This window comes from Mesorhizobium sp. PL10, assembly GCF_053714315.1.
Window position 1 is genome coordinate 109,222 of sequence record NZ_JBSKBR010000014.1, and the last position, 55,089, is coordinate 164,310.

General features: G+C 62.9%; 54 protein-coding genes, 1 tRNA gene and 2 pseudogenes (2 of these 57 cut by a window edge). 30 read left to right on the forward strand and 27 right to left on the reverse strand.

All coding sequences use genetic code 11. The features are described 5' to 3' along the window. From carB to ACWGTO_RS22305, 3 genes are all read right to left on the reverse strand, one after another. Window positions 1–1,976 carry the 5' portion of a carbamoyl-phosphate synthase large subunit gene (gene carB, locus ACWGTO_RS22295; protein WP_454576958.1) on the reverse strand. It extends 1,528 nt beyond the left edge of the window, so 1,976 of the gene's 3,504 nt are visible here — the first part of the coding sequence; its start codon is at window positions 1,974–1,976; the stop codon falls past the left edge of the window. A gap of 363 nt (window positions 1,977–2,339) precedes the next feature. After that, window positions 2,340–3,239, reverse strand: a complete 900-nt coding sequence (locus ACWGTO_RS22300) for an SH3 domain-containing protein (RefSeq protein ID WP_454576959.1) — start codon at window positions 3,237–3,239, stop codon at window positions 2,340–2,342. 183 nt (window positions 3,240–3,422) lie between these two features. Beyond that, window positions 3,423–4,193 carry a metallophosphoesterase family protein gene (locus ACWGTO_RS22305; protein ID WP_454576960.1) on the reverse strand — a complete coding sequence of 257 codons (771 nt, stop codon included), beginning with the start codon at window positions 4,191–4,193 and terminating at the stop codon, window positions 3,423–3,425. A 203-nt stretch (window positions 4,194–4,396) separates the two neighbouring features. On the opposite strand from ACWGTO_RS22305, the gene ACWGTO_RS22310 reads away from it, so the two are divergent. After that, window positions 4,397–4,867 carry a nucleoside deaminase gene (locus tag ACWGTO_RS22310; protein ID WP_454576961.1) on the forward strand — a complete coding sequence of 157 codons (471 nt, stop codon included), beginning with the start codon at window positions 4,397–4,399 and terminating at the stop codon, window positions 4,865–4,867. 103 nt (window positions 4,868–4,970) lie between these two features. Here ACWGTO_RS22310 and ACWGTO_RS22315 read toward each other — a convergent pair. Beyond that, a pseudogene (locus ACWGTO_RS22315) lies at window positions 4,971–5,090 on the reverse strand (IS5/IS1182 family transposase); the annotation flags it as partial. A gap of 202 nt (window positions 5,091–5,292) precedes the next feature. Here ACWGTO_RS22315 and ACWGTO_RS22320 point away from each other — a divergent pair. After that, window positions 5,293–5,895: a methyltransferase family protein gene (locus ACWGTO_RS22320; RefSeq protein WP_454576962.1), complete on the forward strand. Its 603-nt coding sequence runs from the start codon at window positions 5,293–5,295 to the stop codon at window positions 5,893–5,895. A gap of 227 nt (window positions 5,896–6,122) precedes the next feature. Here ACWGTO_RS22320 and ACWGTO_RS22325 read toward each other — a convergent pair whose 3' ends face one another. Then, complete coding sequence (locus ACWGTO_RS22325; protein WP_454576963.1) at window positions 6,123–6,479, reverse strand: ArsR/SmtB family transcription factor; 357 nt, start codon at window positions 6,477–6,479, stop codon at window positions 6,123–6,125. Window positions 6,480–6,686: 207 nt separating this feature from the next. Here ACWGTO_RS22325 and ACWGTO_RS22330 point away from each other — a divergent pair, with 207 nt between their 5' ends. Then, window positions 6,687–7,865 carry an MFS transporter gene (locus tag ACWGTO_RS22330; protein WP_454576964.1) on the forward strand — a complete coding sequence of 393 codons (1,179 nt, stop codon included), beginning with the start codon at window positions 6,687–6,689 and terminating at the stop codon, window positions 7,863–7,865. 112 nt (window positions 7,866–7,977) lie between these two features. On the opposite strand, the gene ACWGTO_RS22335 is transcribed toward ACWGTO_RS22330, so the two are convergent. Further along, window positions 7,978–8,442, reverse strand: a complete 465-nt coding sequence (locus ACWGTO_RS22335; protein WP_454576965.1) for a MarR family winged helix-turn-helix transcriptional regulator — start codon at window positions 8,440–8,442, stop codon at window positions 7,978–7,980. Window positions 8,443–8,618: 176 nt separating this feature from the next. On the opposite strand from ACWGTO_RS22335, the gene ACWGTO_RS22340 reads away from it, so the two are divergent. After that, window positions 8,619–9,413: an SDR family NAD(P)-dependent oxidoreductase gene (locus tag ACWGTO_RS22340; protein WP_454576966.1), complete on the forward strand. Its 795-nt coding sequence runs from the start codon at window positions 8,619–8,621 to the stop codon at window positions 9,411–9,413. Window positions 9,414–9,599: 186 nt separating this feature from the next. Here ACWGTO_RS22340 and ACWGTO_RS22345 read toward each other — a convergent pair whose 3' ends face one another. Beyond that, entirely contained in the window at window positions 9,600–10,199 is a 600-nt protein-coding gene (locus tag ACWGTO_RS22345) for a LysE family translocator (protein WP_454576967.1), read from the reverse strand. Window positions 10,200–10,295: 96 nt separating this feature from the next. Here ACWGTO_RS22345 and ACWGTO_RS22350 point away from each other — a divergent pair, with 96 nt between their 5' ends. Continuing rightward, the gene (locus ACWGTO_RS22350) at window positions 10,296–11,165 is read left to right on the forward strand and encodes a LysR family transcriptional regulator (protein WP_454576968.1); all 870 of its coding nucleotides are present in this window, start codon (window positions 10,296–10,298) and stop codon (window positions 11,163–11,165) included. Between the two features lie 193 nt (window positions 11,166–11,358). On the opposite strand, the gene ACWGTO_RS22355 is transcribed toward ACWGTO_RS22350, so the two are convergent. The 3 genes from ACWGTO_RS22355 to ACWGTO_RS22365 form a co-directional block, all read right to left on the reverse strand. Beyond that, complete coding sequence (locus tag ACWGTO_RS22355; protein ID WP_454576969.1) at window positions 11,359–12,009, reverse strand: dihydrofolate reductase family protein; 651 nt, start codon at window positions 12,007–12,009, stop codon at window positions 11,359–11,361. 121 nt (window positions 12,010–12,130) lie between these two features. Further along, window positions 12,131–12,991 (reverse strand): protein-L-isoaspartate O-methyltransferase family protein, encoded by an 861-nt coding sequence (locus ACWGTO_RS22360; RefSeq protein WP_454576970.1) that lies wholly within the window; start codon window positions 12,989–12,991, stop codon window positions 12,131–12,133. A 54-nt stretch (window positions 12,992–13,045) separates the two neighbouring features. Then, window positions 13,046–14,404, reverse strand: a complete 1,359-nt coding sequence (locus ACWGTO_RS22365; protein WP_454576971.1) for an Nramp family divalent metal transporter — start codon at window positions 14,402–14,404, stop codon at window positions 13,046–13,048. A 242-nt stretch (window positions 14,405–14,646) separates the two neighbouring features. Between ACWGTO_RS22365 and mntR the strand changes: the two genes are divergently transcribed. Together mntR and ACWGTO_RS22375 are read left to right on the forward strand one after the other, a co-directional pair. Beyond that, a complete protein-coding gene (gene mntR, locus ACWGTO_RS22370; protein WP_454576972.1) occupies window positions 14,647–15,102 on the forward strand; it encodes a manganese-binding transcriptional regulator MntR in 456 nt (151 codons plus the stop codon). Between the two features lie 93 nt (window positions 15,103–15,195). Further along, the gene (locus tag ACWGTO_RS22375) at window positions 15,196–15,384 is read left to right on the forward strand and encodes a hypothetical protein (RefSeq protein WP_112563314.1); all 189 of its coding nucleotides are present in this window, start codon (window positions 15,196–15,198) and stop codon (window positions 15,382–15,384) included. A 23-nt stretch (window positions 15,385–15,407) separates the two neighbouring features. On the opposite strand, the gene ACWGTO_RS22380 is transcribed toward ACWGTO_RS22375, so the two are convergent. Continuing rightward, window positions 15,408–17,477 carry a hypothetical protein gene (locus tag ACWGTO_RS22380; protein ID WP_454576973.1) on the reverse strand — a complete coding sequence of 690 codons (2,070 nt, stop codon included), beginning with the start codon at window positions 17,475–17,477 and terminating at the stop codon, window positions 15,408–15,410. Between the two features lie 187 nt (window positions 17,478–17,664). Here ACWGTO_RS22380 and ypfJ point away from each other — a divergent pair, with 187 nt between their 5' ends. The 4 genes from ypfJ (at window position 17,665) to ACWGTO_RS22400 (ending at window position 22,028) form a co-directional block, all read left to right on the forward strand. Continuing rightward, window positions 17,665–18,597 (forward strand): KPN_02809 family neutral zinc metallopeptidase, encoded by a 933-nt coding sequence (gene ypfJ / locus ACWGTO_RS22385; RefSeq protein WP_454576974.1) that lies wholly within the window; start codon window positions 17,665–17,667, stop codon window positions 18,595–18,597. Between the two features lie 163 nt (window positions 18,598–18,760). Then, on the forward strand, window positions 18,761–20,026 hold the full coding sequence (locus ACWGTO_RS22390; protein ID WP_454576975.1) for a TCR/Tet family MFS transporter: 1,266 nt from the start codon (window positions 18,761–18,763) through the stop codon (window positions 20,024–20,026). 280 nt (window positions 20,027–20,306) lie between these two features. Further along, a complete protein-coding gene (locus ACWGTO_RS22395; RefSeq protein WP_454576976.1) occupies window positions 20,307–21,248 on the forward strand; it encodes an alpha/beta fold hydrolase in 942 nt (313 codons plus the stop codon). Window positions 21,249–21,284: 36 nt separating this feature from the next. Beyond that, window positions 21,285–22,028, forward strand: coding sequence for a DUF899 family protein (locus tag ACWGTO_RS22400; protein WP_454576977.1), 744 nt, complete (start codon window positions 21,285–21,287; stop codon window positions 22,026–22,028). A 16-nt stretch (window positions 22,029–22,044) separates the two neighbouring features. Here the strand turns inward: ACWGTO_RS22400 and carA are convergent, their stop codons facing one another. Next, window positions 22,045–23,262 (reverse strand): glutamine-hydrolyzing carbamoyl-phosphate synthase small subunit, encoded by a 1,218-nt coding sequence (carA, locus tag ACWGTO_RS22405; RefSeq protein WP_454576978.1) that lies wholly within the window; start codon window positions 23,260–23,262, stop codon window positions 22,045–22,047. Window positions 23,263–23,520: 258 nt separating this feature from the next. On the opposite strand from carA, the gene ACWGTO_RS22410 reads away from it, so the two are divergent. Next, window positions 23,521–23,970 (forward strand): GatB/YqeY domain-containing protein, encoded by a 450-nt coding sequence (locus ACWGTO_RS22410; protein WP_454576979.1) that lies wholly within the window; start codon window positions 23,521–23,523, stop codon window positions 23,968–23,970. A gap of 70 nt (window positions 23,971–24,040) precedes the next feature. After that, window positions 24,041–24,598, forward strand: a complete 558-nt coding sequence (locus ACWGTO_RS22415; protein ID WP_454576980.1) for a GNAT family N-acetyltransferase — start codon at window positions 24,041–24,043, stop codon at window positions 24,596–24,598. A 7-nt stretch (window positions 24,599–24,605) separates the two neighbouring features. Here ACWGTO_RS22415 and ACWGTO_RS22420 read toward each other — a convergent pair whose 3' ends face one another. The 3 genes from ACWGTO_RS22420 to ACWGTO_RS22430 all read right to left on the reverse strand — a co-directional run bounded on the left by ACWGTO_RS22420 (window position 24,606) and on the right by ACWGTO_RS22430 (window position 27,941). Beyond that, complete coding sequence (locus tag ACWGTO_RS22420; RefSeq protein WP_454576981.1) at window positions 24,606–25,787, reverse strand: MFS transporter; 1,182 nt, start codon at window positions 25,785–25,787, stop codon at window positions 24,606–24,608. Window positions 25,788–25,913: 126 nt separating this feature from the next. Further along, on the reverse strand, window positions 25,914–26,123 hold the full coding sequence (locus ACWGTO_RS22425) for a DUF2061 domain-containing protein (RefSeq protein ID WP_454576982.1): 210 nt from the start codon (window positions 26,121–26,123) through the stop codon (window positions 25,914–25,916). Window positions 26,124–26,276: 153 nt separating this feature from the next. After that, window positions 26,277–27,941 (reverse strand): Na/Pi cotransporter family protein, encoded by a 1,665-nt coding sequence (locus ACWGTO_RS22430; RefSeq protein WP_454576983.1) that lies wholly within the window; start codon window positions 27,939–27,941, stop codon window positions 26,277–26,279. Window positions 27,942–28,332: 391 nt separating this feature from the next. Between ACWGTO_RS22430 and ACWGTO_RS22435 the strand changes: the two genes are divergently transcribed. The 3 genes from ACWGTO_RS22435 (at window position 28,333) to rpoD (ending at window position 33,232) form a co-directional block, all read left to right on the forward strand. After that, window positions 28,333–28,701: an RcnB family protein gene (locus ACWGTO_RS22435; protein WP_454576984.1), complete on the forward strand. Its 369-nt coding sequence runs from the start codon at window positions 28,333–28,335 to the stop codon at window positions 28,699–28,701. Between the two features lie 146 nt (window positions 28,702–28,847). Beyond that, complete coding sequence (gene dnaG, locus ACWGTO_RS22440) at window positions 28,848–30,788, forward strand: DNA primase (RefSeq protein ID WP_454576985.1); 1,941 nt, start codon at window positions 28,848–28,850, stop codon at window positions 30,786–30,788. 419 nt (window positions 30,789–31,207) lie between these two features. Next, window positions 31,208–33,232 carry an RNA polymerase sigma factor RpoD gene (gene rpoD / locus ACWGTO_RS22445; protein ID WP_454576986.1) on the forward strand — a complete coding sequence of 675 codons (2,025 nt, stop codon included), beginning with the start codon at window positions 31,208–31,210 and terminating at the stop codon, window positions 33,230–33,232. Between the two features lie 75 nt (window positions 33,233–33,307). On the opposite strand, the gene ACWGTO_RS22450 is transcribed toward rpoD, so the two are convergent. Further along, the gene (locus ACWGTO_RS22450) at window positions 33,308–34,363 is read right to left on the reverse strand and encodes a TauD/TfdA family dioxygenase (RefSeq protein ID WP_454576987.1); all 1,056 of its coding nucleotides are present in this window, start codon (window positions 34,361–34,363) and stop codon (window positions 33,308–33,310) included. 315 nt (window positions 34,364–34,678) lie between these two features. Between ACWGTO_RS22450 and ACWGTO_RS22455 the strand changes: the two genes are divergently transcribed. From ACWGTO_RS22455 to ACWGTO_RS22475, 5 genes are all read left to right on the forward strand, one after another. Next, a complete protein-coding gene (locus ACWGTO_RS22455) occupies window positions 34,679–34,972 on the forward strand; it encodes a GYD domain-containing protein (RefSeq protein ID WP_454576988.1) in 294 nt (97 codons plus the stop codon). Between the two features lie 92 nt (window positions 34,973–35,064). Continuing rightward, complete coding sequence (locus tag ACWGTO_RS22460) at window positions 35,065–35,700, forward strand: sulfotransferase family 2 domain-containing protein (protein WP_454576989.1); 636 nt, start codon at window positions 35,065–35,067, stop codon at window positions 35,698–35,700. A gap of 101 nt (window positions 35,701–35,801) precedes the next feature. Further along, window positions 35,802–36,182, forward strand: coding sequence for a thiol-disulfide oxidoreductase DCC family protein (locus ACWGTO_RS22465; protein ID WP_454576990.1), 381 nt, complete (start codon window positions 35,802–35,804; stop codon window positions 36,180–36,182). A 146-nt stretch (window positions 36,183–36,328) separates the two neighbouring features. Beyond that, a complete protein-coding gene (locus tag ACWGTO_RS22470; RefSeq protein WP_454576991.1) occupies window positions 36,329–37,003 on the forward strand; it encodes a PadR family transcriptional regulator in 675 nt (224 codons plus the stop codon). 109 nt (window positions 37,004–37,112) lie between these two features. Beyond that, window positions 37,113–37,397 carry an HlyU family transcriptional regulator gene (locus ACWGTO_RS22475; protein ID WP_454576992.1) on the forward strand — a complete coding sequence of 95 codons (285 nt, stop codon included), beginning with the start codon at window positions 37,113–37,115 and terminating at the stop codon, window positions 37,395–37,397. Between the two features lie 114 nt (window positions 37,398–37,511). Here ACWGTO_RS22475 and ACWGTO_RS22480 read toward each other — a convergent pair whose 3' ends face one another. After that, the gene (locus tag ACWGTO_RS22480) at window positions 37,512–38,153 is read right to left on the reverse strand and encodes an FMN-dependent NADH-azoreductase (RefSeq protein WP_454576993.1); all 642 of its coding nucleotides are present in this window, start codon (window positions 38,151–38,153) and stop codon (window positions 37,512–37,514) included. A gap of 109 nt (window positions 38,154–38,262) precedes the next feature. Here ACWGTO_RS22480 and ACWGTO_RS22485 point away from each other — a divergent pair, with 109 nt between their 5' ends. Further along, on the forward strand, window positions 38,263–39,219 hold the full coding sequence (locus ACWGTO_RS22485; protein ID WP_454576994.1) for a LysR family transcriptional regulator: 957 nt from the start codon (window positions 38,263–38,265) through the stop codon (window positions 39,217–39,219). Here ACWGTO_RS22485 and ACWGTO_RS22490 read toward each other — a convergent pair. Next, window positions 39,152–39,778, reverse strand: coding sequence for a helix-turn-helix domain-containing protein (locus ACWGTO_RS22490; RefSeq protein WP_454576995.1), 627 nt, complete (start codon window positions 39,776–39,778; stop codon window positions 39,152–39,154). The two genes, ACWGTO_RS22485 and ACWGTO_RS22490, sit on opposite strands and share 68 nt — an antisense overlap. A gap of 66 nt (window positions 39,779–39,844) precedes the next feature. On the opposite strand from ACWGTO_RS22490, the gene ACWGTO_RS22495 reads away from it, so the two are divergent. Both ACWGTO_RS22495 and ACWGTO_RS22500 read left to right on the forward strand, forming a co-directional pair. Further along, window positions 39,845–40,270: a VOC family protein gene (locus ACWGTO_RS22495; RefSeq protein WP_454576996.1), complete on the forward strand. Its 426-nt coding sequence runs from the start codon at window positions 39,845–39,847 to the stop codon at window positions 40,268–40,270. 226 nt (window positions 40,271–40,496) lie between these two features. Continuing rightward, window positions 40,497–41,276: an arginase family protein gene (locus ACWGTO_RS22500; protein WP_454576997.1), complete on the forward strand. Its 780-nt coding sequence runs from the start codon at window positions 40,497–40,499 to the stop codon at window positions 41,274–41,276. A 3-nt stretch (window positions 41,277–41,279) separates the two neighbouring features. On the opposite strand, the gene ACWGTO_RS22505 is transcribed toward ACWGTO_RS22500, so the two are convergent. Further along, window positions 41,280–42,230 carry a S1C family serine protease gene (locus tag ACWGTO_RS22505; RefSeq protein WP_454576998.1) on the reverse strand — a complete coding sequence of 317 codons (951 nt, stop codon included), beginning with the start codon at window positions 42,228–42,230 and terminating at the stop codon, window positions 41,280–41,282. 169 nt (window positions 42,231–42,399) lie between these two features. Between ACWGTO_RS22505 and ACWGTO_RS22510 the strand changes: the two genes are divergently transcribed. From ACWGTO_RS22510 to ACWGTO_RS22520, 3 genes are all read left to right on the forward strand, one after another. Next, entirely contained in the window at window positions 42,400–43,272 is an 873-nt protein-coding gene (locus tag ACWGTO_RS22510) for a S1C family serine protease (protein WP_454576999.1), read from the forward strand. Window positions 43,273–43,280: 8 nt separating this feature from the next. Further along, on the forward strand, window positions 43,281–43,916 hold the full coding sequence (locus tag ACWGTO_RS22515; RefSeq protein ID WP_454577000.1) for a response regulator transcription factor: 636 nt from the start codon (window positions 43,281–43,283) through the stop codon (window positions 43,914–43,916). Window positions 43,917–44,020: 104 nt separating this feature from the next. Next, a complete protein-coding gene (locus ACWGTO_RS22520; protein ID WP_454577001.1) occupies window positions 44,021–44,887 on the forward strand; it encodes an SDR family oxidoreductase in 867 nt (288 codons plus the stop codon). A 116-nt stretch (window positions 44,888–45,003) separates the two neighbouring features. Here ACWGTO_RS22520 and ACWGTO_RS22525 read toward each other — a convergent pair whose 3' ends face one another. Beyond that, window positions 45,004–45,519: a TIGR00645 family protein gene (locus ACWGTO_RS22525; RefSeq protein WP_454577002.1), complete on the reverse strand. Its 516-nt coding sequence runs from the start codon at window positions 45,517–45,519 to the stop codon at window positions 45,004–45,006. Window positions 45,520–45,861: 342 nt separating this feature from the next. Then, complete coding sequence (locus ACWGTO_RS22530) at window positions 45,862–47,130, reverse strand: OmpA family protein (protein WP_454577003.1); 1,269 nt, start codon at window positions 47,128–47,130, stop codon at window positions 45,862–45,864. A 1,095-nt stretch (window positions 47,131–48,225) separates the two neighbouring features. On the opposite strand from ACWGTO_RS22530, the gene ACWGTO_RS22535 reads away from it, so the two are divergent. Together ACWGTO_RS22535 and ACWGTO_RS22540 are read left to right on the forward strand one after the other, a co-directional pair. Further along, a complete protein-coding gene (locus tag ACWGTO_RS22535; RefSeq protein ID WP_454577018.1) occupies window positions 48,226–48,672 on the forward strand; it encodes a YcgN family cysteine cluster protein in 447 nt (148 codons plus the stop codon). Between the two features lie 216 nt (window positions 48,673–48,888). Continuing rightward, window positions 48,889–49,233: a hypothetical protein gene (locus tag ACWGTO_RS22540; RefSeq protein ID WP_454577004.1), complete on the forward strand. Its 345-nt coding sequence runs from the start codon at window positions 48,889–48,891 to the stop codon at window positions 49,231–49,233. Between the two features lie 192 nt (window positions 49,234–49,425). On the opposite strand, the gene ACWGTO_RS22545 is transcribed toward ACWGTO_RS22540, so the two are convergent. Further along, window positions 49,426–50,136 carry an SIMPL domain-containing protein gene (locus tag ACWGTO_RS22545; protein ID WP_454577005.1) on the reverse strand — a complete coding sequence of 237 codons (711 nt, stop codon included), beginning with the start codon at window positions 50,134–50,136 and terminating at the stop codon, window positions 49,426–49,428. A gap of 249 nt (window positions 50,137–50,385) precedes the next feature. Between ACWGTO_RS22545 and ACWGTO_RS22550 the strand changes: the two genes are divergently transcribed. Then, window positions 50,386–50,461: transfer RNA gene (locus ACWGTO_RS22550), tRNA-Ile, on the forward strand. A gap of 143 nt (window positions 50,462–50,604) precedes the next feature. Here the strand turns inward: ACWGTO_RS22550 and ACWGTO_RS22555 are convergent. The 5 genes and pseudogenes from ACWGTO_RS22555 to ACWGTO_RS22575 all read right to left on the reverse strand — a co-directional run. Then, window positions 50,605–51,657: pseudogene (locus tag ACWGTO_RS22555) on the reverse strand (tyrosine-type recombinase/integrase); the annotation flags it as partial. A 12-nt stretch (window positions 51,658–51,669) separates the two neighbouring features. Next, window positions 51,670–51,918: a hypothetical protein gene (locus ACWGTO_RS22560; RefSeq protein ID WP_454577006.1), complete on the reverse strand. Its 249-nt coding sequence runs from the start codon at window positions 51,916–51,918 to the stop codon at window positions 51,670–51,672. Window positions 51,919–52,449: 531 nt separating this feature from the next. Next, window positions 52,450–52,830, reverse strand: a complete 381-nt coding sequence (locus ACWGTO_RS22565) for a hypothetical protein (RefSeq protein ID WP_454577007.1) — start codon at window positions 52,828–52,830, stop codon at window positions 52,450–52,452. Window positions 52,831–53,113: 283 nt separating this feature from the next. Continuing rightward, complete coding sequence (locus ACWGTO_RS22570) at window positions 53,114–54,910, reverse strand: UvrD-helicase domain-containing protein (protein ID WP_454577008.1); 1,797 nt, start codon at window positions 54,908–54,910, stop codon at window positions 53,114–53,116. A 2-nt stretch (window positions 54,911–54,912) separates the two neighbouring features. Continuing rightward, a protein-coding gene (locus tag ACWGTO_RS22575; protein ID WP_454577009.1) for an ATP-dependent nuclease crosses the window boundary here: on the reverse strand, window positions 54,913–55,089 show its final stretch. It continues 1,959 nt past the right edge of the window; 177 of the gene's 2,136 nt are visible here — the last part of the coding sequence; the start codon falls outside the window, past its right edge; its stop codon occupies window positions 54,913–54,915.

The window sequence follows — 55,089 nt, forward strand, 5'->3', positions numbered from 1 at the left end:
TAGCCAGCGTCGCGCAGCGCAAAGGCGGCATGGCAGCAGCAATAGTCGAACTCGATGCCCTGGCCGATGCGGTTCGGACCGCCGCCGAGGATGACGACCTTCTTGCGCGACGAGACCTGCGCCTCGTTGGCGAGCGCACCGGCGAAGGGCACTTCGTAGGTCGAGTACATGTAGGCGGTGGGCGAGGCGAACTCGGCGGCGCAGGTATCGATGCGCTTATAAACCGGATGAACGTCGAGCTTTTCGCGAGTCTTCTGAATCACTTCGGCGTCGGTCTTCGTCAGCGACGCGAGGCGGGCGTCGGAGAAGCCCATCGCCTTCAGCATGCGCAGATTGACGGCGTCCTGCGGCAGGCCGTGCTCGCGGATGCGGGCTTCCATGGCGAGAATGCCGGCGATCTGTTCGAGGAACCACGGGTCGATCTTGCACATGGCGTGCACGTCTTCCAGCGAGGTGCCCATGCGGATCGCCTGCGCCACCATGCGCAGCCGGTCGGGCGTCGGCGTGCCCAAAGCGGCGCGAATGGCGTTGCGGTCGTCGACGTGGCTGGCGGGCGCAGTGCCATGACCAAGGCCGGGGATTTCGATCTCGTCGAGACCGGTGAGGCCGGTCTCGAGACCGCGCAAAGCCTTCTGCAAAGACTCCTGAAAAGTGCGGCCGATGGCCATCACCTCGCCGACCGACTTCATGGCGGTGGTCAGCACCGGCTCGGCGCCGGGGAATTTTTCGAAGGCAAAGCGCGGGATCTTGGTGACGACGTAGTCGATGCTCGGCTCGAACGAGGCGGGCGTGGCGCCGCCGGTGATGTCGTTCTCCAGCTCGTCCAGCGTGTAGCCGACGGCCAGTTTCGCGGCGATCTTGGCGATGGGGAAGCCGGTCGCCTTGGAGGCGAGAGCGGAAGAGCGCGAGACGCGCGGGTTCATCTCGATCACCACCAGCCGGCCGTCGGCCGGGTTGACGGCGAACTGCACATTCGAGCCGCCGGTCTCGACGCCGATCTCGCGCAGCACCGCGATCGAGGCGTTGCGCATCATCTGGTATTCCTTGTCGGTCAAGGTCAGCGCCGGGGCGACGGTGATCGAGTCGCCCGTGTGCACGCCCATCGGGTCGATGTTCTCGATCGAGCAGACGATGATGCAGTTGTCCGCTCTGTCGCGGACGACCTCCATCTCATATTCCTTCCAGCCGAGCACGCTTTCCTCGATCAGCACTTCGGTGGTCGGCGAGGCATCGAGGCCGGACTGGACGATGTCGTAGAATTCGGCGCGGTTGTAGGCGATGCCGCCGCCGGTGCCGCCCATGGTGAAGGAGGGGCGGATGATGGCGGGCAGGCCGACATGGTCGAGCGCCTGGGCGGCGATCGCCATGCCGTGGCTGATGTAGCGCTGCTTGCGGTCGCCTTCGCCGAGGTTCCAGCGGGTTTCCAGCGCATCGAGCGCTGCGTCGAGATCGGCAGGCTTCTCTGCCTTGAGTGCGGCGCGCTCGGCCTCATGCATCTTGCGGTCGGTGTTCTTGACGTCGGTGGCGTTGGCCAGCATCGACTTCGGCGTTTCAAGGCCGATCTTCTTCATCGCCTCGCGAAACAAAGCGCGGTCCTCGGCCTTGTCGATTGCCGTGGCGTCGGCGCCGATCATCTCGACATTGTAGCGGTCGAGCACGCCCATGCGGCGCAGCGACAAAGCGGTGTTGAGCGCGGTCTGGCCACCCATGGTCGGCAACAGCGCGTCGGGCCGCTCCTTGGCGATGATCTTGGCGACGACCTCCGGGGTGATGGGCTCGATATAGGTGGCGTCGGCCAGTTCCGGGTCGGTCATGATGGTGGCCGGATTGGAATTGACCAGGATGACGCGGAAACCCTCTTCCTTCAGCGCCTTGCAGGCCTGTGTGCCGGAATAGTCGAACTCGCAGGCCTGGCCGATGACGATGGGGCCGGCCCCGATGATCAGGATCGACTTGATGTCGGTGCGTCTTGGCATCGTTGTGAGTTCCGTTCGGCGAGCGGCTTGCACGAAAAACCGGGACGGGAAGACCCGGCCGGTTGTGCTTGCGATTCTGGTATCAGGCTAGGAGGGCCTTATAGGGAAGAGTTTTGGGAGATGTAACCCCGAAAATGCGGGATCGTGGGGCTCTCAGCAACAAGCGCCTCATTCCGTCGCGCCCCCCTCTGTCCTGCCGGACATCTCTCCCGCAAGGAGGGAGATTAGATGTGACTTCGGCTTTCGCCAATTTCCAACGTTGAAAAAGAAGAGCCGGCGTCGACGCTGCCAATCTCCCCGCTTGCGGGGGAGATGTCCGGCAGGACAGAGGGGGTGCTGTCCCGCCGGCGTTCGAGGCTCAAGCTAACCTCCGGTCGCCACGGCGTCGATAATCTCGAAGCGTTCTGAGGCGCCGATGCGGATCATGTTCAAGCTGCCCTCGCGGGTGAAGCGGAATTCGTCGGGAGAGTCCGAGCCGACAGGCAGGCCGCCGTGAAAGCTGATGATGCGCGTTCCGCCATCCGGCCAGGTCACGGTCACCGCGCTGTCGCCGCCGGTATGGGCGACGTTTATCTGGCACTGCATCATCGGCTGGCCGACATAGCGGGCGCAGGGGATATCGGCGGTGGTGCCAGGGGCAGGCGCGGCTTCCGCAGTTGCGACGGCCGCCGGGTTGGAATCCTGCGCCGGCGCTCCTGCCGCTGGGGCCAGGGCTGCGGGAACCTCGCCCGTCGGCGAGTTTTCATTGGCGGCGAAGGCGAGGCCGTAGGCATCCTGCATGGCGGTCCTGCCGATCTCGGCGGCAGACTTCGGCGCGCCTGGATCCGTGCCGCCGAGACGCTGCGTCAGGTCCTGCGCAGGTACAGGTGCAGGCGGTGGGGGAGGCGTCGTGGCGTCCGGGCCAGCATCGGTGGCCGTGGCGACTGTGGACGCATCGGCAGGCTGGTCGGATTCGGGCACTGTCGCCGGATTGACCGGCACCAGATAGCGCGCCGGCGCCCAGCCGGTGACGCTGGGATTGTCTGAAACAACCTTGCACCAGGGATGTCCGTCAATGTCGTTGCAGCCGAGGTTGCGCACGCTGGCACCTGCAGCGACCCGCGCCTCGGTCTTGCCCATCGGCGAGGGCTCGGCGCGGATGTTGAGCAGATCGTCGGGGGCAAGTCCCGTAACGATGGAGATGAAGGGCGTATCTTCCGCGTGGGCCGGGACAACGGCTAGCCATGCCGCCATCAGCAGCGGAGCGGCAATCAGCGCATGCAAACTTGTTCGGAGCGTAACGATGCGCCTCATCATTGGCCGTGCACTGATACTCTGTACCTTTGCCGCGGCATGTTCAGCCGCATGCGGAGGCGGTTTTATAAGGGACGATGCGCCGCCATGTAAGTCCGAAAATGCGTCCGATCTTTGGTGCCGGGAGGGCGGAGGCAGGCACGGCTGGGCGGTTCAAGCGGAGCCTTGCGAAGAGGGTTTCCGCATGAAGCCGGTTCTGAGCGCATGCGCCCATTCCGGCCGGCCCGCCTGTTCTGCCTGAATGGCCGCCGCTTCGTGGTCGTAGTCGACGGCGATGGTCTCGAAACGGTCGGGTCCTTCGTCATCCAGGGTGACGATGCCGTACCGCGCATGCGGGCTGCCTTGCTCCGAAACATGCGCCGGCGGCGTGTCATCGTCATAGGCGGGGCAGCCGACGCTGCCGGGGTTGAAGAGAACGGGGCCGCCGGGGATGCGGATCAGCTCCGCGCGATGGCTGTGTCCGCACAGCACGACGCGGCAGTCGAGCCCCTTCAGCCGCCGCTGAATGGCTGCAAGCGGCGCGCGCACCAGTTGGCCATCGACGATCGCATCAAGCAGATATTTCTCGTCATGATCGGGCCGGGCGTGGAAGGCGACCACGCCGGGAATGATCTCCAGCGTGAAGGGCAGGGCGAGCAGGGCCTCACGCTGCACCGATGTCAGCCGTTCCTGCGCGTAGCGGTCGGAGGCCCACATCGTGTCGTCGGCGGGATCTACGGCGACGCGGCGGTCATGGTTGCCGCGCACGGTCGGCAGGTCGAGTGCTTCCAGCCGCTCGAACGTCTCGCGCGGCCACAGCGGGCCGGAGACGCAATCGCCGAGATTGATGGTGAGATCGGCACCGCCGCGCCGCTTGAGATCGGCGAGCACGGCTTCCAGCGCCAGCACATTGCCATGGATGTCGGCGAGAACGGCAATGCGCATACGGCGGGCTCCTTGGTGCAGCCCGGTGGGGCTTGCCCCTCTTCGTTATCAAGCTCCTGCCTCCATTATCAAGCCCTTGAGATCGTTCGCGACAGCCGGGAGCCGTTGGCTATCGCCGAAGCGCTCCGTCTGCTAGCGTCGACGCCGTCCAGAGTTGGTCTGGGGGGAATATCCGCTCAAGACAGCCTCGGAGGGACCAGGCGATGACCCGCGACCAGATGGTTGCCCACCTCCGCGCCGCCAATGATGTCGCGCGCGAGACTGCCGCGCACGGGCATCATCCTTTCGGCTGTGTACTCGTCGGTCCCGACGATCGCATCCTGATGCGGCAAGGCAACATCAACACCGTGCGCCACGCCGAGACCGAACTGTCCCGGCGTGCCGCGGACGCCTATCCGCCGGAATTCCTGTGGTCCTGCACGCTCGTCACAACCGGCGAGCCCTGTGCGATGTGCACAGGAACGCTCTACTGGGCCAATATCGGCCGGCTGGTCTATGGCTACGAGGAGACCAAGCTTCTCGCGCTGACTGGCGACCATGCCGAGAATCCGACGATGAGCCTGTCGTCGCGCACGGTGCTCGGCTCCGGGCAGAAGCCGGTCGAGGTCCACGGTCCCTTCCCCGAGATGGACGAGGAGCTTCTCGCCCCGCATATCGGTTTTTGGCAGCGCTAGATCGACGGAGTTTTACTTTGGAGCCGGCTAGAGCTTTTCACCGTTTCACGGAAACGGCAAAACGCGCTCTATCTCTTTGATTTAACGCAATTCCCTAGGGAATAACGAAGACAATACCACTGATGATCCGGCGGTCGTCCACTCGCGGAATACCGTTCGACAATGGAAAGTATGGCTTAATGCGGCGCATCTGCGTCTCAGGCAACAGCATCAAATTACTCATGGCAGCGCCTCCTTGCGCAACCATTGAATCAATCCGTCGATGACGCCGCAAGTGGCAAATGCCAGCTTCCCTGTTGGCCCAAGCCAGACATCGGGGTAAACTGGACGCCGTACTTCGCTTCTCCTTTGAGGTGCTAAGGTAGCGGATGCCCGTCTCGGCTTACTTCAAGGCAGGTTTGTTTGTAGTCGCCGCGGCTGCCGCATTGTTCGCAGCGGCCGGCACGATCGCTGTCCCAGGCTTTTGGGCCTATCTCGCAATCTTCGCTGTCGTCATGATCGTTTCGTTCGCGGCGCTCGATCCGGACCTCCTGCGCGAACGCATGCGGCCGGGTGGCAAGAAGCCGCCGCTCTCGCTGAGGGTCTTCTCGCTCGTTCTGTTCATGCACTGGATCGTTGCCGGGCTTGACCGTGGCCGATTCCATTGGAGCGACAACGTGCCCGATTGGCTTCAGGGCGTTTGCCTGTTCACGGTCGCGGCCGGCTACGCCCTGGCACTATGGGCTATGCGTGTGAACCGTTTTTTCTCCTCAGTCATCCGCATCCAGGCCGACCGCGGCCAGCACGTCGTCAGCACGGGGCCTTATGCCTTCGTCCGCCACCCTGGCTACGCCGCTGGATTTCTGATCATAGCGGCGAGCGGACCCGCGCTCGGATCGTGGCTTGCGGCTGCGCTTGTTGTGCTCTTCAGCCTGCCGTTTCTGGCCTACCGCACCATCACGGAGGACCGAATTCTTCGCGCGGAGCTTGCGGGCTATTCGGATTACGCAGCGCGGGTCCGATGGCGGCTTCTCCCGGGTATTTGGTGAGGCCAAACCTCCCTAGGAAGCGGAAGCGTGCTTCGAAGGTCGTCGCGGCCTGCCAATGCAGCAAATTTTTGCCGTGGTCCCTTGGGCTCACGTTTTGGTTCCGATTTCTGAAGTTGGCGCTTTTGAGACCTTGGTCCAAAGCTCACAATGGCGGGAAGTTGCCGTTCGTGGCCTATTCCGAAAGCGATGACTCTTGGCAGTTGATGCCAGATTAATAGGTCCTGACCCTAGGCCGGCACTTCGATGTCGTGGCCACCGACCGCGGGAAGGGCAGGATCGTCTCCGGCCGCGGCGATGACGCTGTCGAGCAGGCCGGGGAAGCGGGCGTCGAGATCGGCGCGGCGCAGTGTAATCATCCGGTTGGTGCCGACCACTTCGGCGCGGGTGACGCCGGCTTCGCGCAGTTTGGCAAGGTGATAGCTAAGATTGGTCTTCGAGCCGAAGTTGAGGAACTGGCTGCAGTTCAGCGCCACGCCTTCCTTGCTGGCGAGATAGCGCACGATGGCGAGCCTGGTCGGGTCGCCAAGCACGGCGAGCACGATCGGCAGGCTGATCTGGTCTGTATTGGGATGCGGCAAGGTCATGGCCCGAAACTAAGCACAGTCAGTGGCGATTTCAACGCGTCCATCCTTTGTGAGGCATGCACAGTGTTTCTCCGTTTCGCGACCAGGCTCACCGGCTGTCCTGACACAGGGCTGTCAGCAGGCTTCAGCTATTTTCACCTGGCTTCATTGACATCATGCCCTGTTATGTCCAATTGTTCAATAACTTTTGAACTAAGGGACCTCCTAATGGACAAGCGCCTCTTCTGGCTTGCGCTCGGATCGTTCACGATCTCGACCGAAGGCTTCGTCATTTCCAGCCTGCTGCCTGACATTGCCGGCGACGCCGGCATTTCTATCCCACTCGCCGGCACGCTGATCACCGCCTTCGCGCTCGCCTATGCGATCGGCACGCCGATCCTGGCGACGCTGACCGGCGAATGGGACCGGCGCCGGGTCATCCTGTGGACGCTGGCCTTCTTCGTCATTGGTAATGTTGCTGCCGCGGTCAGCTCGTCCTTCGAACTGCTTCTGATTGCCCGCATCATCATGGCGCTGTCGTCCGGCCTGTTTGCTGCAACCGCGCAAGGCACGGCGGTGGCGCTGGTCGATGACCATCACCGGGCCCGCGCCATTGCTGTCGTCGTCGGCGGCACCACGGTGGCGGTTGCGCTCGGCGCGCCGCTCGGCGCGCTGGTCGCTGCCTTTGCCGGCTGGCGCGGCACGTTCTTTGCCATCGCCGGGCTCGGCGCGCTGGTCGGCGCCATCCTGTGGTACCGGCTGCCGCGCGGCATTGTCGGCACCAGGCTGCCGCTCAGGCGGCGGCTGGCCGCAGCGCTGCGCCCCGGCGTCATGCCGATACTTTTGACCACGGCGCTGGTCCTGATCGGCGCCTTCTCCGTGTTTTCCTATATCGCACCGCTGGCCATCCAGAGTGGTGGGCTGAGCCCGCTGGCGCTGCCCGGCATGCTGCTCGCCTTCGGCGTCGGCGCCGTCATCGGCAACATCGCCGGCGGCCAGGCGGCCGATCGGTTCGGCGCGACGCGCACCGTCGGTTGGTCGCTGGCGCTGAGCGCGGCCATGCTGGTCATGCTCTCGGTCGTCCCGACCTTCCTGCCGCAGCATCTCGCCGGGCCGGTGCTGATGGCCATGATGGTGCCGTGGGGCATGGTCGGCTGGGCATTCCCGCCGGCACAGGCCAGTCGCATCATCAAGCTGGCGCCCGACGCCGCCCCGATCGTGCTGTCGCTCAACGCCTCGGCGCTTTACCTCGGCGTGGCGCTGGGTGCAGTGGTCGGCGGTGCCGTGCTGCGCTACGGCGTGCCGGCCGATCTCGGCCTGGTCGCCGCAGTCTTCCCGCTGATCGGGCTTGGCGTGGTGCTGGCCGGCCGCTGGGCCGGCCGGGAGGTCGCCGTGCCGGCGGAGTAGACTTACTGGTTTGACGCAATTCCCAAGGGAAAGCGCTGCGCGCTTTTCCCGAGCAAACCGCTGCACACTTTTCCTGGAATTGCTCTTCCAGATCTGATTGCCGGCCGCTCTTTCAGCTTGAAGGGGTGGCCGGCGGCGTTTCGTAATCCAGTGCGGCGACTTCATCCAGCACGGCGCGCAGGTCGGCCGCCCGTTGCTCGCCGACCATGTCCTCGAAGCGCTGCTGGGCAATGCTCCACAATTTCGTCGCCTCCTCGAGCTTGGCGAGGCCTTGGCTTGTCAGCCGCACCCGCTTGATGCGACGATCGTCCTTGTCGGCGAAGGTTTCGACATAGCCGTCACGGATCAATGGCTTCAGCGTGTGGCCGAGCGCCGACAGATCCATGACCATCTCTTCTGCAATCGTACCCATCGCCGGCTCGCTGCCGATATGGATCTGGTACAGCAAGCCGAATTGTGTGCCCTTCAGGCCCGAAGGCGCGATCACATCGTCATAGAAGCGGCTGAGCTTGCGCGCGGCGCGCCGCAGCGTGGCGTTGTTGCAAGGGCTGAATCCCGGCATCGCAGTCTTGTTCATCACCACTCCTCGCCGGCAAATGCGCCTGCCGGCCTGCCGCAGAAATAGTTTCTGCCGCCACCGTTGACAAGATAGTGGCATATACCTACTTCCTGATAGTGGCATATGCCACCAATTGGAAATCAGGCGGCGAGGGACATCCAGTCTCGCCGGAAAGCTAAAAAAGGAACACGACAATGAGTGGACAGGACAACAAGGGAACCGCAGTCATCACCGGCGCATCGGCAGGCATCGGCGCAGTCTATGCCGACCGGCTGGCAGGGCAGGGCTATGATCTGGTGCTGGTTGCGCGGCGCGCCGACCGGCTCGAGGAACTGGCTGAAAAGCTGCGTTATGCCTATAAGCGCAAAGTCAGCGTGATATCAGCCGATCTCGCCGACGACGATGATGTGCGCCGCGTAGAGCAGGCGATAGCAGCCGACGATGGCGTCACGTTGCTGGTCAACAATGCCGGCATCGGCGGCCAGGCCGTGGTGGCCACCGCCGACGCCGACGAGGCCGAGCGCATGATCAAGGTCAACGTCATCGCCTTGACCCGCCTGACCCGAGCCGTGCTGCCGGGGCTTTTGGCGCGCAACCGCGGCGCCATCGTCAACATCGCCTCCGTGCTCGCCTATGAGACCTCTTTCGGCGGCATCTACAGCGGCACCAAGGCCTATGTCGTCAACTTCACCGAGGGGCTGCACCGCGAGGTCGCCGGCACCAATGTGAAGGTGCAGGCGGTGCTGCCGGGCGCGACCCGCACCGATTTCTGGGAGCTTGCCGGCAGTGACATCGACCAGCTGCCGAAGGAAATCATCATGAGCGCCGACGATATGGTCGATGCCGCGCTTGTCGGTCTCGCAAGGGGCGAAGCCGTCACCGTGCCGGCGCTCGCCGATGCGGGCAAGCTCGACACCTTCCTCGGCGCAAGGCAGGCCTTCTACGGCAGCCTGCACGCCGACAAGCCGGCCGCCCGCTACGCGGCTTGAGCTGACAGAACCTGGGTTCCTCGCCCCCGCAAAGCGGGGGAGAGGTGGCCGCGAAGCGGACGGAGAGGGGGCCTTCCTAGGGCGAATGCCTAATGGAGTCTGGTCACCGTCGTCGCGTCAGTCCCCTCTCCGTCTCGGCTTCGCCGAGCCACCTCTCCCCCATTCCATGGGGGCGAGGAACTAGAGCTAAGCCCCCCGCCACATCGGAATGATCGACGCCGCCAGCACCAGCGCCAGCACGATGTTGAGCGCGCGCCATTGCCACTCGGTCTTGAGCAGCCGTGCCAGCACCATGCCGGCCACGCACCAGATGGACAGCGAGATGGCCGCGGTGAGGCCGAAGGTAGAGCCGAGCAGCAGCGCGAGCTGCCCCGGTCCGTCGGCAAGGGCCGCGAACGAGGCCGCGGCACCCAGTCCCATCGCCCAGCCTTTCGGGTTCATCCACTGAATGCCGGCGCCGCCGAAGAAACTGTTGGGCTTGGCCATCGTGACATCGAGATTGGGCGGCCCGGCGCGGCCGATCTTGATCGCCAGCCAGACGAGATAAGCCGAACCGACGATCTTCATTGCCAGCTGCAGCGACGGCATGGCCAGCAGCAGGCCAGCGAGCCCGGCGGCGGCGGCACCCGTTACCGTGGCAAGGCCGGCGGCACTGCCGGCCATCAGCGGCACGGAGCGGCGAAAGCCGAACTGCGCACCCGAAGCGGTGGACAGAGTGGTGGCGATGCCCGGTGTGGCGGTGGCCACGAAAGCAAACAGGATGAGCGGCAGCATGGTCTGGAGCATGGGGCGTCCTTCGTCGAAGGCCTCATGCTAGACTTCCGCCTGCTTCAGTAAATGCAATGTTTGCGATGCCTGGCATTAGCGGATATAATGCTGAGCATGACCCGAAACCTCGACATGGCTCTGATCCGCACCTTCGTCACCGTCGCCGACAAGGCCAGCATGACCGCGGCGGCGAACGCGCTGCACCTGACGCAAGGTGCCGTCAGCCAGCAGGTCAAGCGGCTGGAGGAGGCGCTCGGCTGCAGTCTGTTCGAGCGCGACCGGCGCGGCTTGCGGCTGACACGACCCGGCGAGCGGCTGTTCGGCAAGGCAAAGCGGCTGCTAGGCCTCAATGACGAGATCTGGGCCGAGATGGCGGGCACGGAAGTTGCCGGCCAGGTGCGGCTCGGCGTGCCATACGACCTCGTCGGCACCTTGCTGGCGCCGGTGCTGAAAGCCTATGCCGAAGCCTATCCTCGGGTCGAGATTTCATTGCTCTGTGCCGCCTCGCCGGATCTTGCCGCCGCACTTGCCGCCGGCACCATCGATCTAGCCGTTATCGAGCAGCCGGTCGGCCCGTCAGCCGGTGAATGCCTTGCCATCGACCGGCTGGTCTGGGTTGGCGCCAAGGGCGGCTTTGCCCACGCCAAGCGGCCGCTGCCGGTGTCGATTGTCGCCGACACCTGCGCCTTCCGCCCGGTGGTGCTGTCGGCGCTGAACGAGCATGGTCTTGAATGGCGCACCGTGTTCGAAAACGGCAACATCGATGCCACGACCGCGACGGTGCGCTCCGACCTCGCCGTCACCACGTGGCTGGCCTCCACCGTGCCGGCCGACCTCGACATTCTGCCTTTCGATTCAGGCCTGCCGCCGTTGCCGAATTTCTCGATCAATCTGCATCTGCCAAGGTTTGGCGCGGCGCCTGCCGCGCAGGAATTCGCGCGGTTTATCAGGGATGGACTGGGGCGGCGGGCGATGGCGGCTTGAACCACTCAGAACTCGGGTTCCTCGCTCCCCTGAAATGGGGAGAGGTGGCCGCGAAGCGCCCGGAGAGGAGCCTTCGTAGGCCTAAGCCCTTGACGAAACTTGGCTCCGTCGCGCCATCCCCCTCTCCGTCTCGGCTTCGCCGAGCCACCTCTCCCCCGCTCTAGCGGGGGCGAGGAATCCAAGTTCTGCAAGGTTACCTCCAGTTCTTGCGGCGCTCGAGCTCGGCGTCGGACGGCTCCTGCGTGACAAACGACCCAACCTTGATCTCGCCTGATCGTTCGTAGGTCGCCATGATGACGCCAGTGGTGGTGGCTTGCGACTTTGCGAGCTTGAAGGCGGCCGGCATCGCACTGTCGCCGAACAGCCGCTTGCCCTTGCCCAGCAGCAGCGGGAACGTCATCAGCCGGATTTCGTCGATCAGCCCGTTGGCCAGCAAGGTCTGGATCAGTTCACCCGAACCCTGGATGAGCAGGTCAGGTCCATCCTCCTGGCTGAGGCGGCGCAACGCCGCGACGATATCTTCCCCAAGCCATTGTGTGTTTTCCCAAGTGAGAGAGTCCGGCCGATGTGTCGCCACATATTTGGTCGCAGGGTTGAAGGCATCTCCGATCGGATCTTTCTGATACGGCCAATACGCGGCGAAGATGTCGTAGGTCCTGCGGCCGAGCAGCAGGGCGAAGGGTTTGGAGAAGAGTTCCTCCATTGCCACGCCCGCCACTTCGTCAAAGTAATGGAAGGTCCAGCCGCCGAACTCGAAGCCGCCAACTGGATCCTCTTCCGGACCGCCTGGGGCCTGCATGATGCCGTCGAGGCTGACGAAGGTGGCGGCGATGATCTTCCTCATTGGGCTTCTCCTTTTGGTGATCCGCGCCGTCAGGGCCGGATTTCGATCCAAGGACGGATGGGCAGGTCGCCTTCCGACAGGTGACGGCAAAGAAATCCCGCCGCCGCCTGGTGGACGATACCTATTGCCGCTTTCGCCCGCTGCCAGGAGCCTGTGACGAAAACCAGACATCGCCGATGACAGCGGTGGCGGTCCGGTCGGGCGTCCTGTCAGCCGCCAGCCAGATCGAGCGGCTGCGGGCCGCTTGCTGAAGGTCGGGGATTTTCGCCACGGAGTTGGCAACCGAGGCGCCAACGCAAGGGATGAACCAGGAGCGCATGAACGGGTCGCAGGCAAAGCCCCTTTCGGTGCGGGTCACCATCACGGCAAGGCCGACGCTCTGGGAGGGGCGCCAGGGAAAGATCATGCGGCCGCCGGGCTTGAGCGCCCGCAGCCAGGCAACCGGCGGCGCCACGACACCGGCATTGACGTAGATGATGTCGGAAGGCGGCAGATCGCCTGTGACGGCATCACCGTGGATGACTCTGGCATTGCGGTAGGGTTCGAGGTTCCTTGTCGCTCTGGCCGCAAGATCGGCCTCCAGTTCGAAAGCAGTCACGGGGCCCGGCGAAACCAGCCGTGCCAGCAAGGCGGTGTAGTAGCCAGTGCCGGCGCCGGCATGGGTGACGGCCTCACCCGGTCTGGGGGCGATCCTGCCGATCCACATGGCGTGCAGGGAAGGCTCGCCATTGTTGATGCCCTTGTCGGCATCGAGCGCCACCAGCACATCCTGATAGATGTGAACCGGATCGGCGCTCGGGGTCACGATCCTGCCGTTGCCGGTGATCAGCGCCCTGCCGGCCACGATCGTCCAAGGTCCGGGACCGAGAAAGGCCTCGCGCGGCACTGTGGCGAACGCCTCTTCGAGGCGCGTATCGGCCGAGCCGGCATTTGCGGCCATCAGCTGTGCATAGAATTTCCTGGCGTCTTCCACACTTGTCATGATGCGCTACAAGATAGCGCGAACTGCCGGTTTGTCGCGGTCGCAAGGGGAAATTCAGCCGACGCCGAAGACCGTGTCGTAGAGCAGTTTGAAGTTGAGCACCAGGATGATCGCCGCGACCACCCAGGCAAGTGCCGCCACGCTGCGCGGGATGGCAAGATTGCCCATCTTCTTCTTGTCGGAGACGAACTGCACCAGCGGCACAACCGCGAAGGGCAGCTGCATCGACAGGATCACCTGGCTGAAGACCAGCAACTGGCCGGTGCCCTTTTCGCCATAGAGCGCGGTGACGACCACCACCGGGACGATGGCGATGCCGCGCGTCAGCAGACGGCGTGCCCATTGCGGGATGCGCAGGCGCAGGAAGCCTTCCATGACGATCTGGCCGGCAAGCGTCGCCGTCACCGTCGAGTTGAGGCCCGAGGCCAGCAGCGCCACTGCAAACAGGATCGAGGCGATGCCGAGGCCAAGCAGCGGCGACAGGAGTTCGAAGGCCTGGCCGATCTCAGCGACATCCTGGTGGCCGGTGCCATGGAAGGCGACAGCCGAGACGATCAGGATCGAGGCATTGACGAACAGGGCCAGGACAAGCGCGATGGTCGAGTCCGTCGTTGCCCATTTGATGGCGTCGCGCTTGCCTTTTTCGGTCCGTACATAGGCGCGCGTCTGCACGATGGAGGAGTGCAGATAGAGATTGTGCGGCATGACGGTGGCGCCGATGATGCCGATGGCGATGTAGAGCATCGCCGGGTTGGTGACGATCTCCGTCGACGGCACGAACATCGAATGCAGGATCGAGCCGACCGGCGGCGCCGCGGCAAAGATCTGGATGGCGAAACAGCCGAAGATGATGATCAAAAGCGCGATGACGAAGGCTTCGAGATAGCGGAATCCCTTGTTCATCAACAAAAGCACGATGAAGGCGTCGAGCGCCGTCAGCATGGCGCCGCCGATCAGCGGAATGCCGAACAGAAGCTGCAGCGCAATCGCCGTGCCGATGACCTCGGCGAGGTCGCAGGCGATGATGGCGAGTTCGCAGGCGACCCACAGCACGAAACTGACGGGCCGCGGATAGTAAGCGCGGCAGGCCTGGGCGAGGTCGCGGCCGGTGGCGATGCCGAGCCGGGCGGCAAGCGCCTGCAGCAGGATCGCCATCAGGTTGGACAGCATGATGATGAACAAAAGCGTGTAGCCGAACTGGGCGCCGCCGGCGAGATCGGTTGCCCAGTTGCCCGGGTCCATATAGCCGACCGAAACCATGTAGCCCGGTCCCATGAAGGCGAACAGGCGGTGGAACCAGATGCCGGATTGCGGCACCGCGATCGTGGAATTCACCTCACGCAGGCTCGGCGGATTGTCCTCCGGCCTGTCAAATCGCCAGGCTGATCCCACGGTTGCGTCGGCTTCGGACATGAAGGGCTTTCCACTGGATGGATTGGTGTCTGCCACCCTATCTATGCCAGGGCTCAATATTATGCAATAGGCTATATTTCATTGTATGTGCTTCTTATGAGGGCAGTCGATGACGCGCAGGGAGCGATCGCAAACGCCGGTTGCGCCTGCCATGGAATGCAAATAAACGGCTGGAACAGTTAAGCCCGTGCTATGAATGGCAAAGGGCGATTGATTTGTCGAACGCCAGGAAGGAGCGCGTATTGGCGCTGACGCATAAACCGGTTCGACGCGAAGAGCCGCTTCCAAATGCCGACGTTCATTCCGAAGGCTTCCGGCAGACGCGCGAAGCGCGCCGCAGCGCGCTGGTCGAGGATTATGTCGAACTGATCGCCGACCTGATCGAGGACGGCAACGAGGCGCGCCAGGTCGATATCGCGGCAAGGCTTGGCGTCGCCCAGCCGACTGTGGCCAAGATGCTGACCAGGCTGTGCGCCGACGGGCTCGTCTCCCGCAAGCCGTATCGCGGCGTGTTCCTGACCGATGCCGGCCGCAAGGTGGCGGAGGAAAGCCGCATCCGCCACCAGACGGTCGAAGCCTTTTTGCGCTCGCTCGGCGTCAGCGCCGAGACGGCGCGCATCGATGCCGAAGGCATCGAGCATCATGTCAGCGCCGAGACGCTGGAAGCGTTTCGCAAGGCGATGATCGCGCCGCGTTAAAGCCTCGCTCGCCTCGAAGTCCACCGGAACCTCCGCACCTTACGCACGTTGCTCCTGACGTCGCGCGATTGGTGCGCGTCAAGGGAGGAAACCATGGGCGTTGAACAGGCACCGACCGCGAAGGGCAAGCAAGCTGCCAGAGGATTAAAGCAGGCGGCTGCAAAGGATGAGCGCAAGACCGAAGCCGAAACCGGCCGGCCGCTGAAGAAGGGCGCCGCGCGTTTCGAGGAACGCTCCAAAAGCTCGGACGGCAAGAGCGCCGGCGCCAAGCAGAAGAGCTGAGTTCTCGGCCGCAAGCGCCACGCTTATTCTTCGCTCACATCCTGCACCCAACTGCGCGGATGGCCGTCGACACGGAACTGGAAGATGAAGTAGGGCGGAATGCAGGTGCCCTTGCCGGGCTTGGCCTCGGCCAGATCGTCGTAGCCGGCGGTGCAGATATAGTCCTCGCGGCAGGGATGCGCCTTGTCGCAGGCGCGCAGGCCGGCGGTCTTGGTGAATTCCTTGGTGCAGAATTTGTGGTCCTTGCCCGACGCAATGCAGTCGTTGAAGCCGGTCTTGGCCAGCCGTCCGCAACTCGCCTCGTCGGGCGGCTTTTCGCAGCTCGCCTTGCGCAGCATGCCGCCGGGAAAGCCGCCGGTCTTCTGCTCGGGATTGTCGTAGCGCTGGCGCGCCGCGCCATAACCGGCGAGTTTTATCGGCGGTTTCTTGTCGCGCGCCGGATCGATGGCACAGGCCTTTGCGGTGGCCGGCGACAGGCGGCAATACTGGTCGCTGCCCCATTTCGACATCTTGATCTCGCCGAACTCGACGGGATCGCCGACCTGGGTGCCGCCTTCGCTGACGCAGGTGCCAAAGCCCGGATGGATGGCGCTTTCATGGACGCCGGCGCAGCGCAGGCCGGCGCCGCAGGTCCAGTCCTTGAAGCTTGCATCCTCGCCACTGTAACAGATCGAGCCCCAGCCATTGTAGAGGTCGGTGCCTTTCAGCGCCTCGGCGTATTTGGTATCGGGACGGGCGGCGAAGCCGCGGGAGAAATCCGGATGGCTGCCGGCGGCGAACTCCTCGACGATGGCGCGCCGGCGCGGCAGGTCGGCGAAGAACACAGCCGAGCCCGGCACGAAGACAGCGTTGCGGCGCGGCTCGCTGGCCGGGTCGGCGCCGGTGTAGTGAAAGCCGGCAATGCCGTGCGTCTGATGGCAGCCGGTGCAGGTCATGTCGTTGAGACGCAAATTGAAGCCGGCCAACGATTTCACGCTGCGTAGTTCGTTGCCCCTGGCGACATAATCCTTCAGCGCCTTGTCGATGTCGGCATCGTCGAGCAGCCCATAGGCGATGTTGTTTTGCGATCTGGCCATGCCGCCGGGTGCGACCGAGACGGCGCTGGTCGCCAGGAACTTGTCTGATATCACCAGCCGGCCACGATCGAGGTCGTAGATGTTGCGATCTGTCAGCAGCCATTTGGCGAAGCCCGGCCGGTCGGCGAGCACGATCTTCCTGTCGATCTGGTTCTCCATCTTCGATTCCTGGAAGGTGGATGTCGGCGGGTCCCACTTGAAAATCTTGAGGAGATATTCGGCATGGCCGCCGAAATCGCGCCGGCTCGAGGCCGACAGCCGGAGAACCTGCATGTTGAGTTCGAGCCGCATGATCTGCGATGAGTTCAGCATGGCGTTCGAAAGCGGACCTTCATCGGAGCGCAGCCAGGCCGCCAGCTGATCGGGCGCAAGGTCTTTTTGCCCGGCCGCCAGCCAGCGCTTGGCGACGTCGGCACACGAGACGGCGGTGGCGCTTGGACGGTCTCTCGAAGCGCGGGCGCGCGCCCCGCCGGGCTTGGCGTTGAAGACCAGGCTCATGGTCAATGGCAGGCGCGACGAAATGCGCTGTGCCGTCTTCCCCTTCGCCGGCTTCTCCGCCACCGAATAGTGGAAGCGGTAGATCAACCTGATTTCACCGCATTCGGTGTGGCCGAGATAGCCGCGGTCCATGCGGTTGACGACGCCGGTCAGGTCGAGCGTCGAGCCGTCGTCGTCGATGTATTTCGGGTTGAATTTCTGGCTGGGGTCCTTCGTCTTCGCCAGCGCGGCGACATAGGGATCGGGGCTGCCGGCGGGCTCGTCGGCGATCTCCTGCTTGACGGCGTTGCGCACCGGAGTCAGTGCGCGCACCGAGAACAGGCCGCGATTGTCGACCTCGCGGGTGAGACCCAGCGCCGGGCCGAGCAGCCGGCTGATCGACAGGCCGCCGCGTTCAAGCGCCTGTAGCGTGTCGGGGTCGGTGACGGCGACGCTGGAATCCAGCGTGACGGCACATGCCGGCCACGAGCCGAGGCACCACAGCACCGCCAGCAACAGAAATCGGCCGATCGTCTGCAAGCCCTTACACCCCCGTTCGACCGGATGCTACAGCGCGCGCGCCGCCTCGACCAGAGCGAAGCGGCGATGCCGCCGGCACGAAAAATACTGTGACTTGGCGCAACCATTACGATAATTGTTTGTTGGGTCGGACCGGGCCATGACATCGGCCAGGTCTGCCAGGAAGTTTGCACTACGGGGAGTTGCCATGCTCTGGAAGGGCCGCCGTCAGAGTGACAATGTCGAGGACGAGCGCAGCGACAGCGGCGGTGGTGGTTTCGGTGGCGGCAGCCCCGGCCAATTCCGCGTCCCGATCGGCGGCCGCACCGGTGGCGGCGGCAGCATCCTGTTCGTCATCCTCGTGGTGCTGGCCGGATGGTATTTCGGCTTCGACCCGTCGCAGATCCTGGGCAGCGGCGACAGCGGCGGCGTGCTTCCGGGGGGCGGCGGCCAGATCACCGACAACAGCGGCGGCCAGGACGAGGGCGCGGGCACGCCTGCTTCCGACGAGATGAAGCAGTTCGTGGCGACGGTGCTCGCCGAGACCGAAGAGACCTGGACCGGCATCTTCCAGTCACAGGGCCTGAAATACGAGGATCCGAAGCTTGTGCTGTTCAGCGGGCAAATCCGCTCGGCTTGCGGCTCCGCCTCCACGGCCGCAGGTCCGTTCTATTGTCCCGGCGACCACAAGGTCTATCTCGACACCACCTTCTTCCAGCAGCTCGACCAGCAGTTCGGCGCGTCTGGCGATTTCGCCCAGGCCTATGTGATCGCGCATGAGGTCGGTCACCATGTGCAGAACCTCACCGGCATCCTGCCCAAGTTCAACCAGATGCGGCAGTCCATGGGCGAGGCGGAAGCCAACCAGATGTCGGTGCGCATCGAGCTGCAGGCCGACTGCTTCGCCGGTGTCTGGGCGCACTTCACCGGGCAGAAAGGCATTCTGGAACAGGGCGACATCGAAGAGGCGCTGAACGCCGCCAAGCAGATCGGCGACGACACGCTGCAGAAGAAGATGCAGGGCTATGTCGTGCCGGAAAGCTTCAACCACGGCACATCGCAGCAGCGGCAGACGTGGCTGGCGCGCGGCTACAAGAGTGGCAAGCTTTCAGATTGCAACACGCTGACCGGCCCGATCTGACGAGGCTGCTCGGGCCCCGCGCTTCCCGGCGTCGACCGACCGCCAACTTGCCGTCAGGGGATGTCAGGATCGACGATTCCTGACCGTTCCCTTATTGTTCCAGAATGACGCCTCGCCTATAACGAGCGCCCGCCCAAGGGCGGCATAGGGAGCAGACGCCATCATGATCGACCCCAAAACCGCCAGGCGGGGGCTTGCGCTCGTCTTCACCACGCTGCTGCTCGACATTATCGGCTTCGGCATGATCATGCCGGTGCTGCCGGCCTTTCTCAGGGAGTTGAGCGGCGTCGGCATCAGCGAAGCGGCGATCGAGGGTGGCTGGCTGTTCTTCGTATATGCGGCGATGCAGTTCTTCTTCGCGCCGATCATGGGCGGCTTGAGCGACCGCTTCGGGCGGCGGCCGATCCTGCTCGCCTCCGTGCTCACCTTCTCCATCGACAATCTGATCTGCGCCATCGCCTGGTCCTATCCTATGCTTTTCATCGGCCGTGTGCTGGCCGGCATTTCGGGCGCCAGCTACTCCACGACATCGGCCTTCATCGCCGACATTTCGAACGATGAGAACAGGGCAAAGAATTTCGGCCTGCTCGGCATCGCCTTCGGTGTCGGCTTCGTCATCGGTCCGGTCCTGGGCGGGCTGCTCGGCACATTCGGGCCGCGCGTGCCGTTCTATTTCGCCGCTGGGCTTGCCTTCGTGAACTTCCTCATCGCGCTGTTCTTCCTACCGGAAACGCTGGACGAAAAGCATCGCCGCCGTTTCGAGTGGAAACGCGCCCACCCGGTCGGCACGTTGCTGCAGATGCGCCAGTACCAGGGCATCGGCTGGATCGGGCTCGCCTTCTTCCTGATGACGCTTGGCCACATGATGTATCCGGCGGTGTGGTCGTTCGTCTCCAATTACCGCTATGGCTGGAGCGAGCAGCAGATCGGCTTCTCGCTCGGCGCCTTCGGTCTGTGCGGGGCGATCGTCATGGCGACGGTGCTGCCGCGCGTGATCCCCAGGCTTGGCGAATGGAGGACGGCGGTGATCGGCCTGACATTTACCGCGGCCAGCGCCTTCGGCTACGCCTTCGCCTCGCAAGGCTGGATGATCTATGCGGTGATCGTCGTCGGCTGCCTCGAAGCATTGGCCGATCCGCCGTTGAGAAGCCTTGCCGCCGCCAAGGTGCCGCCTTCGGCGCAAGGCGAACTGCAGGGCGCGATGACCTCGATCTTCTCGATCACCTCGATCATTACGCCGCTGCTCTATACGGCGATCTTTTCCTGGTTCACCGGGCCGAAAGCGCCGGTGACATTCGGCGGTGCGCCCTATCTGCTCGGCGCGTGTTTCCTGACGCTGGCGGTCATCGTCTTTGTGACGAAAGTGGCGAGGCCGACGACGGCGAGAAGTGCCGCCACCGGCGTCGCTGAAGATGGAGCGCAGGTGTGAGCCATGACAGCCGCATAAAGCCGACCAGGGATGGGGTGTCGCTGTCTCGCCTGGTGTTCGGCGCCTGGCGCCTGCTCGACAGTGCCGCTCGCAGGTAAATGCCGTCAGGCTGGTTCTCTCGGAACCTTCTTCATGCCGCGGTTGTTGAACAGACCGGTCGATCGGTTTTCAATTTGCAGACGCAGACCAAGGGCAATCGCGCCGCATTTGTAACTCTGACAGGGCAGCGCAGCGCCCTAGTTTCCCTGAGACGGCTGGCTTGAAACGAGAGGAGATCGCCATGTTGAACCGGATGCTTCATCAGGCAGTGCTCGTGCTCGCCGCTGTCTGTATTGCTGTGGCCATGGCGCAAGCGGCGTCTTCGGCGCGTCCGGGTCAGCCGCCGCCCGGCTTCACCTCGGCCAAGGTAGCGGTGAACGGCAGCAGCCTTCACTATATCAGGGGTGGAAACGGGCCGGCTCTCATTCTCGTGCATGGGTTCCCGGAGGACTGGACCGAATATCAGGCCATTATGCCGGGGCTGGCGCAGCGCTTCACGGTGGTTGCCGTCGACCTTCCCGGCATCGGCCGCTCGGCGCCGCCGCGAGATGGCTATGAGGCCACAAATCTGGCGTCTCAAATCCATGGCCTTGCCGATGCCCTGCACCTGGAAAAGCCCTATGTCGTCGGGCACGATCTCGGCGGCATCGTCACCTATGCCTATATCAGGCGGTTCCCGGAAGCGCTGCGCGGGGCCATGATCCTCGATGTGCCGATGCCCGGCATAGACGGTTGGGACAAAGCAATTACCGGCACTTGGCATATCGGCTTCATCCAGGCGCCCGGCCACCTCGCCGAAAAAGTGGTGCCGGGTCGGCAGGCCGCCATGCTCGGCTGGTTTCTCGACATCGGAAAATTCTCCCGGCAGGAGCGTGGCTACTACTTTCGGATATATCGCGCGCCGCAACTGCATTCCGCGTTCGAGATCTATCGCGCCTTCCCCAAGGACGGTGAATGGAACGCCGCCCAGACGGCGCCGAACGCCGTGCCGCTGGTCATCGCCGTCGGCCAGAAATCCTTCTTCAGCGCATTGTTGCCGACCTTTCTGGACGGCTACCGCGCCAAGGGCATGAGCCATGTCGAGGGGGCGCAGATTGAAGACGCCAGCCACTATGTCGTCGCCGACAATCCGGACGGCGTGGCGGCGTTGATCGAAAAGCATGCCGGCGAAAACGCGCGCTGATCGCTCTCTCCATCAAACAGCCAAGGGAGAACGGAGATGAACGATCTGACGAAGAACGGATCTGCACTGCCCATGATCGTCGACCGGGCTGCGTTCGAGGCGGAACTCGACACACTGCGGGCTCGCGAGAAAGCGCATACCAGGGAAAGCGATGCGATCGCTGCTGCGCGCCGGCGGCTGCCCATGGTCGAGATCGACGGGGCAACGCCACTCATCAGTGACAAGGGTCAAGTGACGCTGCTCGACGCCTTCGAGGGCCGCACTCTGCTCATCGCCTATTATTTCATGTGGCACAAGGATCAGCCGGCGCCGCAGCAATGCGAGGGCTGCACTCTGTTCACCTCGCAGGTGCGGGAGCGCGTCTACATCAATTCGCGCGACGTCACCTACGCCACCTTCTGCCAAGGGCCCTATGAGCCCAGCATCCGCTACCGCGATTTCATGGGCTGGGACATGCCGTGGTACTCCGCCGAGAAATCGCTCGATACGCTGCTGGTCGACCGCCAGCACAACCGTATGCACATCGTGTGTTACGTGCGTAAGAGGAACTCCGTCTTTGAAACGTATTGGACGACCGCCCGCGGCGTGGAGGCGATGGACAACAATTACCACCTGCTCGACCTCACCGTTTATGGACGGCAGGAGGAGTGGGAAGACTCGCCGGAGGGTTGGCCCCAGCCCTGGGGCCAAGGCAAGGCGCGGATGCGCAAGCGCGAACGACCGATCGCCCAATGGAACCGGCTGAAGGCCGGCTACTCAGATGATCTGAGAAACGGCTAGGCGAAGACCTGTAAAATCAAACCCGCTCGGCCAGCAATTCCTCGCCGCGCTTTTCGCGGATCAGGTTGACGAAGCGGCGGAACAGATAGTGGGAATCCTGCGGGCCGGGCGAGGCCTCGGGATGGTGCTGGACCGAAAACACCGGACGGCCGGTGAGCGCGATGCCGCAGTTCGAACCGTCGAACAGCGAAACATGGGTTTCCTCGACGCCTTCGGGCAGCGAGTCGGCATCGACGGCAAACCCGTGGTTCATCGAGACGATCTCGACCTTGCCGGTGGTGTGGTCCTTGACCGGGTGGTTGGCGCCATGATGGCCCTGGTGCATCTTGGCGGTCTTGCCGCCCAGCGCCAGCGCCAGCATCTGGTGGCCGAGGCAGATGCCGAACACCGGAATGTCGCTCTTGAGCAGATTCTGGATGACCGGCACGGCATAGTCGCCGGTGGCTTCCGGGTCGCCGGGGCCGTTGGAAAGGAAAATGCCATCCGGCTGCATGGCGAGGATCTCTTCCGAACCGGTGCTGGCCGGCACCACGGTGACCTTGGCGCCAAGTCCGGAAAGCAGCCGCAATATGTTGCGCTTGACGCCATAGTCGATGGCGACGACATGCATTGACGGCTCGGTCTGTTCGCCAAAACCTTCGTTCCAGACCCAGGGTGTTTCGCGCCAGACCGAGGACTGGCCGGAGGTAACCTCCTTGGCGAGATCGAGCCCGATCAGCCCTGACCAGGCGGCGGCGCGCCGCTTCAAATCGCCGAGGTCGAAGACGCCGTCGGGCGCATGGGCGATGACGGCATTGGGCATGCCCTTTTCGCGGATCAGCGCGGTCAGCGCGCGGGTGTCGATGCCCGAGAGCGCGACGATGCCGCGCTTCTTCAGCCATTGGTCGAGGCCGGTGCCGGCGCGGTAGTTGGAGGGGTTGGTGACATCGGCCTTGAACACCGCGCCGACAGCACCGGCGCGGGCGAGCGGGTTCAAGTCCTCGATGTCCTCATCATTGGTGCCGATGTTGCCGATATGAGGGAAGGTGAAGGTGACGATCTGACCGGCATAGGACGGGTCGGTGAGGATTTCCTGGTAGCCGGTGAGTGCCGTGTTGAAGCAGACTTCGGCAACAGCGGACCCGGTGGCGCCGAGACCGCGGCCTTCGATGACGGTGCCGTCGGCCAGCACCAGCAGGGCGGTCGGCTTTTCGGTTGCCCAAGCTGGGGTCAACACGGGGGTCATCTCGGCCATGGCGGCACTCCTGTGAGGCTGCACGCTTCGATGGCGGGCCATCTGCGCAGCAAACGGCGCGGCCGATTTCTCAAGCCTACGCACCTAAATTCATTCTCTTATGCAAGGCCGAGTACATAGGGGAAGGCGCCAGAGCGGTCAATCATGCGGTGCCAAAACGACGGGCATTTGTTTCGTCGAACAATATCAGTGGTTTGGCGCGTTTGCTTTACGAGTTCGCCACGGTTATTGTCCGCGCCGTTCGAAGGAGAAAGCATCATGCGTGCGAAAATCGCCGAATCCCTGAAGAGCGCGATGAAGGCGCAGGACAAGCACCGGCTGCCGACGCTGCGACTCATCCAGGCCGCCATCCACGACCGCGACATCGCCAATCGCGGTTCGGGCAAGGAGCCCGCCAGCGACGAGGAGATCCTGCAGATCCTGGCCAAGATGGTGAAGCAGCGCGAGGAATCGGCCAAGGCCTTTGAGGATGGCAAGCGGCCGGAACTGGCCGCGCAGGAGCGCGGCGAGATGGAGATCATCCGTGGCTTCCTGCCGACGCAACTGGACGAGGCCGCGGTGACGGCCGCGGCCCGTGAGGCGATCGCGGCGACCGGTGCGGCGAGCCAAAAGGACATGGGCAAGGTGATCGCCGCGCTGAAGCAGAAATATGCCGGCCAGATGGATTTCGGCAAGGCAAGCGGCATCGTCAAGGGACTGCTGCAGTAGGGCTTGCCGCAGTAGGGATTGTCTTTCGCCACATTCCGGCTTGCGGCCGGACTCTGAGCCGTCTGTCTCCATGATCGAAATCGTCAAACCCGCGCTCGAACACCTGCCATCCTACAAGGCCGCGCTCGAGCGCGGCTGGTCGCCGGATAATGTGCGGCTGCTGGAGGCGACACGTGAGCAGCTTGCGGCGATCGACGCGGATCCGGTGGCATTCCTCGATGGCCTCGACGATCCCGAGGCGAAGGGCGGCCCAATCACCTTGCCAGACGGCACGACAGTACCGCGGCTGCCCGGTTTCAGGCGCTGGATCTGGGACGGCGAAGCGGCAGGCTCCATCGGCTTTCGCTGGCAGAACGGCACCTCGGCACTGCCGTCGCATGTGCTCGGCCATATCGGCTATGCCGTCGTGCCCTGGAAGCGGCGGCGCGGCTATGCGACGGAAGCGCTGCTGCTGATGCTGGACGAGGCGAGGGCGGTCGGCTTGAAGTTTGTCGAGATCACCGCCAAGCCGCACAACCCGGCCTCACACAAGGTGATCCTGGCCAACGGCGGTAGACTGGTTGAACGCTTCTTTGAAGACGCGGCCTATGGCGGGGTGGAGAGCCTGCGGTTCCGGATAGACTTGTAGCCAGACCCTATTCCGCTGCAGCCGGCAGCGGCGGTGCTGCCCGGCTCCGACCTTCCCAGACATAGGAGGCAAGCGCGACCGCCACGGCGACCAGCATCGCCGCGGCGCCGGCCAGCGGCAGGCTACGATAGCCTAAGCCGGCGTTGAGCATGGCGGCGCCCAGCGATGCGGCGAGCGCAATGCCGACATTGAAGCCCGAGGGAATGAGCGAGGAGGCGAGGTTGGAAGCGTCCGCCGTCCAGGCCAGGATCCGGGTCTGGATCGGCGTGCCGATGGCGAAGTTGAGGCCGCCCCAGATAACGATGGTGACGACCATCGGCAGCGGGTAGGGGCTGACCGCATAGATCACCCAAAGCATCACCGCCTGCAAGGCAAGCATGGTGATCAGCGATGGCATCAGTTTCCAGTCGGAGAGCTTGCCGCCGAGGAATACGCCGATGGTGGCGCCGACGCCGTTGAGCAGAAGCACCCAGGGGATCAGGCCTTCATCGAGGTGCGTCACTTCCAGCAGTGTCGGGGTGATGTAGGTGAACAGGGCGAACTGCCCGATCATCAGCATCAGCATCAAAATCAGCGAGGTCCAGACCTGCTGGCGCGCGAGCACACGCACCTCGCGGCCGAGGCCGGCGGACGGGGCCGACGCGCCTGTCGTGCGGGGCAGCAGGGTGGCCATGGCGGCGAATGCGACCACGCCAAGCGCGCACATTACCCAGAAGGTGGCGCGCCAGCCCCAGATGTTGCCGATGGCGGTGCCGGCGGGCACGCCGATGACGTTGGAGACGGTGAGGCCGGAGAGGATCACGGCGACGGCCATGCCGCGCTTGTCCTGCGGCACCAGGCTGACAGCCACCACCATGGCGACGCCAAAATAAGCGCCATGCGCGACGGCAACGGCAATGCGAAGTAGCAGCATCGAGGTAAAGTCGGGCGCCAGCGCACAAGCCGCCTGGCCAATCGTAAAGGCGACGGTCAGGGCAAGCAGCAGGGTTTTGCGGGAGATACCCTTGGTGGCGAGCGCCAGCAGCGGCCCGCCAAGGGCGATGCCGCCCGCATAGCCTGAGACGAGATAGCCGGAGGTCGGGATCGAAACACCGAGACCGTCGGCCACTTGCGGCAAGACGCCGGCAATGACGAATTCGGTGGTGCCGAAAGCGAAGGCGGCAATGAACAGGGCAATGAGCGGAAGCATGGCGCGGGAGCGATCCTGAGATGAGGTCGCCTCAAATCATGGATGAAGCAAACGGGCAATGCAGAAATTGTCGACGCCGCTTTAGCTTTTCTTGAGCGGTCGATCCCGGCCAAGGCGACGGCAAGATCAGGTCGGGGTCTTTCTGCCGTAGGGGATTTTCAGCCACGCCCGCTCATGAAGATAATAGAGCAGTGACTTGGTGACCACCTCGGTAGCACCGATGGCCGCGGCAAGCTTGATGCTGCCGGTGATGACGAGCGAGATAATCATCGTATCGATGGTGCCGGTGGCGCGCCATGAAAGCGCCTTGGCGAAACTGCGCGAATGGGTGTCCATCGATTTCCCTCCCGGTGGCTCGACCGATGCTTAGCCGACCGATGCCTGGAGGCGCAAAGACTAATTTTGCCACCAAAGGACTGGCGTGGCGTAATTGGTGGAGATTGGCGCGGCGCTTCTCCCTTCTCCCACAAGAGGTGAAGGGAAGAACGCTCAACCCGCCTTCAACCTCGACCCACCCAGCAGGCCGCGCTCTTCCAGCACCGGGTAGGCCATCGACGCCAGCAGCGAGTTGATCTGCTTCAGGTCGCGGATGGTGTCGAGATGGATGGAGCTGGTCTCGACGCTCTTGGCCGTGCCGTCGCGCAGGCGCACGAAATGGCTGGCGCTGGTTTCCTTCTCGCGGTCGCGCAGCCGGTCTTTTTCCAATACCAGCTGGCGCGCCGCCTCGGGGTCGCGCGAAACCAGCACGTTGAAGGCGAGCCTGGCGTTAGCCAGCACCGAGGCATGGAAGGCGCAGAGCTCGCGCCATCCTTCGGGCGTGAACTCCAGCCCGCGCTCGAGCTTCTTCCTCACATGCGCCAGCATGTTGCGCACGATGATGTCGCCGACCTGCTCCAGCTTGACGCAGGCGCCGATCAATTCCTGGCAGCGCAGGGCCTCGTCCTCTGTGAGCGAATTTCTGGTGAGCTTGGCCAGATAGAGTTTTATTGCCGCGTGCTTCCGGTCGACACGGTCGTCGAGGGCGGCCAGCGCCTTGATCTTCTCCGCGTCGGCGCTTTCATAGAGCTCGATGATGCGCTTGAGCATGATCTCGACCGTTTCGCAGACCCGCACCACCTCGCGAGTGGCATTGGCCAGCGCCTGGCTCGGCACGTCCAGCGCGCTGTCGTTGAGCGCCGAAAGCTCGACCACGTCGAGTGCGGCGGCCGGCGCCGGCTTGGTGCCCATCGCCACGATCTTCTCCGAAGCGCGGTAGATGAGGCTGGCAAGCGGCAGCCCGGCCAGCAGGATGATGACGTTGAAAAGAATGTGGGCGTTGACGATCTGGTCGGGCACGGTGGCGCCGAGGAAGGCGACCGGCGGCTTCAGCGTCATGAAGGCGATCAGCATCACCAGCGAACCCATGCCGCGCATCAAAAGATTGCCGATCGGCACGACGCGCACGCCAGGCTCGGCGCTGCGGGTGAGTAGCGGTGCGATGATCGAGGAGCCGAGATTGACGCCGAGCACCAGCACGATGCCGAGTTCAGGCGGGATGAAGCCGCGGCCGGCGAGTGTCACCATCAACAGCACGGCGGCGATCGAGGAGTGGAACAGCCAGGTGACGAGCGCGGCGAGCAGATAGGCGGTGACGAAATCGCCGGAGAAATATTGGATGATCAGCGGCATCAGCGTGCTCTGGCGCAGCGGCTCCGACGCCTGGCCGATCATCTCCAGCGACAGCACCAAAAGGCCGATGCCGACCAGGATGCGGCCGAACTGGCGCCAGTCGCGTCGCTCGGTGGCCATGAACATGACTGTGCCGGCGACGAGGCAGATCGGCACCAGCAGCGTCAGATCGAAAGTCAACAGCTTGACCACCAGCGCCGAGCCGATCTCGGCGCCGCGCACCGCCAATTGACCCGACATGCCCGAGACGATGCCGGCGCCGGCGAAGGAGCCGACGAGAAGCGTGACGGCGGTCGAACTCTGCAGCGCAATCGACAGGCCGCAGCCGGTCAGCACCGCCATGATCGGATTGCGCATGGTGGAGCGCAGTCTGTGGCGCAGCACGTCGCCATAGGCGCGCTCGACGCCGGTCTTGACCATGCGGGTGGCAAACAGCATCAGCGCCACCGCGCCGGCCAGATGCAGCAAGACGACCGAGCCGCTCATTTCGAAACCTGCATGCGGGCAGGGACCGCGACGCAGAGGGCGTGGCGGTAATGGCAGGAAAGGAGGGCGCGAATCATCGTCATGACAGTCTTGAACAATAGCCGGAATATTTTAGCCGGATAATAAAATCTTGTCGATTTCAAGGGGCCGCCGCAGCGCGACGGGTCGTGTCGGAAAAGGGACGGATGCACAGATGACTGCACGGCGGATTCATGGCGATGCGGTGCATCCACCGCAGTTGCCGCACTTTTCGACGTCTGCCTTTGAGATAATGTTGAGATGTCGGGGCTAAGCTGAAGATTTCATTACATAATTGTAATGCTGGTGTTCAGTTTCAGTTCATCCATTGGCCGCTATTCCCTCTGATATCGACAACCAAGGAGCCCTTCCCATGAAACGCATTGTTCTTTCCGCCCTCGCTGTCTCCATGCTGGCAGCCAGCTCGCTCGCCGGGCAGGCAGCGCCGATGACTGCGCCTGCCGCGCCGCAGTCGAACTATACGCAGATCGACTGGCAGAAGCCCGGCAAGCATGTCGATGTGCGCAAGCACGTCGTGAAGAAGACGGTCATCGTCAAGCGCAGCCACTGGCGTAATGGTCAGAAGTACTCCAGCTGGAAGCTTCACCAGCCGATCCGCGACTATGGCCGTTACGGCCTGCATCGTCCCGGCCGCGGTCAGGAATGGATCCGCGTCGGCAACGACTATGTGCTGGTCAGCGTCCTTTCCGGCATCATCTTCGGCGCCATCGCCGCGCAGTAAGTCTGACCAGCACACTGCTGAAGCTTGAAAGGAGGCGGCCAGCAACGGCCGCCTTCCTTTTTGGCCTGTGGAAACCGGGTAAGGTCCGCAATAGGGGTCGTCGGATTTCGCGCACATGATTATATGAGGGACAAACGAGTTCCCCGATGCGCTTTCCGCCAGCCTTTCTCGACGAGATACGCGACCGTGTGCCGATTTCTTCGGTTATCGGCCTGCGCGTCGCGTGGGACAGAAAGAAGACCAACGCGTCGCGTGGCGATTACTGGGCATGCTGCCCGTTCCATGGCGAGAAGAGCCCGTCCTTCCACTGCGAGGACAAGAAGGGCCGCTACCACTGCTTCGGCTGTTCGGTGTCTGGCGATCATTTCAAGTTCCTGACCGAGCTCGACGGATTGAGCTTTCCGGAAGCGGTCGAGAAGATCGCCGACATGGCCGGCGTGCCGATGCCGGTGCGCGATGAACGGGAGGAGCAGCGCGAAAAAGAGCGCGCCAGCCTGACCGACGTCATGGAGATGGCAACCGCCTTCTTCCAGGAGCGGCTGCAAGGGCCGGAAGGAGCGAAAGCCCGCGCCTATCTCAGGGACCGCGGGCTGACGCCGGCGACGCAGCAATCGTTCCGGCTGGGTTTTGCGCCAGACAGCCGCAACGCGCTGAAGGAGCATCTTGCCGCCAAGGGCGTGCCGAAAGCCGACATCGAGGCCTGCGGGCTGGTGCGGCATGGCGACGACATCCCGGTCTCCTACGACTGGTTCCGCGACCGCATCACGTTCCCGATCCCGGATTCTCGCGGCAAGATCATTGCCTTCGGCGGCCGTGCGCTGGCGCCCGATGCTTTGGCCAAATACATGAACTCGCCCGACACCGAGCTCTTCCACAAGGGCAATGTGCTCTACAATTTTGCTCGCGCCCGCAAGGCGCTCGCCAAAGGAGGCACGGTGATTGCAGTCGAAGGCTATATGGACGTTATCGCGCTGGCGCAGGCGGGCTTTGAAAATGCCGTGGCGCCGCTTGGCACCGCGCTCACCGAAAACCAGCTCGAGCTTCTGTGGCGCATGGCGCCCGAGCCGGTGCTGTGCTTCGACGGCGACCAGGCCGGGCTGAAGGCAGCATGGCGCGCCGCGGATCTCGCACTGCCCTCGGTGCAGGGCGGGCGCACGGCGCGTTTTGCGCTGCTGCCGGAAGGCAAGGACCCCGACGATCTGGTCAAGGCAGAAGGGCCGGACGCGTTCCGCGCCGTGCTTGCCGAGGCACGGCCGCTGGACGAACTGTTGTGGATGCGCGAGACGGCGGGCGGTGTCTTCGATACGCCGGAGCGGCGGGCGGAATTGTCAAAAACGCTCAACGAACTCTCCAATCGCGTCCGGGACGAAAGCACGCGCTATCACTACCAGCAGGCGATGCGCGAGCGGGTGCAGAGCTTCTTCGGCGCCCAGCGCACTGTTCGGCAAGGTCGTCAGGACTGGAAACCGGGGCAGGGCAAGACGCCACCGCCGGGCGGGCAGTTCGCGAAAGGCGGAGGCATCGGCGCGCGCGCCGCGATCACCGAGAGCCTGGGGCGTTCGGCATTGGTCAAGCGCGGCAGCGAAGGGATGTCTGTGCGCGAGGCGACGATCATCGTGGCGCTGGTCAACCATCCGGCGCTGATCGACGAGAATTTCGCCCATGTCGAGTTCCTCGATCTCGCCAACACCGACCTGAAGCGGCTGCACGCCGCCATCCTCGACGCCATGGCGCATGACATGGCCAATGACCGCGACGCGGTGATCGCCACGATCGAGCGTGCCGGCTGCAGCGATATCTGGGGACGGGCGGTGATGCTGATCAAACGCGCCCGGCAATGGCCGGCGCTGGAAACCGCCGCCCTTGACGATGCCCGTGACGCCTTCAACCAGGCGCTGCACTTGCAGCGCAGCGCGCGCACCTTACATAAGGAGCTCAAGCAGGCGGAGGCAGCGCTCGCCAGCGATCCCACAGACGAAAACTACCGGCATCTCGTCGAGATTCAGGCGCAATTTCGTGATGTGCAGGCAACGGAAGCGCTGATCGAAGGGTTCGGCGTGTCCTCGGGCAAGGCTGGGCGCGTCTAGGTTGAAACCTGCGCAAGAGTGAAGTTGAAACGTGCTGCGCGTCGAATCGACGCCTCTAAGTCGGGTAATTGATTCGCTTTTTTGATGCGAATCATGCGAGAGGCGCTTGACCTTCTGGCAGAATGACGGAATCAGGACGATTCGAAACCTTAACCCGTGCCGGCGTCGATGGGAAATGCAGCGATGTGAGGTGCTGATCACTGGACAGGTTGTTAGCCTGCCACAGATATCAGGGTTAATCTGGACTTAATGCATGTCGCCCAAAAGTGAAAACCCGGTTTTGGGGCACGATATGAACCAAACAAAAGAGTTGATGCGGTTACCGGCCGGTGAAGCGCGTTTCGTCACGAGCGCATAATTTGACCGGTGCGGCAGCTTACGCGGCTTCGATGTTCGGCCGCTAGGAGAAGATAAAGACTATGGCGACAAAGGAAAAGGAAGAGGTCGAGACCGAACGCGAAGGCGCCACCGATGGCCCCCTGCTCGACCTTTCCGATGATGCTGTCAAGAAGATGATCAAGGCCGCCAAGAAGCGCGGCTATGTGACCCTTGACGAGTTGAATGCGGTGCTGCCGTCGGAAGAGACCGATCCGGATCGCATCGAAGACATCAATGCGATGCTGTCCGACATGGGCATCAACGTGGTCGAGGATGACGATCAGGGCGAGGAGCCCGAGGCCGCCGACAGCAATGCCGATGCCGAGGAAGACGCCAACGAACTGGCCGAGCAGACCGGCACCGCCGTCGCCGCCACGACCACCAAGAAAGAGCCGACCGACCGCACCGATGATCCGGTGCGCATGTATCTGCGTGAGATGGGCTCGGTCGAGCTCTTGTCGCGCGAGGGTGAAATCGCGATCGCCAAGCGCATCGAGGCCGGCCGCGAGACGATGATCGCGGGCCTGTGCGAAAGCCCGCTGACCTTCCAGGCCATCATCATCTGGCGTGACGAGCTCAACGAATCCAAGATCCTGCTGCGCGAGATCATCGACCTCGAAGCCACCTATGCCGGCCCCGAAGCCAAGCAGGCGCCGGTGGTCGAGCGCATCGAGGAAACCCCAAAGCCCGAGGACAAGCCGCGGCGTGGACGGGACGAGGAAGACGACATCACCAATGTCGGCGCCGACACGCGCGGGCTGACGGATGACGACGAGGAAGACGAGGACGAGGCGAGCCTGTCGCTTGCGGCGATGGAAGCGGAACTCCGTCCGCAGGTGATGGAGACGCTCGACGTCATCGCCGACACTTACAAGAAGCTCCGGAAGCTGCAGGACCAGCAGGTCGAGAACCGCCTGGCTGCCGCCGGCACGCTGTCGCCCAGCCAGGACCGCCGCCTGAAGGAGCTGAAAGACCAGCTGATCAAGGCGGTGAAGTCGCTGTCGCTCAACACTGCGCGCATCGAGGCGTTGGTCGAGCAGCTCTACGACATCAACAAGCGGCTGGTGCAGAACGAAGGCAAGCTCTTGCGTCTGGCCGAAAGCTATGGCGTGCGCCGCGAGGAGTTCCTCAAGGAATATCAGGGTTCCGAGCTCGATCCGAACTGGACGCGCTCGATCGGCAACCTGACCTCGCGCGGCTGGAAGGAATTCACCAAGAACGAGAAGGACGCGATCAAGGATCTGCGTTCGGAGATTCAGAACCTCGCCACCGAGACGGCGATCTCGATCCTGGAATTCCGCAAGATCGTCAACCAGGTGCAGAAGGGCGAGCGCGAAGCCGCAATCGCCAAGAAGGAAATGGTCGAGGCCAATCTGCGCCTCGTCATCTCCATTGCCAAGAAATACACCAATCGCGGCCTGCAGTTCCTCGACCTGATCCAGGAAGGCAATATCGGCCTGATGAAGGCGGTCGACAAATTCGAATACCGCCGCGGTTACAAGTTCTCGACCTACGCGACATGGTGGATCCGGCAGGCGATCACACGTTCGATCGCCGACCAGGCGCGCACGATCCGCATCCCGGTGCACATGATCGAGACGATCAACAAGATCGTGCGCACGTCGCGCCAGATGCTGCACGAGATCGGCCGCGAGCCGACGCCGGAGGAACTGGCCGAAAAGCTCGCAATGCCGCTCGAAAAAGTGCGCAAGGTCTTGAAGATCGCCAAGGAGCCGATCTCGCTCGAAACTCCGGTCGGTGACGAGGAGGATTCGCATCTCGGCGATTTCATCGAGGACAAGATGGCGATCCTGCCGATCGACGCGGCGATCCAGGCCAATCTGCGCGAGACGACCACGCGCGTGCTCGCCTCGCTGACGCCGCGCGAGGAGCGCGTGCTCAGAATGCGCTTCGGCATCGGCATGAACACCGACCACACGCTGGAAGAAGTCGGCCAGCAGTTCTCGGTCACCCGCGAGCGTATCCGCCAGATCGAAGCCAAGGCGCTGCGCAAGCTCAAGCACCCGAGCAGGTCGCGCAAGCTGCGGAGCTTCCTCGACAGCTGACACTCGCCGATTGCAAAGAAATTAAGGGCGCCCATCGAGGCGCCCTTTTCGTCTCAAGTGGTTCAGCGAATTGCTCTACAGCGGCACGTTCAGCCGCGTTCCCTTGACGATTATGCCGCCCCGGTCACCAATTTCTATCGAGCCATAACGCTGCCTGAAGCACTCGGGTAGCGGACGGTCGCCGGGAACAGACAGCCACAGGCGCAGCATATGGCGCCGCTTGTCCGGATCCGGCCAGTCCCGAAAACCCATGCGGTCGTGAAGCAGCGAATGATTGTAGACAAACTGCATGTCGCCGGGCCGCAGCCGCATCGACAGGTTCAGTTTCGGGTCATTGGCAAGGCTGTCGAAGAGATCCAGCGCTTCGATATGTGCCGCGCTCAGCCGCATGGCATCCGGGAAACGCTGTGCGCTGTCGATGTACTGCCGTTGATAAATGCCGGTCAGCAATCCCGCGTGCCAGTTGAGGACCGGGATTTCGAAGTAGGGCTTTTCGCCTTCCGGCACCTCGCCGCGTCGGTCGGTGGCAATCGGATCAAACAGCAGGCGGACCAGGTCGGGCCGTCTTTTGCGCATCTCGTTGTAGATCGTCACCGTGCTGACCAGCAGGGACTCGCCGCCTTGCATGGCATCCCTTAGGCAGAGCAGACCGACGACGTCGGCGGAGTCGGTGTGAAATGTCTGGCGCTCCGCCGTCTGGTAGATGCGCGTCGTGGCGTCCCTGGCGTCGGCGCCTGTGTCGCGGACGTGGCCAAGTATATGGCCCTGAGCATTCTGCGACCGCGCGCTGCCAAGATGCGCTCCAATCCCGCAGAAGATCGTTGCCGCCATTTGCGCGGAATATGTCTCGGCCGGGAGGCCGCGAAGCACCTCGAACCCAATGCCTGCGATGAGTTTTTCGCGCAGGGCAGCGAGATGGCCGGCAAGCCGGGGCAAGGGGAAATCGGCCTTGCTCAGGTTGCCGATATCTTGCGAGCGGGCGAGAAAGCCGGTTGCCGCCAATTCCAGTTCCGCTACATCCTGCTCGTCCAATTCGACCAGCCAATTTTCAGGATGCTTCGCCATTTCCTCGCCTGTCCATGCGGCAGGAATTTCGATCCGTCCCGGCGGCAGGCCGATGCTCTCGCGCATGAAACTCTCCAGCCGCTGGATCGGCGGGGATTTCCGCCAGGTCGATGGCCACGAACGGAGATTGCCGTAGTCAGGCGGATTTTTGAACCGGCTTTCCCTGGTCAGCGCCGACAGTTTGCGGTCGTCGCCAGGCCGCTGCCTTGGCGCCTGGAGGAATTGCCTTCACGGATCAAAGGAGCTGGCGCGGCGGTCCTTGCACGAAGCTCGCTGCGGGCGGATACTTCGCCGTCGGATGCGTGTTCTGGGTGACAAACCGGATGTTCGCCCCGGCTGAGATCCTCAGCCGTGCTCCGTGGCGCCGGAGGGAGGTGTGCGATGACAACCTACATCCTGCTGATGAACTGGACCGAACAGGGCGCCAGGAATGTGCGCGATTCGCCGAAGCGGCTCGATGCCGCCAAGAAGCAACTGGCCGACATGGGCGGATCGTTCAAGGCGTTCTATCTCACCATGGGCGAATGCGACATGGTGGCCGTGGTCGAGGCTCCCGACGATGCGGTGCTTGCGCGTTTTGCGCTGATGCTGGGGGCGGGTGGCAGCGTCAAGACGCGAACGCTCAAGGCTTTCCCCGAATTTGCCTACCGCGAGATCGTCACCTCGCTTGGATAGGTGGGCTGCCTGAGATAACGCGGCGGCGGCATTTCCTTGCGGTCAATACCAGTGCCGCTTGACGGCGCCTGACCTGCCGATATTGAGGAGAAATGCTCCTCTCGCTCGAGAAGAACTTCATTTTCATCCACATCCCGAAAACGGCCGGGACCTCGATCACTCGTGCCTTGCGGCCATGGTGCCTGAAGCCGAAGCCGACGCAATGGCGGCGCCTGCTGTCGCGTCTGCCGGTTCCCGAAGCGCCGGACAAGGCCAATTTCAAGCAGCATGACAAAGCCGACTGGCTGCGGCGCAAATTGCCGCCCCAGCTCTATGACGGCGCCTACAAATTCGCCGTGGTGCGCAACCCTTTCGAGCTGGTCGTTTCCAACTACCAGCATTTGCGCCGGAAAACCTCGCGGCGCCGGCATCGCCAGGCGCAGCGCTGGGACTTCAAGGCGTTCCTGCGCTACCTCGAACGCAAGAACCGGCTGGCGCGGGTGGACCAGACAAGCTGGATTTCGGACAAGGATGGAAAGCTTATCATCGACGAGGTGCTGCGGTTCGAGAGGCTGGCCGATCAGTTCAATATCCTGGCCGGACGACTCGGGCTTCCCGCCGAAGTGACGCTTCCCCGAAAGAACGTCAGTGGCCCGGTCGACTATCGTGCCGTCTACGACGAGGAGGCGAAAGCCATCGTCCGGCGGCTCTATGTCAGAGATTTCGAGCGCTTCGGCTACGAGTTCTGATTTCAGGCGCGGGGTCTCAAAGCGCGGCGCTTCGCCATGTTGCGGGTCGACGGCATTGCGAGGATAGTCGGTTCCGTCCCTCGGGTCGTGGTTTGAAATCCATGTCCAAGCCCCTGCTGACCGTCTGGTACAACACACGCTGTCCCGTCTGCGATGGCGGCGTCACCAGGCAGAAACGGCGGCTGATCGAAGCGATCAAGGCCGGGCGGATCGAATTCCGCGACATCAACCTCGAACCGGCGGCTCTGGCCGGCTACGGCGCTTCGCTGGAGGATATCCGTCGCCGGCTGCATGCCACCGATGCCGACGGTAAGCTCATGGTCGGCGCCGATGTCGCGGTTGCCGTCTGGAGGGTGGCGCCGGGCGAGGGTTGGCTGGCAACGCTGTTCGGCAATCCGGTCGCGCTGCCGCTGACGCGCTTCGCCTATGATCGCTTCGCCGACCTTCTCTATGCCTGGAACCGGCGCAACGGCCGCTGGTAGCCGGAAAACACCCCGGACATCTCCGAACCTGAGCCGGTGACCCGTCGCTGGCGCCGCCTTCAGATACATCGTAAGATATATCTTGACTCCTCGGCGATGTTCGCCTACATAAGATGTATCGTAAGATATAACGCAAGGAGCAAACAATGCACAGACATCATCCGTTTGGCGAGCGCGCCGAGCGCGCATTCCTGCATATGGCCGGCAAATTTGGTGGCAGAGGGGGCGGCGGCTTCGGGCCGTTTGGACATGGTGGACGTGGCGGTGGACGCGGCGGGCAGGGCGACATGTTTCGCGCCGGACGCATGCTGGCCGACGGCGATCTCAAGCTGATCACGCTGTCGCTGCTGGCCGAGGCGCCGCGCCACGGCTACGACATCATCAAGGCGCTGGAAGAGCGCACCAGCGGCATCTACAGCCCGAGCCCGGGCGTGGTCTATCCGACGCTGACCTTCCTGGAAGAGGCCGGTTATGCCGCTTCTGCGGCCGACGGCAACAAGAAGGTGTTTTCGATCACCGAGGCGGGCCATGCGCATCTCGACGAAAACCGCGAAATGATCGACGGTGTGCTCGAGCATCTCGAGCGCTTCGGTCGCAAGATGGCCAAGGCGCGCGAGTGGTTTGGCTGGAACGACAGCGAGGAGGGCGGACGGCGTGGCCGCGGCGGCCGTTCGGAAGCCCGCGACGAGTTCCGCGCCGTGCGCCACCGGCTGCGCGCTGCCCTTGGCGAAATCGTCGACGCACCGGCCGGAAAGCAGGCCGAAGCGATCGCCATACTGGAAGGGGCCGCCGAAGCCCTCGAAGCGCTGTCGCGCGGCTGACCTCTGGCGCGACCGGTATACGACCCTTGCCCGTTCGACAGAGGAACGGTACTGAAAATCATCCTGCACGTTCTATCGGTGCGGGATGATTGCCGTTGGAGGGTTCCCCATGTCTTTTCTGAAACGTCTTTTCGGCGGCGGCGGCGGCGAGCCTAAAAGCGCCGCCCCGGCAAAGCAGATCGAGCACAAGGGATTTCTGATCAGCGCCACGCCCTACAAGGCGGACGGCCAGTATCAGACCTGCGGCGTGGTTTCGAAGGAAGTCGGCGGTGTGATGAAGGAGCACCGCTTCATCCGCGCCGACCGTTTTGCCGGGCTCGATGACGCCGTCGACATCTCGATCAAGAAGGGCATGCAACTGGTGGACGAACAGGGCGAGAAGATTTTCGGATGAAGCGGTTCAGGGACCGAATCTGCAGACCGCACTAACTCTCTGTTTCTACGAAAATAAAAAGGCAGGCGCCAAGGCGCCTGCCTTTTTCATGTCGGGTGTACGGGGCCGACGTTTTTACGCCGCCACTGCGGTCTGCCCATTGGCTGTCGCAGCCACCACGGCGTCGACCTTGGCTGTCGCCTTGGCAAGTGCTGCCGTCACAGCATCGGCGCCCATGCCGACGCCTTCGATGCGGATGACTTCGACATCGGTCATGCCGAGGAAGCCGAGCACCGAGCGCAGATAAGGGACGGCGTGGTCCATCTGGACGGCCGCGCCCTCCGAATAGATGCCGCCCGAGGCGAGCACGATGTAGACCTTCTTGCCGGTGACGAGGCCCTTCGGGCCGCCCTCACCATAGGAAAAGCTCCTGCCGGAGCGGGCGATGTGGTCGACCCACGACTTCAGTGTCGAGGAGATGTTGAAGTTGATGAAGCCGGTGGCCAGGATAACGGTGTCGGCGGCAAACAGTTCGTCGAGCACGACATCGGAAACGCCCACGACTTCGGCCTGGTGCGCGGTGCGGGCTTCAGCCGGGGTGTAGATGCCGGTCGCATAATCGGGGTCGATGTGCGGCAGCGGGTTGGCGACGAGGTCGCGCACGACAAGCTCGGCCGAGGGGTTGGCGGCGACAAGCTTTTGCGCGAATTCGGTGGCGATTCGGGTCGAGTGCGAAGCGGAGCCACGCGGGCTCGAGGTTACAAGAAGGATGGACATAGCGGTTCTCTCCAGTGGGAATTGAATTGTCCCGCTTGATATGGGCCTATCGATCCATTCAAAAAACTGGTATATTTTCTATATGATCCATCCATAAAGTAGATATGCCATGCAACCCAATCCGACCCTTGACCAATTGCAGATCCTGGTAGCGGTGGCCGACACCGGCAGTTTCTCGGCCGCCGGCCGCAAGCTCAACCGCGCGCAATCCGTCATCAGCTATGGCATCGCCAATCTCGAGGCGCAGCTTGGGCTGAAGCTGTTCGAGCGCGAGGGCACACGCGAACCGCAACTGACCGAGATCGGCAGGGCGATGCTGGAAGATGCGCGGCGCATGGTCGGCGTGCTGCAGCGCATCCGCTCGCGTGCCGACGGCCACCATCAGGGATTGGAGGCGGAAGTCGCCCTGTCGGTCGACGCGACGCTGCCTTCGCCGGTGCTGGTTCGTGTACTGAAGGCATTCGAGGCGCAGTTTCCAACCGTGATGCTGCGCCTGCACATCGGTTCGCTCGGCCTGATCCCCGATCATGTCGTCAGCGGACAATCCGATCTTGGCATTGGCGGCCTGCTGGGAGAGGTCGACGTGCATCTCGTGCGTATCGGCTTCATGTCGATCGTGCTGGCTGCCGCACCCAGCCATCCGCTGGCCGGGCTGCCGAAACCGGTGGCGCTCGAAGATGCGCGCGAACACACCCAGCTTGTCGTCACCGACCAGTCCGAACGCACCAAAGGGCGCGACTTCGGCGTCTTCGCCTACCGCACCTGGCGGCTGACGGATGTGCGCACCAAGCATATTCTGATGCGCGAGGGCCTGGGTTGGGGCGGGCTGCCGCGCTGGCTTATCGCCGACGATCTGGCCAGCGGCCGGCTGGTGGAACTCGACCTCGAACCCTACAGCGAGGTGCGCTCATCGCTCTATGCCATGCATCGCGTCGACCGCAGCCCGAAGCCTGCGGCGGCCTGGTTGATCGACCAGTTCAAACGCCAGCTCGGCCGCTTCAACGAGTTCGAGCCGGGCGAGGTGCCAGAAGAGGATCGGGAGACAATCCGGCAATCAGCGCCATGAGGACGGCACGGTAATCCTCGGCCGAGGCGCCCGCTTCGACGGCGAGCGCTGCCCGATCAAAAGCGGCGGCGAGCAAAGCGGTCAGCGCGTCGGTCGGCAGTTTGGTCATCGACTGCTCGCGCATCGCCGCGACCAGGCCTTCGCGCAACGAACGGTTACCATGGCGGTTGTCGATGGCATCCATGGCGGCGCGGCCGAGAACGGCCGGCCCGTCGAGCAGCAACAGCCGGGTGCGGCCGGGGAGGCGCATGGCGGCGAGATAGGCGTCCGATCCGGCAATCAGTGCGTCGCGGGCAAACAGCGATGGCGGCGAGGCACGATCGATCTCAGCCGCGACAGCTTCTGCCTCCTGCTCGACCACGGCGGCAAACAGCGCCTGCTTGTCGGCAAAATGATGGTAGAGCGCGCCGCGGGTGACGCCGGCGGCGGCGACAATCTCCGGCGTGCCGGTCTCGGCGTAGGATTTTTCAATGAACAGTTTGCGCGCGGCGGCGATCAGGTCGGCGCGCGTCGCTTCGGTGCGATCGCGGTTGGAGCGGCGAGCGATTTCTCGTTGCATACATGCAGCCTGTATGTTATTGCAATTTACATGCAGACTGTATGTTAGTTGACGGGAGAAAGAAAGATGAAGACGACGAGCTATTATCCGGTCTTGATGACCGGCGACGTGGCCGGGACGAAAACCTTCTATATCAAGCACTTGCGTTTCAGGCCGCTGTTTGAGAGCGACTGGTATGTGCATCTGCAGTCGACCGAGGACCGGCGCGTCAATCTCGGCATCGTCCAGGGCGACCATGAGACGATCCCGGAAGAGGGGCGGGGACGTACATCAGGGCTGCTGATCAATTTCGAGGTCCGCGACCCCGATGCGGTCTACGAACGGCTCCTTGCGGCAGGGCTGCCGATCCTGCGCTCGCTGTGCGACGAACCCTTCGGCCAGCGCCATTTCATTACCAGGGATCCCAATGGCGTGCTGATCGACGTGATCAAGCCAATCCCGCCCAGCCCGGAGTTTCAGGCGCAATTCGCTGAGGGTGCCCCCGGCGCCTGAACTATGGCAGCAAATGTCGGCAGCGGCGCCGGTTGCTGTGGTCGGGATCACGCGACGCGGTTTAGGGTGGACGACGTTGAAGCTGGTCCTGCCGCATGCGTGATATCTGCCTTGTTCGTGCGCCTTCCAATCTCGGCCTGCGGCCGCTGCACCCCGGCCATGTGCCCGGCACCTGGCGGGCGCCGCAGGCTCTGAGCGAGCTGGTCTGATTGAGGCGGTGGCGCCAGTGCGGGTGATTGATCTCGAAAGGCCGTCTTACGGCACCGAACCGCAACCGGGCACAAGGCTACGCAACGGTCCGGCGATCCGCCGCTTCAACCTTGACCTTGCCGAGATCGTCGCCGGTGCGCTCGGGCAAGGCGAGTTTCCGCTGGTCATCGGCGGCGATTGTTCGATCCTGCTTGGTGCGCTGGCGGCGGCGCGACGCTCCGGCGCGGTCGCGCTGGTCCATGTCGATGGCCACAGCGATTTCCGCCATCCCGGCAATTACGATGTCGATGCTGCACTCGGCTCGGCCGCCGGCATGGATCTGGCGCTTGTCACCGGACGCGGCGAGCCCTTGTTGACGCAGTGGCCCGGCATTGCCGGCCCGCTCGTCGCCGATAAGGCGGCGGTGCAGATCGGCGAGCGCGAGAGCCGCGATCCCGATTTTGCCTGGCCCGACATCAATTCGACCGGGATTACGCGCATCGATGTCTTTGCTGTTCAGAAACTCGGTGCGGCTGGAGTGCTGGAAAAGACAAGGGCGACGCTGGCGCGCGCCGGCTGTCCCTACTGGCTGCATCTCGATGTCGACGTGCTCGACCAGAAAATCATGCCGGCGGTGGATTCACCCGGCAGCCCCGGGATCGACCCCGACGATCTCGTTGTAATCCTGTCAGCGCTGGCAGGGGACCAGCGCTGCATCGGCATGGACATGACGATCTACGATCCCGACCTCGACCCGACGGGGGATCTGGCGCGGCTGCTGGTGTCGCTGCTCGGGCGGGTGCTTAATCAGCGATAGGCCTTAGCTCGCCCTTGCCACCGGCGTCACTGTGACCTGGCTGACGCCGGTGCGGCGCACCACGGTGCACAGCGTCTCGCGGCCGATGCGTTCGGCATCGAGCATGCGCACGAGGTCGTCGACGCCGGTGACCGGGCGGCCGTCGATGGCCGCGATGATGTCGCCCTCCTTCAGGCCGGCCTTGGCCGCGGGACCATCCTTCTCGACGCTGCGCAGTCGCACGGCGGTGTTCGTTGACACCTGCGACAGAAGAGCGGCGCGGCGCGGCAGGTTGGTGGTGTCGGCGGAGATGCCGATGAAGGCGCGGCGCACGCGGCCGAAGCGGATGATCTCCGAAATGACGAAATTGGCGGTGTTGGAAGCAACGGCGAAGGCGATGCCTTGCGCGCCGTGGATCATGGCGGTGTTGACGCCGATGACCTCGCCGGCCGACGACACCAGCGGCCCACCGGAATTGCCGGGGTTGAGCGCGGCGTCGGTCTGGATGACGTCGTCGATCAGCCGCCCGGTCGAGGCGCGCATCGAACGGCCGAGCGCGGAGACGACGCCGGAGGTGACGGTCCATTCGAAGCCGAGCGGATTGCCGATGGCGATCGCGATCTGGCCGCGCCGCAGCCGCTTGGAATCGCCAAGCGGCGCCACATCGGCAAAGCTGCCGTCGGCGCGCACCAGCGCGATGTCGGTATCGGGGTCGCGGCCGAGAACGCGGCCTTCGCGGGAGGCGCCGTCGGGCATCGAGACACGCACCGTCCTGGCGTCACCGACGACATGGAAGTTGGTGACGACCAAGCCGTCCTGCGCGATGACGAAGCCGGAGCCGTGGCCGCCCTGGCCGCCGATGCGCTCGATGCGGCAGACGGCCGGGCCGATGCGGTCGACCGCGTCCGCCACCGTCATCGAATAGGCGTCGAGCAGGGTGTCGTCCGGTTGGAATTTGGTGGCGGCGAGGGCCATTGGCGGGCTCCGTGTTTTCAGGCGTGTTCGTGACTATATGTGCGGAGCGGCCCGAACCGCCGCGACCTGACCAGATGGCCAGTGAAACCTTTAACTAGCCGTCAGGCGAGTATCTGCGGGCGCGTTGCCGAGCGATATCTGGGGCATGCAAGAAACCCAGGAGACCAAAATGAGCGACTTCAACCTCAGTGCCTTTTCCGAGGCCATCGCCGATGTCGCGGCTGCGGCAGCACCGGCGACGGCAAGTTTCACCACCCATCACCATCGCACGGCCAGCGCTTTCCACTGGCGGGATGGTTATTTCGTCACCGCCGAGGAAGCCGTCGAGGCCGGCGAAGAGATCGAACTGACGTTGGCTTCGGGCGAGTCTGTGAAGGCCGAACTGGTCGGCCGCGACCCCTCGACCGGCGTAGCCCTTCTGAAGCCGGCGGGTGCTGTCAGTGCCGCAACGCTTGCCAGGGCTGACGCGGTACGGCCCGGCAATCTGGCCATTGCCATCGGCAGCAGCCAGGGCTCGGCGCTAGCCGTGTCGGGTTCGGTCGGCGAGGTCGGTCCGGCCTGGCGCTCGATGCGCGGCGGCACCATCGACCGGCGCATCAATCTTGCCGTCAATGCCGGCGGCCGGTTCGAGGGCGGTCCGGTGCTCGACGCCAGGGGCGCATTGATCGGCATGCTGCTGTTCGGGCCGCGTGGCCGCGCCCTGGTCATGCCTTACGAGACGATCGAGCGGGCCGCAGCGACGCTGCGTGAAAAAGGCCACGTCGCCCGCGGCTATCTCGGCGCCGGCCTGCACCCGATCCGTGACGGCGCGGCGCGCGGCGCCATGGTGATGAGCCTCGACGACAACGGCCCGGCCAAAGCCGCCGGCCTTGCGCTCGGTGACATCATCGTCTCCTGGAACGGCGAGGCCGTGCACGGGCCGCGCGAACTGATCCGCAAACTTGGGCCGGACAGCGCCGGCGCTTCGGTGGCGCTTGGTGTGGTGCGTGGCGGCGAGGAGCGCGACGTTCAACTCACCGTCGGTGAGAAACCGTTGAGCTGAGGGCATTGATGGACACACTCGCCAACGATCGGATCCTGGCTGACGGCGCCGCTTCGCGCCGGCTGGTGGTGCTGATCGCGCTTGGTGATGCTGCCCGCGCCGAGCGTCTGGCCACCGCGCTTGCCGCGACCGACGATCTGTTGCCGGTCGCGCTCGGCAGTGGTGCGGCCGACGTCGCCATCATTGACGGCAGCAGTGCTGATGCCGTGCCGGCCGCCACGCCGCGGGTGCTGCTGTCAGGGCGCGCGGGCGGCGAACAGCCTGCCGGCGAGGTGATGGCAGTCATGCAAGCGGGCGCGGACGATCTGCTGATCGCGGCAGCAGTGAGACTGGCGGCGGCGGGCTACCGGGTCTCAGGCGACGGCAGTGGCGAGCGCCACGGGGATTTTCATGCCGGCGATGGCGAGCCGTTCGAGGAAGGCCTCTCCGACGAGCATGCCGCCCGACCGGCACTGTCGCCGCGCGAGGCCGAAGTGCTGGCGCTGCTGGCCGAAGGGGCGCCCAACAAGGTGATCGCGCGGCGGCTCAATATCTCCGTGCACACGGCAAAATTCCACGTCGCCGCGATCCTGATCAAGCTGGGTGCGGCCAACCGCACCGACGCGATCGCCATTGCCATGCGGCAGGGCCTCGTGCTGGTCTAGACCCGACGCTGCGTAACCCCATATCCGTTCAGTCGGGCCTTGCGCTGTAGCGGTCTGCCGCGCAAAGGTTCGCGCCTGCTGTGATGCCAGGGAGGCGCAAGGAAATGTCGCTCAAGGGAAAGACGCTGTTCATCTCCGGCGGGTCGCGCGGCATCGGGCTGGCGATTGCGCTCAGGGCGGCGCGCGACGGCGCCAATGTGACGATCGCGGCCAAGACCGCCGAGCCGCATCCAAAGCTGCCGGGTACGATCTATTCGGCTGCCGAAGAGATCGAGCAGGCGGGCGGCAAGGCGCTGCCTGTGCTGTGCGACATCCGCGAGGAGGCGCAGGTTGCCGAGGCAGTCGCGAAGACCGTGGCAAAATTCGGCGGCATCGATATCTGCGTCAACAATGCCAGCGCGATCCAGCTTACCGGCACGCTGGAGACCGACATGAAGCGCTACGATCTGATGCACCAGATCAACACGCGTGGCACCTTCCTGGTGTCGAAAATGTGCATCCCGCATCTGAAGTTGGCTGAGAATCCTCACATTCTGAATCTGGCGCCGCCGCTCGACATGAAGGCCAAATGGTTCAAGAACCACGTCGCTTACACGATGGCCAAGTTCGGCATGTCGATGTGCACGCTGGGGATGAGCGCCGAGTTCGCCAAGGACGGGATTGCGGTCAATTCGCTGTGGCCGATCTCGACCATCGACACGGCGGCGGTGCGCAATCTGCTCGGCGGCGCGACGGTGGCGGCGATGAGCCGTTTGCCCGATATCATGGCCGATGCCGCGCACGCCATCTTCCTGCGGCCGTCGCGTGAGACATCAGGCAATTTCTATATCGACGAAGAGGTGCTGCGCGCCGAAGGCGTCACGGATTTTTCTGTCTATTCGCCCGGAGCGACCGGACCGTTGGCCGGCGATTTTTTCGTACCCGACGAGGTGTTTGCCAATTCGGCCACGAACGTCAAAAGCATCTATTAGCGAGATCACCCGCTGTCGGCGCCGCCCCTCGTCTGCCCGCCCGTCCTTCGCCGCTGCTGTGCAGCGGCTTCGGAGGATGAACCGGCACCTTCTCCCCGTTAACGGGGAGAAGGGCGCTACTCCCCGGCCTTCTTGCCTTTGGCCAGGCCCATCAGCCGGTCGATATAGGCCAGCATGAATGCCGAGAGGACGAAGGCGAGGTGGATGATGGTCAGCCACATCAGCTGCTCGGTCGTGTAGGAAGCCGAATTCAGGAACACCTGCAACAGGTGGATCGATGAGATGGCAACGATGGTCGAGGCGACCTTGACCTTGAGCGAGCCGACATCGATCGTGCCCAGCCAATGGACCTCGCCGTCATTCTCGTCGAAACGGCTGACGAAATTCTCGTAGCCGGAGATGATGACCATCACCACCAGCGAGGCGACCAGCGCCGCATCGATGAGGCCGAGCATCTTCAGGATGGTGTCGGTGTCGCCGAGCGTGAAGGCTACCGTGATGAATTCGTAGAGCTTCTTGCCGAAGGACAGCGCATAGACGGCCAGTGCCAGGGCCAATCCGATATAGAAAACAACCAGCAGCCAGCGGGAGGCGAGAATGATCGATTCGATGGCGAGTTCGAGACGTTTCATGCAGCGGTTCCGGTCAGTTTTCTCGATCGAATGGGGTATTTCGGTCAGCTTGCCGCGGTTTGCAAGGCCAAACCGCGTCGCGTTGATTGCGACGCAAAAGAAACCCCGCCGGGAGGGCCGGCGGGGCTCAATGCGTCCCGCTGGAGTCGGGACGGGGCAGGGAACGCCCAGCCCTGAATCTGGGGTGAGCAGGCTCGCGATTCAATGAGCCGGCGCTAATGTCGCTACAATTCTTGTTGAATCGAGGCTGCTGTCCGCAGTTCGACCCACCCCGATGTACCGGGATGGGTCCTTCTTGCTGATCTGATTCCAGAAAGCTACTCAAGCTATTGGAAACACGGATCAATTATTGCTTGCCACCGGCGCCACCAGCGGGGTGATGCGACGGATGCCGACACGGCGGTTCTCGCGATTCGGCGCCGTCGTGTTGACCTTTAAATACTCCTCGCCATAGCCCTGCGTGGTCAGGTTCTCCGGCGGGATGCCGAAGGCATTGGTCAACGCTTCGGCGACCGCTTCAGCGCGCCGATCGGACAGAGCAAGGTTTGCCTCCGGCGTGCCGACCGCGTCGGTGTGGCCTTCGATCAGGAAGGTTTCCGCGGGGTTCTTCTTCAACAGCTTCTCCATGGCACTGGCGACGCCTTCCAGTTTCTGGACCTCGGTGTCGGAGATCGACGCCGAACCGAACTCGAAGTTCAACGTGTCGAGGTCGACGCGGCGGGCAATGTCACGCACGCGGGCCGATCGCTTTACCTCGTCGATCGAGTAGAGGCGTTGAACCCGCTCCACCGGCGGCTGCTCGAGGAAGGTGTAGTAGTCGTCGTCGCTCTCGACATCCTCGGAATCGAGGATGTAGTCCCGGCGGGATATGTCGAGCCGCATCGGCGGCAGGTCGTCGCCCGGATCGCGCCAGTCGCCGTCATCCTCATAGTGCCGCTCGTCGACATAGCTCAGCACATATTCGCGCCCATCTTGCGTGATGCGCGAACGCTGGATGACGTCGCCGTAGCGGTTGCGGATGGTGACGATCTGGACGCCATTGTCACGTTCGACGATTTCCCGGGTGCGATCGCCCGACAGATCCTCATAATACACATTCCGGGCGCCGCGGTGCATTCGCGGAGCGTCATTGCTTTCCACGATCGTCTGGTTGTTGAACTGCAGGATGACGCGGTCGCCGAGTTCCCTGACGACGTCCACGCCTTTCGGACGCCGGCGGTCGCGGACGTTCTCATCGGGTGCACGCTCGACGCGCTTGCCCTTTTCCTCCGTCACCGGGGCGATCTTTTCAGGCTGGATTGCCTGCTGGGCCGACTTGTCGTCGGTAGGTGGTGGTCCCTGGTCGACCGGGGCAGGCTTCGGGTTCTGCGCCTGGGTGCCGTCCTGAGCGGGTTGCTCGCCCGTCTGACCGCCAGCATTCTGGCCATCGTTATTCTGGCCGCCCTGGTCCTTGCGGTGCTTGCGCTTGGCATCCTTCTGGCTGTCCAGAATGGGTGCTTCGTCGGGATTGGCCACGGCTTCGCCCTGCGCCGGCTGCTCGGCATTGGCGGGTTGTTGCTCACCCGTTGCAGGCTGTTGTTCGCCGGCCGCAGGCTGCTGCTCGCCTGTCACCGGCTGTTCGCCGACAGGTTTTTTGCCCTGCTTCCTGGCCTGGTCCTTAGGCTGTTCGCCTTCGGCGGGAGCGGCTTGCTGATCGGCCGGGGGCTGAACCGGCTCGGCCTGCGGCACGGGTTCTCCGGCAGGGGCAACCTTGGTGGCTGGCGCCTGTTCGGCGGGTGCCGCCTCGATCTGCTGGTCCTGCTTGCGCTTTTTCTTGCGCGCATTGTTGTCGTTCGCGGGCGCCGCCTGTTCGGCGGGCGCTGCTTGCTCGGCAGGCTGCTGGGCTGGCTGTTCGGCAGGCGCCGCTTCGATCTGCTGCTGTTGGTCGCGCTTCTTCTTGCGTGGCTTCAGCGGCTGTTCTTCGGTTGCGGGCGCGGCCTGTTCGGCCGGCTGTTCAGCAGGCGCTGCTTCGATCTGCTGCTGCTGGTCGCGCTTCTTCTTACGCGGTTTCAGCGGCTGCTCGTCGGTTGCGGGCGCGGCCTGTTCGGTGGGTTGATCAGCCGGTGCTGCCTCGATCTGCTGTTGCTGATTGCGTTTCTTCTTGCGCGGCTGCTGCTCTTCAGCCGGAGCGGCCTGTTCAGCGGGAGCCTGCTCGGCCTGCTGCTGTTGGTCGCGCTTCTTCTTGCGCGGCTGTTGTTCCTCGGCTGGTGCGGCCTGCTCGGCGGCTGGCGCAGCCTGTTCTGCCGGCGCCTGTTCGGCCTGCTTGCGCTTCTTTTTGCGCGGCAGTTCCTGGTCGGTCTGCTGACCATCTGCAGCAGGATCGTCCTGGACCAGGATCAATGGCGCGGCCGTGTGCTGCAAGGGGCCGAAAACGGCGTTGCCCTGCAGCGGGGATGCGCCCAACGGCGCGGATGCCATCAGCAGGCCAAGTGCCGTACCTGCCAGTACCCGTGGTTGGCGTTTCATCAGAAATTCTCCTTGTGGGGTCCCATCCCTGCCCAAACTTTCATCAGCCGGATTGGTTCCGGTTCGTGGACATTGCCGACAAGAAGGACGATTGACCGGCCTTTTGAAGGCAACTTCATGTTTTTCGTATGGTGCGGTCGGCATTTGCGGCGGCGCTACAGCTTGACCTCACCGCCAGCGAGGGCCACATCTCACCCCACAATGGAAACCCCGTTCTGGAAAACCAAGACGCTGGAGGCGATGACGTCGGCCGAGTGGGAATCGCTCTGCGACGGATGCGGTAAATGCTGCCTGTCGAAACTCGAGGACGAAGATACCGGCGAGATCTACTGGACATCGGTCGGCTGCCGGCTGTTCGACGGGCAAAGCTGCCGCTGTTCGGACTATGCCAACCGGCTGGCGCGCGTGCCGGACTGCGTCGGGCTGACTCCGCAGAATGTGCGCACCATCAGCTGGTTGCCAAAAACCTGCGCCTACCGGCTGGTTGCCGAGGGGCACGATCTCTACTGGTGGCACAGGCTGGTGTCGGGAAGTGCCGAGACCGTGCATGAAGCCGGCATCTCCATGCGCGGCCGCGTCCGCGCCAGCGAGACCGATCTTGCCGAGCCGGACGACTATTTCGACTATATGCTCGACGACGAGCCCTAAACGGAACCGATGTAGCCGCCGCCCGTTGCGGGGTGACCGGACGTTTTTGGGGTCCCAAGCCGTTTGCAGCTGTGGAAGGGGCGGTTGCTTTCGACCTGTCCGGCAGATTAACCGAAAATGAACGGCCGGTTCGCAAAGGGTTCAGACTGCAAGGAGCATTCTCCCCCCATCGGTTCGACGAAGACGGGCGCAAGCCCTCAACAAGGAGAGAAGACAATGTTCAACACGTTCAAGACGGCAGCCCTTTCGGGTCTCGTGGCCCTCGGCACGCTTGCCGCCGTGCCCGCCCATGCTGACTCGATCTATCTCGGCTTCGGCAACAATCATGACCGCCGCACCGGTGTTTATATCGGCGACGACGATGACGGCTACCGCCGCGAGCGCAGCTGGCGCCGCTGCTCGCCGGAGCGCGCCCTCGACAAGGCCGAGCGCATGGGCCTGCACCGCGTTCGCATCGTCGACATCAATCGCCGCGTGGTGAAGGTTGCCGGCCGCCAGTATGGCGATCGGGTGGTGGTCGTGTTCGCCAATGAGCGCGGTTGCCCGGTTATCTATCGCTAAGCAAAGATCGGTAGCGGCTGACCTTCTGCGAGGTCAGCCAGGAGCCCCTTTCCCATAGATCGGAAGGGTGCGGCTCGAAAAGAACCCCGGAGGATCAGATCCTCCGGGGTTTTTCGTATCTGGTGCTGATCAAGATACCGGCCAGTTCGGCCCGCAGCATGTTGCCGCGGGCCTTTGCTGACTTGGATAGGCCTATTTCAGCTCAAAGGTAACGGTGACCTGCACGGCATAGGCGTTCTCGCCAGCCTGCACCGGAACCGCGGCGCCCGCCGCATCGAAGGCCTTGGCATTGATCGGCATCGGCGCCGGCGCGATGTTCTGTTCGGTGATTTCCAGCACCTGTCCGATGCTCACGCCGGCAGCCCCGGCCAGCGTCTTGGCCTTGGCCATGGCGTCGGCGACCGCCTTCTTGCGGGCCTCGGTGACGGCGGCTTTCGGATCCTCGTTGGAGAACGAGATGCCGCCGCCCTGGTTCACGCCGAGCGATACCGCCTTGTCGAGTATCTCGCCGGTCTTGTCGATGTCGCGGATGCGCACGGAGAGCGTGTTGGTCACCTGATAGGCGACAAGCTCGGCTTCCTGGCTGCCGTCGGGCTTGTTGGTGTAGTTGTAACGCGGGTTGATCTGGATGCCGGCGGTCTGCAGGTCGCGGTCCTTGATCCCGGCCGATTTCATTGCCGCGATCACGGCGGCCATGGCATCGTTGTTGGCGTCGAGTGCGGCGCGTGCGGTCTTGGCCTCGCGCATGACGCTAAGCGTCAAGAGCGCCAGGTCGGGCGCCACAGTCGCCTGGCCTTCACCCGAAACGATGATGCGGGGCGGGGGCAGCGAATCGGCAGCGGTGGCAATCGCCGGAAAAGCGATGGCGGCGGCAAGTGCGAGCGGCAAAGGATGTCTGGTCATGAAAATCTCCTCGGTCTGCGATCCAGTCGCGCCTGTCGACTAGAGCATGATGCCGAAAAGTGTGAAGCGGATTTCGGACGACATCATGCTCTACTTCTTTGATTTAGAGACGGATTCAGATTTCAGGTCGAACAGACCTGAAATCATCCGGCATCTAGGATGCGAATATGGGCTGATTTGGGCGATCTCGGCCAGCCCGTCCGGAAAGCCTTGTGCGGCGTAAGGAAAAACACTAATCCAGCGCGCGTGGGGCCTGTAGCTCAATGGTTAGAGCCGGCGGCTCATAACCGCTTGGTTGGGGGTTCGAGTCCCTCCGGGCCCACCATTATCGTTATTTATCAATGGCTTACAGGCAGGTTCGCCAACAGGTTCGCCAAAAGGTTCGCCAAGTAGTGGTTTGCGCGTCACCAGCCGTACGACCCGATCCATGCCCTGCACCGCCAAGCGAACCTGAGATGCCTCGCGCGAATAGAGTTCCGCGTGGTCAATGTCGTCGTGACCCAGCACATCCATAAGCTGCCTGGTCGAGGCCTCTGCCTCGGCGAGATAAACGCCAAGCGACTTTCTCAAGCCGTGCAGCGTCAGGCCTTTCGGAAGTCCGGCAAGCTTGCACCAATGCGCCATTGTCCCGGTTAGGGATTTGGCCGAGAAAGGTTCGCCATAAGCGGTCACTAAAACGGTTTCACCGCGCTTGTCGGCGGTATCGAGGATCTCGGCAAGCATGGGTGTAATCGGCACGAAGAGCCGCTTGCCCCCGGTCCTGCTCTTGTTCTTTGCCTGAATGATGTCAAAGCCGTCGAACTGACGTTCTTCGCCGTCGAACATAACCCTGCGTGTGACCCTCTGATCCCATCGCAGACCAGCGACATCGCCGCGACGGTTGCCCAGCCAAAGCGCGAGGCCATAGCAGGTGCGCGCGGCAGTCCCGAGCGGCCACCTCTTCTCAAACTTCTCCATGGCTTCGCGCGGCCAAGCCTTCCACCCGGAATAGGCGGGACGCCATTCCACGGCTGTGGTGGGGTCTATCTCGATCCAGTCCTGTCGCATCGCGACATAAACGAGCTTGCGTATCGCGACCAGCAGATGCTTGGCTTTGTGCGGCGTTGCAATGAAGCATCCCAGAAGCTCTTCGACATGGATTCGACGAAGATTCTTTACAGGAACATCCCGCCACGTGAGCGGGTTGTCGGGGACGACCCGCAGTTCCAAGAACTCCTCGATCAGGCGGCCGTTCTTGCTTTTCGTGCTCTCATCATGGGCCAGCCACTTCACGGAAGCCTTCAGCCTCTGTGCGGCCGCTCCGAAGGTTCCGGGCAACGCGGCCCCTGGCATCATCACGACTGGAGCCTTGCGGATTTTTCGGCCCTCGACCGCAGCCTGATAGGCTTCCTTGAACCCTGGCTCGTTGGGGGCTGGCAGCGACACCAGGCGCCCGCTGGCGCGGTAGCGCCAACGTGTCGTTCCATGCCGATCCTTATAGCATGATAGGCCCGGATATTTGTCTTTCAGACGCTGTTCCATCAAGGACCCAGACTATTGTCCACGATGATTCCCTTGCAAGAGAAAATCGACAATATTTTCGTCGTCGTCACCAGGAAGATCGGCGAATGCCGCCTCGAGTTTCAGGCGATCCCAGATTACACGACTATCTATTTTCTTTGGCTTTGGCATACGTCGGTCGGCGACCATTTGGTCGAATTTTGTTATTCCAACGCCAACGTAGCGTGCCGCTTCTTCGCGCGAGAGGCCACGTGGAGGGTAGGAGAGGGCATCGCTCTTCATTGCGTTGATCCTCGATCAGGACTGGCGGCATGCACAGCGTGAGTCAAAGCGAAATGCCATCCACAGGCATCTCGTCCCAAATAAAGGGACGCGGTGATATGGGGAAGGCCCGTCGTTGGCTTGGATTGTAGTGGGGCTGTCCCGACGTGCGAATAGGACAGTCGGCACACCGAGATGCAGGCGCCCAGGTGACGAAGTTGGTGGGGTTTATGATGGTAGCGCTAGAGGGCTACCGCCAATACAGCGCTGTTGTTGAAATCGTCTGCTAACGGACCATTCGCGGTGAGTTTATACGATTAGATCTCGTGTTCGTTCAACCGAGTTGCGGCGCTGATATCAAGGGGTTCAGATAGCCGCATCGGAAGAATTGCGTCTGTCCGCGCACCGTTCAGCTCGTTGCTATCTCATTCGGATGTGCAACGAGGCCTACTCATCAAGGTTGGCCATGGAGCGTGTCGCGCAACAGATCAGGAGGCGACATGACTAGGGTTCGGAGCGACGCTCAAGCCGCCAACGTGACGGCGACAGGCCCTAGTGATCGGAGCGAGCCGTGGGCATAAGATTCAGGGGCATCAGAAATTCGAACTCGTCCAGACAACTATCGAAATCGCCATTGAAGGTTCGAATTGCTCTGTCTTTGACCACCAAGACGATCTGATATGCGTTCTCTGCCGGGTCGAGCGCCCACCAATAGCCCTCACGAACTGTCGATGGATCGATGGCGCCCTCCGTTGGCCAGAGGCTCGTATCAAGCCGTTGCAGTAGCTCGAATTCTATCAAGTCGAATGGATCTGCATCTCCGACGCGATTGGCCATTTGGCCAAAGGAATAAGAACCTACGTCGATGATCTCGGGCCGATCATCCTCCTGCCGAATGCTAATCGCCCACCAATAGCCACTCTGTATCCGCATGACTCCATCTCCAAACGTGTTCGTTCGGCCGCAGACGTGCATGAGCGGGTCAGCGGGCCAGTTGATGCGTTCAAGAGTTGTCTTGGGCAGCCGTGCTGCTCGTTGTCTACGACGTAAGGGCTCCCCCATCGTCGGTTATCACGCGGCTTAGCCAAGATGCCCAGGGCCGCTTCTCTCAAGGCACGGCATGGAATTTATCTGGCGCGATCAGGCAGTCAAGAGCGGTACATACCTAGGCTATGAAGCCGCAACCCTACGGTCACGAAGTCCAGATCGCCGTGTCCTAAGGGATCGTGTCGTAGGTGAAGTTGTAGTCTCGCAACACGTCGGTCGGTTGGTACTCGTCCCCTTTGCCATCTATGCGTCCCCGTTCGGAGATAAGATGGAGGTTCTTGCGAGCGCGCGAACTGACTACATACAGTAGCTTCTTGGCGCTATCCTCACCGTTCGGGTCTGCGAAGTGGGGCACCATGCCCTCAAGCAGCGCATAGGCGATTACTGAATCATACTCAGCGCCCTTCACGCCATGGATCGTTGAAACAGTGATCCCAAACCTGTTCTCGAATACCTTGCGGAACGAGCCTATGTCGCCGATGAATTCGGCTCCCTCCTTCGCAAGCTTGTCGATACGCTCCTTCGAGCTTTCGAAAAATGCGACGTGATGTTCGACCAATACAGGTACAGCTCGGAAATCAATTCCGAGCCGCGTAAAGAGGGCATCAAAAAACCGAGCGAGAAATTTCAGCCCATCTTCTTCTAAAATCGAAACGGAGTTGCACTCTCTGAGCAGCGATTTTTTCGAGAGGTTGCTCGTATCGATGCCGGCATCTTGCAAAGCGGACAAAATTTCCCCAGCCCACCGCAAGCGCCGCATATACATTTGCGGCGAGGCTTCCGTCAGAACGATCCTCGATAGCTTGTACCAGAAGTTGTCGAGGTCTCGGCCGAACGGGACCAAACCAGGGCCATCGAAACTATAGGTTGGCAGCGCAGCCACTAACTTTCGGGTCATACTCGCCAGGTGCATCCACCATGGGGCGACGATGCAGACCTCCTTGGGAAGGACGCCAATCGTCTCAACATTGTACTTTATCAGCCTGACCAACTCTTCAATAAGGTCGTCTCGTTCAATGGTAGAATTGAACGATATGAGGCTCGGATAATCCCTATTTTTCCCGACAGCGACGATGTTTGACGGCAAGACCTTATAGTTGTCGAAGTAGCTGACAATTCCGGACGATGAGCGATAATTTTCAGACAGCTCCAGCTCCTTGAGCTCGATCCCTGCCAATTTTCGTATCTCGTTTGCTGTGATCGCGTAACCGCCGAGCGAGTCATAAATCGCCTGGTTGGGATCGCCGACGATGAATGTTCTGACCTTGCCTTTGCCCGCCCTAAGAATTGCGGCGATGATCGCGTACTGGATCTCCTTTGTGTCCTGAAATTCATCGACGAGAATGTAGGAAAATATAGAGCCCAGCAGCATGCTGATCGAGGGATTGCTAGCCACCAGCTCGTGTGCATAGCGGAGGATGAGCTCGAAATCGACCTGCCGATTTTTGACCAAGCTAGCGTGATACTTATCCAGCGCCTGGGTCACGGAAGGCAACTTGTTCTTCTGCCTCGATGCCAAAACCCGGCCGGCCGAAGTGTAATAGTGTCCGCAATCCCAGTAGCTGATGTTTGGATAGCGAAATGGTCGGCAAAGTTCGGTTAGCATACGCTCCGAATCGTGGGAGTTGATGACCTTAAAGCCGCTCTTCAGCGCATCATGATAGATGGCGTAGGGATTAAGGATCCAGTCGAGGCAGAACGAATGTATCGTTCCGATCCAGAGCCTTGAGGTGTCGACGCCAAGTCCCGCAACCCGCTCATGGATCTCGTCGGCGGCCCTATGCGTATAGGTGATGGCGATGACCCATTCCTTGTCTGATTCTAGCTTGGAGAGCTGGTCGGCGATTTTGTAGGTTAGGGTGCGCGTCTTGCCACTGCCGGGGCAGGCAACCAAAAAGACGCTGCGTTCCTCTGCGATCGCGGCTGCCTGCTCGGGATTGAGGTCGTTCTTACTCCAGACAAACATCGCTAGAACGTAGCCAAGATCGCGTTGATCTCGTCGGCTGTAAAGGTTTCGAGCATCGCCGAGCGAATCGCGTCAAAGTCCAAGTCGCCGTCTCGGAACGCCTCCAGCCTTTCTCTGAACTCAGCGGCTTCGGCCGCGGCTGCTTGGCCACTCTCCTCAATGCATCGCAACCGATAGCT

Bases quoted from the DNA above. Each gene is read 5' to 3' on its own strand.
- ACWGTO_RS22505 (WP_454576998.1), bottom strand. From the start codon at position 42,230: ATGGCCCTCGCCGCCACCAAATTCCAACCGGACGACACCCTGCTCGAC.
- ACWGTO_RS22470 (WP_454576991.1), top strand. From the start codon at position 36,329: ATGCACAGACATCATCCGTTTGGCGAGCGCGCCGAGCGCGCATTCCTG.
- ACWGTO_RS22420 (WP_454576981.1), bottom strand. From the start codon at position 25,787: ATGCTTCCGCTCATTGCCCTGTTCATTGCCGCCTTCGCTTTCGGCACC.
- ACWGTO_RS22485 (WP_454576994.1), top strand. From the start codon at position 38,263: ATGCAACCCAATCCGACCCTTGACCAATTGCAGATCCTGGTAGCGGTG.
- ACWGTO_RS22515 (WP_454577000.1), top strand. From the start codon at position 43,281: ATGGACACACTCGCCAACGATCGGATCCTGGCTGACGGCGCCGCTTCG.
- ACWGTO_RS22460 (WP_454576989.1), top strand. From the start codon at position 35,065: ATGCTCCTCTCGCTCGAGAAGAACTTCATTTTCATCCACATCCCGAAA.
- ACWGTO_RS22400 (WP_454576977.1), top strand. From the start codon at position 21,285: ATGAACGATCTGACGAAGAACGGATCTGCACTGCCCATGATCGTCGAC.
- ACWGTO_RS22410 (WP_454576979.1), top strand. From the start codon at position 23,521: ATGCGTGCGAAAATCGCCGAATCCCTGAAGAGCGCGATGAAGGCGCAG.
- ACWGTO_RS22375 (WP_112563314.1), top strand. From the start codon at position 15,196: ATGGGCGTTGAACAGGCACCGACCGCGAAGGGCAAGCAAGCTGCCAGA.
- ACWGTO_RS22520 (WP_454577001.1), top strand. From the start codon at position 44,021: ATGTCGCTCAAGGGAAAGACGCTGTTCATCTCCGGCGGGTCGCGCGGC.
- ACWGTO_RS22465 (WP_454576990.1), top strand. From the start codon at position 35,802: ATGTCCAAGCCCCTGCTGACCGTCTGGTACAACACACGCTGTCCCGTC.
- ACWGTO_RS22330 (WP_454576964.1), top strand. From the start codon at position 6,687: ATGGACAAGCGCCTCTTCTGGCTTGCGCTCGGATCGTTCACGATCTCG.
- ACWGTO_RS22365 (WP_454576971.1), bottom strand. From the start codon at position 14,404: ATGTCCGAAGCCGACGCAACCGTGGGATCAGCCTGGCGATTTGACAGG.
- ACWGTO_RS22545 (WP_454577005.1), bottom strand. From the start codon at position 50,136: ATGACCAGACATCCTTTGCCGCTCGCACTTGCCGCCGCCATCGCTTTT.
- ACWGTO_RS22415 (WP_454576980.1), top strand. From the start codon at position 24,041: ATGATCGAAATCGTCAAACCCGCGCTCGAACACCTGCCATCCTACAAG.
- ypfJ (WP_454576974.1), top strand. From the start codon at position 17,665: ATGCTCTGGAAGGGCCGCCGTCAGAGTGACAATGTCGAGGACGAGCGC.
- ACWGTO_RS22325 (WP_454576963.1), bottom strand. From the start codon at position 6,479: ATGACCTTGCCGCATCCCAATACAGACCAGATCAGCCTGCCGATCGTG.
- ACWGTO_RS22570 (WP_454577008.1), bottom strand. From the start codon at position 54,910: ATGTTTGTCTGGAGTAAGAACGACCTCAATCCCGAGCAGGCAGCCGCG.
- ACWGTO_RS22395 (WP_454576976.1), top strand. From the start codon at position 20,307: ATGTTGAACCGGATGCTTCATCAGGCAGTGCTCGTGCTCGCCGCTGTC.
- ACWGTO_RS22335 (WP_454576965.1), bottom strand. From the start codon at position 8,442: ATGAACAAGACTGCGATGCCGGGATTCAGCCCTTGCAACAACGCCACG.
- ACWGTO_RS22435 (WP_454576984.1), top strand. From the start codon at position 28,333: ATGAAACGCATTGTTCTTTCCGCCCTCGCTGTCTCCATGCTGGCAGCC.
- ACWGTO_RS22480 (WP_454576993.1), bottom strand. From the start codon at position 38,153: ATGTCCATCCTTCTTGTAACCTCGAGCCCGCGTGGCTCCGCTTCGCAC.
- dnaG (WP_454576985.1), top strand. From the start codon at position 28,848: ATGCGCTTTCCGCCAGCCTTTCTCGACGAGATACGCGACCGTGTGCCG.
- ACWGTO_RS22455 (WP_454576988.1), top strand. From the start codon at position 34,679: ATGACAACCTACATCCTGCTGATGAACTGGACCGAACAGGGCGCCAGG.
- ACWGTO_RS22495 (WP_454576996.1), top strand. From the start codon at position 39,845: ATGAAGACGACGAGCTATTATCCGGTCTTGATGACCGGCGACGTGGCC.
- ACWGTO_RS22560 (WP_454577006.1), bottom strand. From the start codon at position 51,918: ATGAAGAGCGATGCCCTCTCCTACCCTCCACGTGGCCTCTCGCGCGAA.
- ACWGTO_RS22360 (WP_454576970.1), bottom strand. From the start codon at position 12,991: ATGACAAGTGTGGAAGACGCCAGGAAATTCTATGCACAGCTGATGGCC.
- ACWGTO_RS22350 (WP_454576968.1), top strand. From the start codon at position 10,296: ATGACCCGAAACCTCGACATGGCTCTGATCCGCACCTTCGTCACCGTC.
- ACWGTO_RS22510 (WP_454576999.1), top strand. From the start codon at position 42,400: ATGAGCGACTTCAACCTCAGTGCCTTTTCCGAGGCCATCGCCGATGTC.
- ACWGTO_RS22430 (WP_454576983.1), bottom strand. From the start codon at position 27,941: ATGAGCGGCTCGGTCGTCTTGCTGCATCTGGCCGGCGCGGTGGCGCTG.
- ACWGTO_RS22565 (WP_454577007.1), bottom strand. From the start codon at position 52,830: ATGCGGATACAGAGTGGCTATTGGTGGGCGATTAGCATTCGGCAGGAG.
- ACWGTO_RS22390 (WP_454576975.1), top strand. From the start codon at position 18,761: ATGATCGACCCCAAAACCGCCAGGCGGGGGCTTGCGCTCGTCTTCACC.
- ACWGTO_RS22340 (WP_454576966.1), top strand. From the start codon at position 8,619: ATGAGTGGACAGGACAACAAGGGAACCGCAGTCATCACCGGCGCATCG.
- ACWGTO_RS22425 (WP_454576982.1), bottom strand. From the start codon at position 26,123: ATGGACACCCATTCGCGCAGTTTCGCCAAGGCGCTTTCATGGCGCGCC.
- ACWGTO_RS22310 (WP_454576961.1), top strand. From the start codon at position 4,397: ATGACCCGCGACCAGATGGTTGCCCACCTCCGCGCCGCCAATGATGTC.
- ACWGTO_RS22535 (WP_454577018.1), top strand. From the start codon at position 48,226: ATGGAAACCCCGTTCTGGAAAACCAAGACGCTGGAGGCGATGACGTCG.
- ACWGTO_RS22540 (WP_454577004.1), top strand. From the start codon at position 48,889: ATGTTCAACACGTTCAAGACGGCAGCCCTTTCGGGTCTCGTGGCCCTC.
- ACWGTO_RS22475 (WP_454576992.1), top strand. From the start codon at position 37,113: ATGTCTTTTCTGAAACGTCTTTTCGGCGGCGGCGGCGGCGAGCCTAAA.
- ACWGTO_RS22355 (WP_454576969.1), bottom strand. From the start codon at position 12,009: ATGAGGAAGATCATCGCCGCCACCTTCGTCAGCCTCGACGGCATCATG.
- ACWGTO_RS22525 (WP_454577002.1), bottom strand. From the start codon at position 45,519: ATGAAACGTCTCGAACTCGCCATCGAATCGATCATTCTCGCCTCCCGC.
- ACWGTO_RS22305 (WP_454576960.1), bottom strand. From the start codon at position 4,193: ATGCGCATTGCCGTTCTCGCCGACATCCATGGCAATGTGCTGGCGCTG.
- ACWGTO_RS22450 (WP_454576987.1), bottom strand. From the start codon at position 34,363: ATGCGCGAGAGCATCGGCCTGCCGCCGGGACGGATCGAAATTCCTGCC.
- rpoD (WP_454576986.1), top strand. From the start codon at position 31,208: ATGGCGACAAAGGAAAAGGAAGAGGTCGAGACCGAACGCGAAGGCGCC.
- ACWGTO_RS22345 (WP_454576967.1), bottom strand. From the start codon at position 10,199: ATGCTCCAGACCATGCTGCCGCTCATCCTGTTTGCTTTCGTGGCCACC.
- carA (WP_454576978.1), bottom strand. From the start codon at position 23,262: ATGGCCGAGATGACCCCCGTGTTGACCCCAGCTTGGGCAACCGAAAAG.
- ACWGTO_RS22490 (WP_454576995.1), bottom strand. From the start codon at position 39,778: ATGCAACGAGAAATCGCTCGCCGCTCCAACCGCGATCGCACCGAAGCG.